Source organism: Xanthomonas sp. F4 (assembly GCF_011761895.1).
Genome location: NZ_JAASQX010000008.1, coordinates 174357 through 221434, shown reverse-complemented (window position 1 = coordinate 221434; position 47078 = coordinate 174357). Strand labels below are relative to the sequence as shown.

The 47078-nt window shown below is 65.7% G+C and carries 36 protein-coding genes; 16 read left to right on the top strand and 20 right to left on the bottom strand.

Features of this window, described 5'->3' with window-relative positions:
* Positions 1 to 279: 279 nt before the first annotated feature.
* The 13 genes from FHR66_RS20135 to aceE all read right to left on the bottom strand — a co-directional run bounded on the left by FHR66_RS20135 (position 280) and on the right by aceE (position 16557).
* Positions 280 to 1179, bottom strand: a complete 900-nt coding sequence (locus tag FHR66_RS20135) for a hypothetical protein (RefSeq protein ID WP_160970432.1) — start codon at positions 1177 to 1179, stop codon at positions 280 to 282.
* Between the two features lie 170 nt (positions 1180 to 1349).
* The gene (locus FHR66_RS20130; protein WP_160970443.1) at positions 1350 to 2129 is read right to left on the bottom strand and encodes an SPFH domain-containing protein; all 780 of its coding nucleotides are present in this window, start codon (positions 2127 to 2129) and stop codon (positions 1350 to 1352) included.
* Positions 2130 to 2357: 228 nt separating this feature from the next.
* Positions 2358 to 3128: a hypothetical protein gene (locus FHR66_RS20125; RefSeq protein WP_160970431.1), complete on the bottom strand. Its 771-nt coding sequence runs from the start codon at positions 3126 to 3128 to the stop codon at positions 2358 to 2360.
* A 545-nt stretch (positions 3129 to 3673) separates the two neighbouring features.
* Positions 3674 to 5482 (bottom strand): XVIPCD domain-containing protein, encoded by a 1809-nt coding sequence (locus FHR66_RS20120; RefSeq protein ID WP_160970430.1) that lies wholly within the window; start codon positions 5480 to 5482, stop codon positions 3674 to 3676.
* A gap of 27 nt (positions 5483 to 5509) precedes the next feature.
* Positions 5510 to 5998, bottom strand: a complete 489-nt coding sequence (locus FHR66_RS21205) for a hypothetical protein (RefSeq protein WP_237475459.1) — start codon at positions 5996 to 5998, stop codon at positions 5510 to 5512.
* Between the two features lie 138 nt (positions 5999 to 6136).
* On the bottom strand, positions 6137 to 6907 hold the full coding sequence (locus FHR66_RS20110) for a hypothetical protein (RefSeq protein ID WP_202394976.1): 771 nt from the start codon (positions 6905 to 6907) through the stop codon (positions 6137 to 6139).
* A gap of 59 nt (positions 6908 to 6966) precedes the next feature.
* On the bottom strand, positions 6967 to 7599 hold the full coding sequence (locus tag FHR66_RS20105) for a hypothetical protein (protein WP_160970429.1): 633 nt from the start codon (positions 7597 to 7599) through the stop codon (positions 6967 to 6969).
* Between the two features lie 187 nt (positions 7600 to 7786).
* On the bottom strand, positions 7787 to 8386 hold the full coding sequence (locus FHR66_RS20100; RefSeq protein ID WP_160970428.1) for an XAC0095 family protein: 600 nt from the start codon (positions 8384 to 8386) through the stop codon (positions 7787 to 7789).
* A gap of 304 nt (positions 8387 to 8690) precedes the next feature.
* Positions 8691 to 9674, bottom strand: coding sequence for an MBL fold metallo-hydrolase (locus FHR66_RS20095; RefSeq protein ID WP_160970427.1), 984 nt, complete (start codon positions 9672 to 9674; stop codon positions 8691 to 8693).
* Complete coding sequence (locus tag FHR66_RS20090) at positions 9662 to 10345, bottom strand: hypothetical protein (protein ID WP_160970426.1); 684 nt, start codon at positions 10343 to 10345, stop codon at positions 9662 to 9664. The genes FHR66_RS20095 and FHR66_RS20090 overlap by 13 nt, the downstream gene beginning before the upstream one ends.
* A 2-nt stretch (positions 10346 to 10347) precedes the next feature.
* Entirely contained in the window at positions 10348 to 12438 is a 2091-nt protein-coding gene (locus FHR66_RS20085; protein ID WP_160970424.1) for an ATP-binding protein, read from the bottom strand.
* Between the two features lie 2 nt (positions 12439 to 12440).
* Complete coding sequence (locus FHR66_RS20080; RefSeq protein WP_160970422.1) at positions 12441 to 13631, bottom strand: TRM11 family methyltransferase; 1191 nt, start codon at positions 13629 to 13631, stop codon at positions 12441 to 12443.
* Between the two features lie 235 nt (positions 13632 to 13866).
* Positions 13867 to 16557, bottom strand: coding sequence for a pyruvate dehydrogenase (acetyl-transferring), homodimeric type (gene aceE / locus FHR66_RS20075; RefSeq protein ID WP_160970420.1), 2691 nt, complete (start codon positions 16555 to 16557; stop codon positions 13867 to 13869).
* 216 nt (positions 16558 to 16773) lie between these two features.
* On the opposite strand from aceE, the gene FHR66_RS20070 reads away from it, so the two are divergent.
* The 9 genes from FHR66_RS20070 (at position 16774) to FHR66_RS20030 (ending at position 23562) form a co-directional block, all read left to right on the top strand.
* Positions 16774 to 18750 (top strand): SpoIIE family protein phosphatase, encoded by a 1977-nt coding sequence (locus tag FHR66_RS20070; RefSeq protein WP_167088061.1) that lies wholly within the window; start codon positions 16774 to 16776, stop codon positions 18748 to 18750.
* Positions 18747 to 19187, top strand: a complete 441-nt coding sequence (locus FHR66_RS20065) for an ATP-binding protein (RefSeq protein ID WP_160970418.1) — start codon at positions 18747 to 18749, stop codon at positions 19185 to 19187. The genes FHR66_RS20070 and FHR66_RS20065 overlap by 4 nt, the downstream gene beginning before the upstream one ends.
* A complete protein-coding gene (locus FHR66_RS20060) occupies positions 19184 to 19570 on the top strand; it encodes an STAS domain-containing protein (RefSeq protein WP_160970416.1) in 387 nt (128 codons plus the stop codon). The genes FHR66_RS20065 and FHR66_RS20060 overlap by 4 nt, the downstream gene beginning before the upstream one ends.
* A gap of 404 nt (positions 19571 to 19974) precedes the next feature.
* Positions 19975 to 20520: a PadR family transcriptional regulator gene (locus FHR66_RS20055; protein ID WP_237475458.1), complete on the top strand. Its 546-nt coding sequence runs from the start codon at positions 19975 to 19977 to the stop codon at positions 20518 to 20520.
* Between the two features lie 84 nt (positions 20521 to 20604).
* Entirely contained in the window at positions 20605 to 21396 is a 792-nt protein-coding gene (locus tag FHR66_RS20050) for a siderophore-interacting protein (RefSeq protein ID WP_160970414.1), read from the top strand.
* Between the two features lie 160 nt (positions 21397 to 21556).
* Positions 21557 to 21826, top strand: coding sequence for a hypothetical protein (locus tag FHR66_RS20045; RefSeq protein ID WP_160970412.1), 270 nt, complete (start codon positions 21557 to 21559; stop codon positions 21824 to 21826).
* 9 nt (positions 21827 to 21835) lie between these two features.
* Complete coding sequence (locus FHR66_RS20040) at positions 21836 to 22819, top strand: radical SAM protein (RefSeq protein ID WP_160970410.1); 984 nt, start codon at positions 21836 to 21838, stop codon at positions 22817 to 22819.
* An 11-nt stretch (positions 22820 to 22830) separates the two neighbouring features.
* Positions 22831 to 23091, top strand: a complete 261-nt coding sequence (locus FHR66_RS20035) for a hypothetical protein (RefSeq protein WP_160970408.1) — start codon at positions 22831 to 22833, stop codon at positions 23089 to 23091.
* 24 nt (positions 23092 to 23115) lie between these two features.
* Positions 23116 to 23562, top strand: coding sequence for a hypothetical protein (locus FHR66_RS20030; protein WP_237475457.1), 447 nt, complete (start codon positions 23116 to 23118; stop codon positions 23560 to 23562).
* Between the two features lie 115 nt (positions 23563 to 23677).
* Here the strand turns inward: FHR66_RS20030 and FHR66_RS20025 are convergent, their stop codons facing one another.
* Entirely contained in the window at positions 23678 to 24316 is a 639-nt protein-coding gene (locus FHR66_RS20025) for a YceI family protein (RefSeq protein ID WP_160970406.1), read from the bottom strand.
* Positions 24317 to 24399: 83 nt separating this feature from the next.
* Positions 24400 to 24990 (bottom strand): malonic semialdehyde reductase, encoded by a 591-nt coding sequence (locus tag FHR66_RS20020; protein ID WP_160970404.1) that lies wholly within the window; start codon positions 24988 to 24990, stop codon positions 24400 to 24402.
* 127 nt (positions 24991 to 25117) lie between these two features.
* On the opposite strand from FHR66_RS20020, the gene FHR66_RS20015 reads away from it, so the two are divergent.
* Positions 25118 to 26089: an ELM1/GtrOC1 family putative glycosyltransferase gene (locus FHR66_RS20015; RefSeq protein ID WP_160970402.1), complete on the top strand. Its 972-nt coding sequence runs from the start codon at positions 25118 to 25120 to the stop codon at positions 26087 to 26089.
* Positions 26090 to 26147: 58 nt separating this feature from the next.
* Here the strand turns inward: FHR66_RS20015 and FHR66_RS20010 are convergent, their stop codons facing one another.
* A complete protein-coding gene (locus FHR66_RS20010; RefSeq protein WP_202394973.1) occupies positions 26148 to 28022 on the bottom strand; it encodes a S53 family peptidase in 1875 nt (624 codons plus the stop codon).
* A gap of 895 nt (positions 28023 to 28917) precedes the next feature.
* Between FHR66_RS20010 and FHR66_RS20005 the strand changes: the two genes are divergently transcribed.
* From FHR66_RS20005 to FHR66_RS19995, 3 genes are all read left to right on the top strand, one after another.
* A complete protein-coding gene (locus FHR66_RS20005; protein WP_160970400.1) occupies positions 28918 to 31218 on the top strand; it encodes a TonB-dependent receptor in 2301 nt (766 codons plus the stop codon).
* A gap of 80 nt (positions 31219 to 31298) precedes the next feature.
* Positions 31299 to 32372: a glycerophosphodiester phosphodiesterase gene (locus FHR66_RS20000; RefSeq protein ID WP_160970433.1), complete on the top strand. Its 1074-nt coding sequence runs from the start codon at positions 31299 to 31301 to the stop codon at positions 32370 to 32372.
* A gap of 411 nt (positions 32373 to 32783) precedes the next feature.
* On the top strand, positions 32784 to 33341 hold the full coding sequence (locus tag FHR66_RS19995; RefSeq protein ID WP_160966541.1) for a queuosine precursor transporter: 558 nt from the start codon (positions 32784 to 32786) through the stop codon (positions 33339 to 33341).
* A gap of 403 nt (positions 33342 to 33744) precedes the next feature.
* Here FHR66_RS19995 and glnE read toward each other — a convergent pair whose 3' ends face one another.
* On the bottom strand, positions 33745 to 36585 hold the full coding sequence (gene glnE / locus FHR66_RS19990) for a bifunctional [glutamate--ammonia ligase]-adenylyl-L-tyrosine phosphorylase/[glutamate--ammonia-ligase] adenylyltransferase (RefSeq protein ID WP_160966539.1): 2841 nt from the start codon (positions 36583 to 36585) through the stop codon (positions 33745 to 33747).
* A gap of 628 nt (positions 36586 to 37213) precedes the next feature.
* Here glnE and proP point away from each other — a divergent pair.
* Complete coding sequence (proP, locus tag FHR66_RS19985; RefSeq protein ID WP_167088057.1) at positions 37214 to 38695, top strand: glycine betaine/L-proline transporter ProP; 1482 nt, start codon at positions 37214 to 37216, stop codon at positions 38693 to 38695.
* Positions 38696 to 39146: 451 nt separating this feature from the next.
* Here proP and FHR66_RS19980 read toward each other — a convergent pair whose 3' ends face one another.
* Positions 39147 to 41339 (bottom strand): hypothetical protein, encoded by a 2193-nt coding sequence (locus tag FHR66_RS19980; RefSeq protein ID WP_202394642.1) that lies wholly within the window; start codon positions 41337 to 41339, stop codon positions 39147 to 39149.
* Positions 41340 to 41751: 412 nt separating this feature from the next.
* Between FHR66_RS19980 and FHR66_RS19975 the strand changes: the two genes are divergently transcribed.
* The gene (locus FHR66_RS19975; RefSeq protein WP_160966533.1) at positions 41752 to 43272 is read left to right on the top strand and encodes an acetyl-CoA hydrolase/transferase family protein; all 1521 of its coding nucleotides are present in this window, start codon (positions 41752 to 41754) and stop codon (positions 43270 to 43272) included.
* A gap of 31 nt (positions 43273 to 43303) precedes the next feature.
* On the top strand, positions 43304 to 44467 hold the full coding sequence (locus FHR66_RS19970) for an AAA family ATPase (protein WP_160966531.1): 1164 nt from the start codon (positions 43304 to 43306) through the stop codon (positions 44465 to 44467).
* A gap of 213 nt (positions 44468 to 44680) precedes the next feature.
* Here the strand turns inward: FHR66_RS19970 and FHR66_RS19965 are convergent, their stop codons facing one another.
* On the bottom strand, positions 44681 to 44980 hold the full coding sequence (locus FHR66_RS19965) for a GIY-YIG nuclease family protein (protein WP_160966529.1): 300 nt from the start codon (positions 44978 to 44980) through the stop codon (positions 44681 to 44683).
* A gap of 429 nt (positions 44981 to 45409) precedes the next feature.
* Positions 45410 to 46483, bottom strand: a complete 1074-nt coding sequence (locus tag FHR66_RS19960) for a 3-deoxy-7-phosphoheptulonate synthase (RefSeq protein WP_160966527.1) — start codon at positions 46481 to 46483, stop codon at positions 45410 to 45412.
* Positions 46484 to 47078: the final 595 nt, after the last annotated feature.

Below are 47078 nucleotides of genomic sequence, written 5' to 3'. Positions count from 1 at the left end.
CACAACCCGGTCATCCGGGCGCTGAAACAGCGGCTAAGCGAACGCGGCAAAGCCGGCAAGCAGATCGTGTGCGCCGCTATGCGCAAGCTCCTGCATCTCGCCTACGGCGTTCTCAAATCGGGCACCGCGTTCGACCCGAAAAGGGGCCTTGCCTGCTAGGGGGTAAGACGGTATCTACAGATACGCTCCGGTCGCTGTTAAAGGTTTCCTAAAATCACACCTTCCATTTAACGATGCGTTTTTCGAAGAGGTTTACTGAAGGCACTCTGCACGGATCACTCAATACTTCAGCGCATCCGCCGTCGGCGCCAATGGCGCGAAGCGCGCGTTACTGAAATCGTGCAGCAACTGGAAGGCCTCCGCGCCCTGCTGCGCCGCCTCGCGGAAGTCGCTCTTGCGCAGGCGATAGAGCCCCCCATCGCGTGCGAACACCAGGTCGCCGCCATCCCAATCGGCCCAGTCGCTGCCTGGCAGATCGACCAGCACGTTGCCCTCACGATCCAGCACCCGGTGATCCAGGCCGTACCACGCATGATTGTCCTGGCCGACCACATGCAGCAGCGACTGCAGGCGGCGGCCATTGGCGCCAATCTTCTCGCGCACGCGCGGGCGGCTGAAACGGAACAGCGCATCGCCGCGCAGGCCGCAACGTTCGCCCTCGCCGTCATCACGCAGGCGCCAGCCATCGCGCTCGCGCAACACGCCGTCGATCGGCTCGTCCTCGCCACCACCCGAATGCTTACCGAATGGGCGCACCTGCAGATCGTGCGGCAACTGGAAGCCGGTCGGCATCGGAAAGGGATCGCGCCCGTCGCGTGGCGGATGGTTCAACAACAAGGTCCGCTCGTCCTCGAACATCCCACCGCCGCCCCAGCTGTCGCCCTTCGGCCACAGCGCCAACGCGGTGAAGAACGGCGGCCGCGACAGCGCGGTCCAGGTGGCGAAGTCGCCATGCTGCTTGGAAGCGAAATACACCAGCAGCCGCCCCGACGGCGACAGATCGCAGCGCCGCTCGTAGATGCGGCCCTTGAACCACTGCCCGTGCACGAAGCTGTCGTCGCGCAGATCCCAGTGGATCAACTGCACCTGCTTGCTCGGCCCGCGGCGAAAGATCACGCCGGTGCGCGCGTCGCGCGCCAGCAGGGCGAACAGGCGGGTCGCCGGCGGGCGCTGCCACATTGGAGAGGGGGCGGGTTCCATCTGCGGATCTCTTCGCAGGACACGGCGATCACAGTGGCAGACCCGCGGCGTGGCGACAACCGCTGCCGGCGTGCCGCTTCGGCGACGCACACAGTGCGAGCGAATCGACATGAGGCGGGCCATCCAAAGCCCGCCTCTATCACGGCGCGTTACTTGGCGATCACCGACGTCCCCGACGGCACCATGTAGCAAGCCTGCGCCTTGGCACAGGCTTCGGCATTGATCTCGGCGATCTGGCTGGCCAGGTACTGCTCCGGGGTCAGGCCCATGCGGTTGCGGTAGGCGTTGTCCGCATCGGCCTTGGCCACCTGTTCCTGCTCGCGCTGGCGCTCGGCGGTGGTGGCTTCCACCAGGGTCTTGACTCGCTGCTGCTGCGCCGCGGTCAGGTTCATCTGCTGCAGCACGTCGGGATTGGGGCGAGCACGGCCGAGAGTGATGTTCTGAATCTGGATCGGCAGGCCCTGTTCCTTGACCAGGGCGCGCACGTTCTCGGTCACCGCCTCGTCGATCTTCCGTGCACTGTCCGGGTCGCTCATCATCCGGGTCATGTCGTAGCGCTTGACCTGGTCGCGCACGATCGCCGCGTACTGGCTGGCGACGTTGTTCTTGAACCAGTCCTGGCCGAAGCCGGACAGCAGCCGCGCCGGCGCGGTGATCCGGTATTGGATCTGCGTGGAGAAGTCCAACAGGATGTTGTCGCTGGACGAGAAGTCGTCGAACGCCACCTGCACTGTCTGCGGCGTGGTGTCCACGTACACCGCCGACGTCGTCATCCACGTGTAGGTGCGGCCGGGATCGCGCACGTCGTCCAGGCGGATGCCGCCCTTGCCGAACAGCAGCGGCTTGTCCACCAGCACCGCCTGCTGCCCCGGATCGGGCGAGACCACGGTGCAGCCGCACAGCAAGGCCGCCGCGACGGCGGCCAGCATGAGATGTTTCATCGATGCCCCCTGAAGGACGGCGCCGCGCGCCGTCGTGTACCGGGATGCTAGCGCATCATCACGGGCAAGGCATCTGCTGGTCCGCCAAAGCCAGGCACGCATCCGGACCTGTCGCTCCTCGCGCCGCAATCGTCTCGCGCCACATCCGGTACTCGAGGCTGACGCTGGCGAATGCCGCGTTCGCGCCGGCAGGCCGAAGATCAGAAGGTAGCAGCCTCAGTGCTTCGGACTGGCAGGCGCAATCGCACGACATTGCGCGAGTAACGCCTGGCCGGCGGCGCTTTCTCTCGTCATGGGAAGGCCGCCGAAAGCCCCGAGCACCTCGTCCCGCACACGCTCGGCGCTCTGGGATGACTCGACAAGATGCGGATCGTCCGAGGCCACACCAAAACCTGGTAGCGCCGAGGGCTCCACATGCCCCAATGCCACCAGTTGCCCGCACAGCCCGTAGTGGTAGGCGACATACTCGTTCCCAGCCAGCGACACGTCGCCCGCGGCGAACATGCCCACGTGGAAACCCTCGTGTGCCACCAGATCGGCGATGTTGGCCAGCGTCGCCGCTTCACTCCGCAACACCGGGGCGATGAGGACCAGCTTTGGCCCTTTGCCTATCCTGTAGAAGGTCGCCTGGTAGTCCACCGGGCTGGGCACCACCAGCAATGTTATGGCGATGTTCTGCACATGAGACTGGGCGCTGACGAACGCGAGCGCTTCGGAGGCGACGCGGCAGATCCGCTCAGGCATGCGCTCCAGCCCCTTGGCAAAGGTCACCTTGATGCGGCGATCGCTACAAATGCTGCGTCGCTGAAAGTGCACGGGATGCACGGCACCCTGCGTTGCCACCTGGGAGCGCGTTAGAAACAGCCCTATCCCGGTGATCACGCTGTGCTTGTTCATCCCCTCGACCGACATGCGGGGCACATCCGCCGCCAGCGCTTGCGTGCAAAACGATCCTATCAAGAGGCATTGGAAGGCCGGCAGACGCATCCAATTGTTCCGACGCACCCTGCGCTGTAACCACGTGACCGAGTCAACGCACGTCACTATCCGGATCCTCACATTGATGGTCGAGGGGCACTTGATACCCAGCGCGATCCCGATGAAGGGCCACGCCTCGCCGGTAGTGGGCACCGTACTTCTGATAGCGAACGAGCCTTGTCTTATCGAGTTGGAATCGATCCTCCGGACCCGAAAAAACTGGGCATGCGCTGTAGCCAACCTCGTTATCGTCGCTGCAGTAGCGGACATTGAGCGTGTCGCCACGCACCTTCCCTTGCAGTTGCCCAGCGCCACCGCGGATGTTGGTTCCTTCGCTCCATCGCCCGTCACACGATCGCCGTTCTGGTGCAGGTCGAGACTCAAGTAATGGCCCCGATCGCAGTGCTTTGCATAGCTCCAGCTACCGGAGAAGCCATCAGCTCTGTGCGCGAATGCCACGCCTGGGTATGCGCTAGCCAACATGATGGCGCCAGCGCTCATCCACGAGGTCACACGAGCACCAAGTGAGCGTTCTCTCACCATTCGCCGCGAACCTAAATCGCCATTCCTCGCTGTGGCACTGCCTGCTCTTGATTTTGTGCCAGCGACTGTTGCCGTTCGAGTTCCTGCAATCGCTGCATGGACTCCTGCACGGGCGTGGCGATGGCCTGCTCGGTTCCCATATGCGCCCGTAGGTGTGCCGGATCGTTCAAAGCGCCTTGTACAACAAAGACATGCTCGCCAGCCGCATACCGCTCGGTTCTGGTGTTCAGCACCACATGATCAATTCGCGTGAGGCCGTTCTCTTGCGCCAATCCCGCCAAGCTTGCGCTCATTCGGTCACTCGTCTCATCCGAGGGACGGCCAAGCGAAGCATCCAGGCGCTGCACTGCGCTGCGTGCCTGATCGAGTAAAGGAGAGGTGGGGCCGGACGTCGCGGGCCGCTCGCCTTCGATCATCCCTTGGCGACCGGGAAGGGCTCGCTGCATGTCACCTTGGAGCCCCTGCTCCTGCCGTCGCGCTTCGCCCAATTCGATTCCCAGCGTGCCCGGTTGGTAGTCCTGCACTTTCACGGTTTGGCCTTGCGCGTTTCGGATCAGCAGGTCGCTACCCTGCATTTGATAGGTATGAAGCCCGTCCGCGCTTCGGAAGACGCCCTCCGGGTCTCCCTCCTGTCTTGCGCCTCCGCTAAGGCGCTGGCCACTCCAGTACACCTGGCCATGACCATCGGTGTCCTGCACGACGTCACCGTCTCCGACAACATAGGTATCTCGACCAGCCCCGCCGCGCAGCACATCACGCCCCTCCCCACCGATCAGGACATCGTCGCCCTGCCCGCCGATCAAGGTATCGTTGCCTCCTCCCCCCAGCAGCAAATCGTTGTTGGCAACCTCATGCCCGCCACGTCGCCGCGTTGCATCCAACGTCGCCACATGATCCGGGTCCACCGCCACCCGTGCCGACGCCCGGCCTGGATCGACGTAGATCGAACCTGCATTGAATGCATCGTTGGTCAGGCGATCTGCGATCTCCGGATGGTCCGCGCGCAGATCGGACAGCAATCGTGTTCTGGCAGGCTCAAGCGACTGTGCAAGCGTTTGGACCTGACCACGGTCAGCAAGCAAGGTGGCATAGTCACGGTTCGCTTCGGCGATCAGATTGCGTTGGCCAGGATTGCCATCCACATCCACACCCCAGCGCGTCTCGTCACGATTGATGCGATCACGATGGAGTTGGTACATCTGATAGGTCGACAACGCCTCATCCCGCGTGACGTTGTTGGGATCGTTGTACAGCCCGAAGAGCTCCGACTCCATGAAGCGGCGTTTGCGCAATCCAGGCTCCGCGGCAGCATTGCTGCCCCATGCGTTGTAACGCATCTCGAACCATGCTTCGGAGCGGTCTCCAGCCGTCACCGCATCACGGAACGGCTGCATGTTGGCGTTGTAAGACCCGGCACCACGGTTATAGACCAGCGAGACCAGTGCGGCGCGCTCCTGCGACATCGGCATATTCAGTCCCGCGATCGGGCGCTCGTACTCTGGCAAGGACGCCGACAGCAATCTGTCGCCTTCTTGGGCATTGAGTGTCCGATCGAACTGCAAACCTAATCGCGTTCGGTCTCCTGGCGCAGCTGCGTCGATGGCCTCGAGTTGCCGCCATTGCGCCTCATTGAGTGCGATGCCGGATTCGCGCCAGAGGGCAACATTGTTGCCCCGATTAAATGTGTAGCCATAGCCGATGGTCGCTCGACCGTCGCCTACATCCTGCGAGTGGGCATGCAGGCTTTCTGTCAGCTTGATTAGATCACCGGTTAGGGTGTTGTACTGTTCTTGCGGCAGCTGGCGATAGATGATGGGCATGCGAGATCTCCTTATCAGGCAATAGGGCTACATCAAGTTCGAGTAATCCCCAATCTGATTGCAAATCTTTGCAGGGGGATTGCCAAGCTTTACGATGCGGCGCTTGCGCGCGGCAGCTTCATCCTTCGGGGAGACGATCCGATACAGCAGGTACAGGTCCCCCTTGACTTCCCATAGTCCAAAGGTGGAAAGATCCGAGAATTGATAGGTCTTGCCATCCGACTGGCGAACCGTGAAGGTGCACTCGGCATAGCTGCCCCACCCACAGCTGGCATCCAGGGCCTGCAAGCCCCCCTTCCCGCCAAGATCGAAATGATAGGAGCGCCCCTCGTCGCCATCGTTAACGGTCGGCGCAATCTGCGCTACAGGCGTCTTGGTTCCATCGCCCCAGGCACTGGCCTGCGTGCAGAGTGCGTCTCCGGAGCTCAGGGCCGGCGCGCCGCCAGCAGGAACATTGGCACATCCGGCCAAGAGAAGGCCTGTCAGGCCCAGGCACCACAGCGGTTTAATCATCATGCGCAATCCTCGCCTCAGTCCCAAGGCATCACACCGGGAGGTACCACGGTCAGTCCGATGTGCGAAACGTAGCCGATTCAGTATGGCACTGTCCACGTGGCAAGGGGCCGCCCAAATACGCCCGAAGCCCATGATTCATCAAAGGATTGCCTGGCAGAAATGCGCCATTCCACGCCCCTCGGTCGAGTCCCTGATCACCAAGCCATCCCGCATGAACGGCATCAGATCTTTGGTCGCAGAGATACCTGCAATGTTGGATGCGTTGACGCTTTCAGAAACGCCTTCTGCATGCTGTGGAAGTGCGATGGATGGAAGATCCTTGCTTCTCACCCATCCCAATGCCTGCAGTTGCGCGCACGCACCCATCGTGTAAGCCAAGCGCTCTTCCTCTTGCACCTCGGATGTCGTGCCGCTGAGGCCGCGTAGCAGATGGAATGTTTCGTGTGCTGTCGTGGAGACGACATTCGCGGTAGCCAGGTCACTTTCCTTGTCTAGCGCGAATGCATAGCGCGCGCTTGCGCTGGCCGTCGTTGCCAGCGATGAAGTGCGAGCAACGAGCTTCTGCCCGGGGCTGATCAGATCCACAATGAGCTCCAACTCCAAACCAGGTAATTTCGAAGCAGTGACGGCATACTGAATTCCCACCAGCACTGCGGCACAGGCGGGCGAAGAATAGTCCTCCGCATTCTCCTGCTGTCGCAGGACGACGTGCAGCTTTCCGCTTCGGCATTCCTCAAGGACAGTGAACTTTTCCGCCGCGCGCGAGCTACCAGGCAACACGCTCACCGTCCTGACCACGAACACCGATCCAAACTTCGATACCGCCGTCGCGTGCGCGCCCTCTTTGGCAATCAAGTTGGCGGGCGGCACCTGGATAGAGGCGCAGGACGTCAGCAAAGAAAGCGCCATCGCGAGTGCGATGGCGCTTCCGCTGGAAGTCCACGCACAGGAGTGCGTGACCCATTTTCTTATTGCTGCGAGCACAGGTAAGGCGATGGATAGGTAGTGCACTTTGTGAACTGCGTAGTCGCCGATGCAGTTTGCACACCCTCGTACTTCGACGCGAAGACAACCGTGTTAGGACCTGCGGAAGCAGTCACCACAAAAGGCGTGAGTCGATAGGTCAGCTTGTTGGCAGTCCCACCTTCGGCAGCAGACCACGCATTGACGGCCCCCGGGTCGGAGAGGCGAAGCGAGTTTCCGCTGCGGTACCAGTTGAACATTGCCGAGGACTGCACTGCGCCTGTTTGTGCATTCGTCAGGATGAGCCTTACTGTTCCGTTCTCGGGATAGCCCACCGTCGATCCACTGACATCGATTTCAAATAAGGACACATCGGGCACATCGGCTGCTGCAGCTGCCAACATACGCTGGTAGAGCGGAATCGATTCCTTGCCACCCCCACCGCCCCATGTGCCGCCGATCTCTCCCTCAGCGCCACAACCGCCTTTCTGTGTACAAGAGGCCTTGACGTTCCAGTGAACACTGCCGCCACACCCGGCTAATGTCATTGCAATAGCGAGCACCCCAACTGTTTTCAGATTCGATCGCATATCAACACTCCGTTGTTTGACGCCTTCCTTCTTGGAAAGCCCGCCCATCCCATCACCAGTCCCCACCACAGAACTAGGATTGCATCACAAATTCACGTCGTCACTTACCCATCGCCAGAACCATGCTCTCCCGCATGCCTGTCTTCCAGACTCCACGCTAGCTCAGCGGCTCGAGAAACGAGCCGTGGGCAAGATCCCTCTCTAATACGCGTTCCTCGCTCTAGTCCTGTCTAGATCAATGAATAAGCCTGCCCGCCGCAGGTGTAGCCTCAAACTCCAACGCATAGACCGCCCGCTCCTCGCGCACGCCGTTGGGCGTTGGTTCGCGCAGCGGCTGGCGTGCAATCTGCAGCAGCAGTTCATGCACGTCGTTCGCCGCAGCACAGAGCGTGCTGCCCACTTCCGGCAGCGTCTGGCCGGCACGCTCAGCCGCATCGCCGGCCGCCACCATGCGGGCATTGGCCGAGACGGTCTCGGCCAGTTGAGTGAGCCTGTCGATCTGCTCCTGCGTCACCCGGAACGCGCCAATGCCGGCGTCCGGCGCTGCCTGGACGGTGGCAGCGGGCCAAGCGCCGCGCATCGTGTCGGTCCGCTGGGCGGGATAGGACAGCGCCCCCAGCACCAGGTCCACTTGGTCGGCCAGCAACTCCAGGCAGAGCGCCATTTCGCTCATGCGTACCTTGGGCTCGGCGGCGCGCTCCTCGGCCTGCGTGCGCGGCTGCGCCAGCCTGGCCAGGAAACGCACGTGATCGCGCAGCTTCGCCAGGCGGAACTGGCTGCCCTCCGGCAGGAAATAGCCGGGCATGTCTTCGTCGTCCAAACGGTCGTGTGCCATCGTTGCCTCCTCGTTCCATGAAGGGGTCCGTCCGCCACGCATGGCGGACGGGAAGTCGGGAGGTTCGAAACCGCACACAGCCGGCGGGCGTATTTCCCCGAAGGGTGTTGTATTAGCCGCCCTCCCGACGCAGGCATCGCATCGGCTTGCGCCCGAGCATCGGACACAAAAAACCCACCGGTTTGTCGGAGGTGGGTACCGCTGTGTGGGGAGTTTCGACGCTCCTTGGCGAAGAGATTGCTACCGCGACGCGTAGCCTGTCAATAGCGATTTGTAGAATCTTTCATCAGGAAATCGACTTGCTTTAGACTAAACCGCAGATTCGGCCTGGCACATACTCCATAATGAATGCACCGTGAGATAGTCGCAGCCGCTCAATCTCAGATTTGATTGGAACCCCCATTTCGAACGTCAATGAACCTGCACACGAAATGTTCTTTTTATAACCTGCGGAATATTTGACTGCTCTTGATTTCTTTTCTGGAACTACTGCGGCGCATCGCTTTGATAGTTGGGTGCACGCCAGATATGGCGTAACGCCTTCAAGCGCAGCTCTAACACCCTTGATTATCTCAGGTCGAGGAGTTGCGTGAACCCCCCTACCAAGGGAAAAAAGCACTAACTCAGGTGAGACCAATGATGTGACAGCCTTGGCAAACACCTCACCATCTGCTCGTCGCGGGAGCCCTCCATGATGCGGAAACATAAGCATGGGCGCGGCAATGTCTTGATTTCTCTCCAGCATTAGGTCAAGTGAAGCCTGGCTCATATCAGCTGCAAGTAAACAGAATGCCCTTCCGTCATAACATATGCGAATGACTCCAGACATCGTATTTGCATCCAAATACTCGCCTCTAGCACCTGTACCCTCTACCCCTGCGAGAGCAAGATCCCCAAACGGGAACAAGACAGACACCGAAGCTCTCCCAAGCCGGAGCTCACCAGGGTCCACAGAAGTAAGCGCAGAATGAACCTTGGTTCCGTTCCTTGCGGCCTCGCCGCTCGCAGCTAAAAATACCCTCCATGCCTTTGTTCTTCGAACCACATCGGGGTTAGCAAAAAGATGGCGGACGGGACGATTAAGATTTGCGAGTAACGAAGCTGCGCCCGAGACATGATCCTCATCGCCGTGGGAGACTATGAGTGCCTCAATTTCTTCAATACCGAGAGCATCAAGCGTAGCAGCCAACGTGTGCTGCGAAGCGGCGTCAACCACTATAGCCGACGTTGCTGACTTAAGAATTGCGCAGTTGCCATGACCAACGTCAAGAAGACTTAGCGTCTCCACAGAGCCTCCGCGTCAGAATCAGCCACCCGCTCAAAGTCCGAAAAGTATAGGTCAACTTTATCTTCCGTTGACAAGTTCGTTGAAACGTAGAAGTTCTCTCCCGCACGAACTTGGTCACGAAGCTCTTCGGCAACCAAACTCAAAGGAAATCGCACTGCATCCTGTGCGTTCCAACCATGAACGACTGCATCAACAACTGTCTCATTACCATGCTGGAATACTGCCTCGATAGTCACAATTGTTTTTTGCGGCTTTCGATCGCCAATTGGGCCGGCGCGCATCTCCCTGACACAACTGGCAAGCGCTTCACGCAACACATCGGGATCAGAAGCATCTTGCCGCCTCATCACTACAGGAAGCTTTGACCTGAACTTGCGGATGGCGACATCCGCCTCCTGATCAAGATATTGAGTAATAAGAATTGTTGGGTGCCGCTTATCAACAAGTGCGTTAGCTAGCATGGCGCCTGTATATCCTGCTTTTGCGGCATAGCCGAGCCTATGATCGCAAATTACCGCATCACTCGTGGAAATAAGCTTATTAACAAATGCATCCATTGGAGCTTCAGGGACTATGCACTTACCTTCAAGCTCCGCATCATCCAGCGTATGAACGACAACAAGCCCTGCATCAGGATTATCATCAACAACAATGACTCTCTTAATGTTCATTCTTAACCTCGCTCTACTGCTGGAAAGACGAATCTGAGGTGAGCGCCACGGTCAGCCCGATTGAAAGCCTCATATTTCCCCCCCATGTCCTGAACTGAGTCTTTGACAATCGTAAGTCCAAAGCCAGTGCCTGAGAGTCGAGTTGTGCGACCGGGTAGCCATATCTCCACCAGAGGAAGAGTAAAGCCAGGACCATTATCTTCAACGTCAACAACAACCGTCCCGCCTTCAACTGAAGTACTGATGGTTATGCATCGATCCGAATTAGCCAACTCATCACTCTCAAAGGCTCGGACCGAATTCGTCATGCAGTTTGTCACAACGGTCTCTATAAGGGACTCTGCGCCGTAAATAATGACATCGCCAGGATGGAGCTGAAGTTCGACTACAACCTGGGGTGCCTCCAAGATAGGGCGCCAAACTTCAACTAGATCTTCAATAACTTTGTTTACATCAATCACTCCCTGTCGGCGCTTCTCACGCTTCAAGAAGTCGATCTGCATGCCGGCAAACTTTTCCAGAGCATCACATGATCGTGCAATTACGTCCGTGCGACCCCCAACTTCCTCAGCTATTTTTGCCGGCTCAATCCGCGGAATCCGCCTTCTAATTCCTTGTACACTTGAGGATATCTGACTAATTGGATGTCCAATTTCATGAGCAAAGACGGCAGCGGTCGTCCCTGCTGTAGCCAACGAGCGATAGAGAAGGAGATCCTCTTTAATAGATTCGATTTTTATAGTAAAACTTTTTTCAAACCGCTCAATCGCCTTAAGAGCATCAGGCCGTTTGTTGCCCGGGACGGAACTCTGAATTGCCTCTACCAGCGCCTCTCTTGCCTTATCTGGCCCCTCTTGAGTTCCCCGTTTTGCCTCTCTACGACGCTCAGCGTCGCGAAGCCGCTGCCTAGCAAACCAGTCTAAGGCGTCCTTTGCGAACCGACGAATTTCGTTAAACTCGGTGGAGTCCATAAATCCGAAGCGGTCAGTCTTTTGGCGCAGCTTTCCCGTTGGATCCTGGACCACCACCCTACCCACGCTTGTATTCGTGGACGGTCGCTCTTCCGGACTCCTGGCTCTTGACAGGTTCATGTCGAGCCAGTCGTACCCGGAGTCCCCATATGGCGGCACGCGAAAGCCTCGGTGATACAGATGAACTCCACCGACCATTTTCAACCATTCTCGTACTTCACCAATGGTTGATCTGCGGCCTGTAAAGCTAGCCCTATTCAAAACATAGACGTAAAGCTCAAAATTAGTAATTGGTGCAGAGTAAGTTGGCGACTGCCCTTTAGCTAAACCCCATTTATCTGAGTCAGCGGAGTACAGCTCCACGCCCTTCCAATCCTTAACTTGCGCATAAGCCGTCCCGTCAGGCCTAATGGAGGCCTCAAGAATAAGCTCTGCCTCCTCCAGGTAGCCTTTTTCAACTCGCCTTTCAAGGTCCGGATACGAGGGCGCATTTAGCTTAATAGCAAAACCATTACTTTGCTTAAATGGGCTGGTCAGGAGAACTAGCGCACGACCAAGCCGGTCCGTTTCCGCATCGGTCAAGCTCCGATTAAGATTAGCGAGAACTATTTCTGTCCCTGACTTTTCTTTGGTTGTACGCCTCACATTAAGTGCAACGTCCTCTACGACACGCTTTTTATTAAAAGCATCCCATACGATTTCTAACGAGTGAGCTGCATTTGGTAGGGTTCCCGGCACTCTCGTCGTCATCCTTACGACTTTGCCGGCTCGCATCGCCGCGAGCCGGCCTAGACCTTTATCTCCGACTACAAGACGCCCACCTGGTGTTTTTTGCGCGGAGCTCTTCGATGAGCCGCCGAGAAGTAACCAGCCGTCCACGATCTGGCCGCGTGTCATCCCTCTGCCATTGTCACTTATCGTAATTGTTCCGCCTGGCGACGTCGTATTCGACAGAGAAATATCACAACGGCTGGCATCAGCGTCATAGGAATTACGCACTAGCTCGATGATCGCCTGATCCAAGTTAGGCACAAGCTCTTCCCCGAGCCTACTTAGAATAGACGGCGCAAACTTAAAGGTAGGCTTATTCGCTTGCTTGATCTTGCGCTTCTTTCCGGCCACAGCTACCTCCCGCTCCTATGGAATGGCATTTCCTTGATTGCACCAACTGTCAGGTGTCTGCATCGCATTCGCTTGTTAAGCCACTCATCAGTGCGAGGATCCTCAAGACTTTTCATAAGCTCTTCGCACTCTTTGACGCCGCCGCTTAACGGATGAACGACTATCAGATGATTTTCGACTAGCACCGGGCACTTTACATCTATCACTGTAGCTACCGCGCGTTTTCTATCAGAGGGGCTTGATGTTCGCCTAATCACCACGAATGGGCCGACCACGCTCTTAGACTTGTACGTTGCCCACTGAAGCACCTCTTTCAGAACGTCCCATTTCTGCAATGATCTCGCGGTGACATATGGCCTTAGCTCCCCATCTTCTGAATCACGATGCGGCACAACGGCGCCGACTGACACTTTAAAGTGGTCCGCAATTCGCACCACACTGTCGTTGCCGCATGCCCCCTCGCGCGTTGCGGCAGCTCGCGCGCAGGTTACCCCCGAGATGATGGCCACGTCCACATCCACTCCGCATGAAAACTGGCCGTGCGATTCAATTTCCAGGTCTGCAATGCGGTCGTGGAGATGATCTCTAAATTTCCGATAGTTTCGTCCACAGCGCAAGACGTCTGGAACAAGAGCAACCATACCAACACCGTCGGGGCAACTCTCCGTAATTTTCTCCAAATGGAGTGCAGCAGCTGATCTCAGACCAGCTCCATTTCTTCCAGCCCCTCCCTTGATCCTCTGGTAGGGGGGGTTGGTAATCACGCAGTCTCCTCGTTTTAGAGGAAGTTCCAGACTCAGAAAATCACCGGCCTTAAAGGTATCCGGAACAGAGAAAATACCCATGTCTGGCCTACGAAAAAAGCCATGTTTTACTAAGGCAAGCGAAGCAAGGCGCAACCAGACAAGCCTTATGAACTCTGGCTCCAGATCGACTGCGACCAACCGCCTAGCCAAGTTCTGTAGGGTCAGCGCCAAGCTTTTCTTCTTCCGGAAACGCGCTGCGACGGCTATCAGTAGATCCCCCGTACCCGCGCTGGGATCTACGAATCGGCTCCATCTTCCACTGGGTATTTTTTTGATGAGGATTCTTGCCCAGTCGTCTCCGGAGAAGAAAACTCCTGTAATTTTTCTCGATGCACGATCTAAGTGTGCGTAGACCCCCCCAGTAAATTCCCCTTTAATGGCGGACATGTAGAGATCCTTACGAATCTCCGTATTCGCAGCCGCTTCCACCTGATTGAGCCAGTTGGAAGCGACGGAGCTTAGAACGGACGTTGGCACAGCGCTTGATGTTGACAAAAGATCGACCGTAGACTAATGCAGCTATTTAGGATAGCCCACTCTAGAAATGGCACTCTGAGGATTACTACATAACGAATAGGGCGACCAGAGGCCGCCCTATTGGAAACGCGATTAATCTGGCAGATTAAACCCCAACCGGATTCGCCTTCTCAGGATCAATCTTGTACTGCTTGATCGCCCGAGCCACATCCTTGCCGGTCATCTTCCCTTCCTTCGCCAACGCCGCAATCGCGGCATGCGCGATGTAGTAGCGATCCACCTCGAAGAACCGGCGCAGGTTCGCACGCGTATCCGAGCGACCAAACCCATCCGTCCCCAGCACGGTGTAGTGCATCGGCACGAAGGCGCGGATCTGGTCGGCGAAGGCGCGCACGTAGTCGGTGGCGGCGATGGCCGGGCCCTGGCGGCCTTCCAGCAGCTGGGTGACGAACGGCTTGCGCTGTTCGCCTTCCGGGTGCAGGCGGTTCCAGCGCTCGGCGTCGAAGCCGTCGCGGCGCAGTTCGTTGAAGCTGGGGCAGGACCAGATGTCGGCGGTGACGCCGAAGTCCTTGTCCAGCAACTCGGCGGCGGCGATGGCTTCGCGCAGGATGGTGCCCGAGCCCAGCAGCTGCACGCGCAGTTCGCCCTTCTTGGGCTTGCCGGCGTCCTTGAGCAGGTACATGCCCTTGATGATGCCGTCTTCCGCGCCCGCCGGCATTTCCGGGTGGGCGTAGTTCTCGTTCATCAGGGTGATGTAGTAGTACTCGTCCACCTGCTCCTGCATCATCCGCTGGATGCCGTACTGCATGACCACGGTGACTTCGTAGCCGAAGGTGGGGTCGTAGCTGCGCACGTTGGGGATGGAGCCGGCGATGACCTGGCTGAAGCCGTCTTCGTGCTGCAGGCCTTCACCATTCAACGTGGTGCGGCCGGCGGTGCCGCCGAGCAGGAAGCCGCGGGTGCGCATGTCCGCCGCCTGCCAGGCGATGTCGCCCACGCGCTGGAAGCCGAACATGGAGTAGTAGATGTAGAACGGCAGCATCGGCACGTTGCTGACCGAGTAGCTGGTGCCGGCGGCCATCCACGAGGAGATCGCGCCCGGCTCGCTGATGCCCTGCTGCAGCACCTGGCCGGACTGGTCTTCGCGGTAGAACATCAGCTGGTCGGCGTCCACCGGCTTGTACTTCTGGCCGAACGGAGCGTAGATGCCGATCTGCCGGAACATGCCTTCCATGCCGAAGGTGCGCGCTTCGTCGGCCACGATCGGCACGATGCGCGGGCCCAGTTCCTTGTCGCGCAGGGCGATGTTGAGGCTCTGCACGAAGGCCATGGTGGTGGAGTAGGTGCGCTCGCCGCTGTCCTTGAGCAGGCGCTCGAACTTGTCCAGGCCCGGGGCCGGGATGGACAGGTCGGCCTTGCGGCGGCGCTGCGGCAGGTAGCCGCCCATCGCGGCACGGCGCTCCTGCAGGTACTGCACTTCCGGCGAGTCCGGGCCGGGGTGGTAGAACGGCACCTGCTCGGCGTCGGCCAGCTGCTTGTCGCTGAGCGGGATGTTGAAGCGGTCGCGGAACGCGCGCACGGCGTCGTCGTCCAGCTTCTTGGTCTGGTGGGTGGGGTTCAGCGCCTCGCCGGCCGAGCCCATGCCGTAGCCCTTGACGGTCTTGGCCAGGATCACGGTGGGCATGCCCTTGGTGTTCACCGCCTGGTGGTAGGCGGCGTAGACCTTGTGCGGGTCGTGGCCGCCGCGGTTCAGGCGCCAGATGTCGTCGTCGGACAGGCCGGCGACCATGGCCGCGGTCTCCGGGTACTTGCCGAAGAAGTTGGCACGGGTATAGGCGCCGCCGAAGGCCTTGCAGTTCTGGTACTCGCCGTCGACGGTTTCCATCATCAGCTTCTTGAGGACGCCGTTGGTGTCCTTGGCCAGCAGGGCGTCCCAGTAGCCGCCCCACAGCAGCTTGATGACGTTCCAGCCGCCGCCGCGGAACACGCCTTCCAGCTCCTGGATGATCTTGCCGTTGCCGCGCACCGGGCCGTCCAGGCGCTGCAGGTTGCAGTTGACCACGAAGATGAGGTTATCCAGGCCTTCGCGGCCAGCCAGGGCGATGGCGCCCAGGGTCTCGGGCTCGTCGCTCTCGCCGTCGCCGATGAAGCACCACACCTTGCGGTCGGACTTCTCGATCAGGCCGCGGTGCTCGAGGTACTTCATGAACTGCGCCTGGTAGATGGCGCTGAGCGGGCCCAGGCCCATCGACACGGTGGGGGTCTGCCAGAAGTCCGGCATCAGCCACGGGTGCGGATAGGAGGAGATGCCCTGCCCGTCCACTTCCATGCGGAAGTTGTTGAGTTGGTCTTCGCTGATGCGGCCTTCCAGGAAGGCGCGGGCGTAGACGCCGGGGGAGCTGTGGCCCTGGATGTACAGCAGGTCGCCCGGGTGCTTGTCCGAGGGCGCGCGCCAGAAGTGGTTGAAGCCCACGTCATACAGGGTGGCGCTGGAGGCGAAGGAGGCGATGTGGCCGCCCAGGTCGCCCGGCTTGCGGTTGGCGCGGACCACGGTGGCCATGGCGTTCCAGCGGATGATCGAGCGGATCTTCCACTCGATGGCCGCATCGCCCGGGCTCTTGGCCTCGTTGGCGGGGGAGATGGTGTTGACGTACTCGGTGGTCGGCGAGAACGGCAGGTAGGCGCCGGAACGACGGGTCAGTTCGACCATGTCCTCCAGCAGCTGATGCGCGCGCTCGGGGCCTGCGACATCGATGACGGCCTTGAGCGATTCGATCCACTCCTGGGTCTCAGTGGGGTTCGGATCGTTCTGCAGCACCTCGTTCAACCAGTTCATAACGCTCCCGTAGGTCGCACGCACGCGCGCGATGGCATGTGTTTTCTCGAAGCCTGCAAGTGTAGCGCAACCGCCTCTCAGGACCTCGTACGCCGGCGTATGGAACGGACTGTCACATTGGCCTGGGACACCCCGCAGGACAGCGTTGGCGGCCACTGCGCCGGGCGGCCGCGGCTGCGCTTATGATCGAACTCCAGGCCCCCGTGGAGCGCCGCCATCGCCCTTGCCTCGTCAGCGCAGGACGCCTCCGCGGTCGCCTGGCGGCATAGCTTGCGCACGCGGCTGCTGCTGTGGGGCAGCCTGCTGCAGGTGGCGCTGCTGCTGGGCCTGGCCCTGCTGTTCTACGTGGGCGCGCGCGAGGTGATGGTGCGCAACGCGCGCGAGGAGGTGGCCGGGCTGACCCAGCAGACCGCGCGCAGCCTGGACGCCACGCTGGGCTCGGTGCAGGTGAGCGGGCGCACCCTGGCCGCCACCGCGGCGGGATTGGGCCGGCAGCCGTTCAACCTGCGCAGCCTGCTGCAGGCCACGCTGCAGGGCGACCCGGACATCGCCGGCGCCTTGCTGGTGATCGAGCCCGGCGCCCTGAAGGACGATGGCCGCGGTTTCGCCTGGCACCTGCGGCGCACTGCCGGCGGCGTGCAGGAGCAGTCGGCAGAGACGCTGGGCTTCGACCTGCACAGCATGCCCTGGTATCGGCGCACGCTGGCTGCGCCGGCGCCGTGGTGGTCCGAGCCGTACAGCGACGCCAGCAGCGGTGGCGCCTACCTCACCACCTACAACCTGCCGCTGCGCCTGCCCGGCGACGGCCCGCAGGCGCCGGCGATCGGCATGGTCAGCGTGGACGTGCCGCTGCAGCGCCTGCAGGCCATCGTCGCCGAGCTGCCGGCCAACAGCGGGCTGCAGCCGATGCTGCTGTCGCCGGACGGGCTGTTCGTGCTGCACCCGGACCCGGCGCTGCGCTTCCGCCGCACCCTGGAGGCGCACGTGGCGCGGGCGCGGCCGGACCTGTCGCCGCTGGCGCAGGCGGCCGACACGCATACGCCGGTGCGGTTCGAGCACACCGCGCCGGATGGCACCCGCTACCTGACCCAGAGCACGCCCGTCGGCGACACCGGCTGGACCTTCGCGCTGAGCGTGTCGGAGGACTACATCCTGGCCGGTTTGGGCCGCATCGTGCTGTGGGGCGCGCTGGCGGGCGCCGCGGCGCTGGCGCTGTGGCTGTGGCTGCTGCACCGCTACACGGTGCGGCTGGTGCGGCCGATCGAGGATCTGACCAACTCGGCACTGCACTTCAGCCAGGGCACGTTCGACTACCCGCTGCGCCACGTCGAGCGCGCGGACGAAGTGGGGGTGATGGCGCGTGCCTTCGACAGCGCGCGCGGCTCCATCAAGCGCCAGTTGGAAGAGATCGCCACGCTGGCGCAGGCGCGGCAGCGCATGCAGAGCGAACTGTCGATCGCGCGCGACATCCAGCAAGCGATGCTGCCGGTGGGGCGCACCTTCGACAGCGCCCACAAGCATCTGGAAACCCATGCGCTGCTGGAACCGGCGGAGATGGTGGGCGGCGACTTCTACCAGTTCTTCGAGACCGAACCGGGGCTGCTGTGGTTCGTGGTCGGCGACGTCTCCGACAAAGGCGTGCCGGCGGCGCTGTTCATGGCGCGGGCGATGACCGTGCTGGAGATCGCCGCGCGCCGGCACACGCGCCCGGACGCGATCCTGATCGCGGCCTCGCAGCGGCTGGTGGAAGGCAACGAACCGTGCATGTTCGCCACCGTGCTGTGCGGGCTGATCGACGTGCACAGCGGCGACTACTGGCTGTCCAGCGCCGGCCACGAGCCGCCGCTGCTGCTCGGCGCCGACGGGCATGCGCAATTGCTGCCGCTGGAATCGGGCCCGCCGCTGGGGCTTGAGCCGCAATCGCGCTATCCGGTGCTGCACGGGCGCCTGGCCGCCGGCGCCACCCTGCTCAGCTACACCGACGGCATCACCGAGGCGATGGATGCGCAGGAGCAGGCCTATGGCGAGGCGCGGCTGCTGGCGGCGCTGCAGCCCGGCGCCGACGCGCAGGCGCAATGCGCTGCGGTGCTGGCCGACGTGCACGCGTTCACCGCGCCCGCACCGCAGTCCGACGACATTACCCTGCTGGCGATCCGGCTACGCCAGGATCCGGCACGGGAGACGACACGATGATGCTGCGGTGGCAGATGGAACCGGCATTGGACGCACTGGCGCAGTTGAGCGACAGCGTGGAGGCGGCGCTGCGGCGCCACGGCGTGAGCGGCGAGCAGGTCAGCCGCACCCGGCTGATCGTCGAGGAGTTGGCCTGCAACACCCTGGAACACGGCCACCTGCGCCGCGCGCCGCTGCCGGTGGATGTGATCGTGCACCTGCAGCCCGATGCGCTGGTGCTGGAGTTCCACGACAGCGGCCCGGCCTTCGACCCGCGCGATGCACCGATGCCGGACCTGGACGCGGACATCGCCGAGCGCCCGATCGGCGGCCTCGGCCTGCACCTGGTGCAGCAGCTCGCCGATCGCCTGGAATACCGCCACGACGGCGACCGCAACGTCGTGCGCATCGTCCTGCTGCAACCCGCCGATCCATCCCTTCAGGAGTCGCCCGCATGACCACGTTGAGCCTGCAGATCGATCCGGCGCAGGACAAGCGCCAACGCATCACCCTGAGCGGGCGCCTGGACACCCACACCTACCAGGCCCTGGACGAGGCGCTGGCGCCGCTGCTGGCCACGCCGATCACCACCCTGGTGCTGGACGTCTCGCACCTGGACTACATCAGCAGCGCCGGCATCCGCTCGATCTTCAAGGCGCGCAAGGTGCTGGCCGCGCGCGACGGTCGGGTGCTGGTGGTCAACCCGCAACCGCAGATCCGCAAGGTGTTCGACGTGGTCAAGGCGGTGCCGTTGAACGAGATCTTCACCTCGGTGCAGGAACTGGACGAGTACCTGGACGAGATGCAGCGGCGGGTGCTGGAGCAGGAGCGCGGTGGCTGAGGGGCGGCGGCGTTTGTGCGTTGCACCCGGGGCGCCCTGCCTTTGTGCTTGTCGTAGGAGCGGCTTCAGCCGCGACAGGCGTCATCGGTAACGCCCGTCGCGGCTGAAGCCGCTCCTACAGGGAGGGGCTGGGCATCCTTGTGGGAGGGACTTCAGTCCCGACGACGGAGGGTGTCAGTCGGCTTTCGGTTTCGCTTGTCGCGGCTGCATGACAGTTGATTCCCAAAGCGCCATCGCTGGCCGATGCGCCCTGGGCAGCTCCTCCGCAGAGATCCAACGCACACCGGCGCGCTCTGCCGTCTTGACTGAACCAATCCCGCAGCGCTCCACCGCCCGCCCTACCAGGCGCTTGCCCACCGCCCAACTTCGATATATCGTTTCTACATAAGATTCGACATATCGAAATGCCACGACCCCACGCCCCCGGCCCGCACCCTGCACACCGCCTGTTCGAAGAGGACCGGCCTGGCCGTGGCCGTGGCGCCCGCGGACCACGCCCGCTCGGCCACGGCGACCTGCGGCTGTTGCTGCTGGCGATGATCGAGACCCAGCCGCGCCACGGCTACGAATTGATCCGCGCGGTCGCCGAGCTGTTCCATGGCCTGTACACGCCCAGCGCCGGCACGGTCTACCCGACCCTGGCGCAACTGGAAGCGCAGGGCCTGGTGCAGGCCGATGCCGATGCCACCCGCAAGCGCTACGCGATCACCGAGGCCGGCCAGGCCTTCGTGCGGGCCGAGCGCGCGCAAGTGGACGCGGCGCTGCAGCGCACCCAGCACAGCGCGCGCGCCCTGGTGCGCGCCAACGTGCCGGCGCCGGTGCGCGAGGCGCTGCGCCGCATCAAGCACGGCCTGCTGGCGCGGCACGGGCGCTGGGACCCGGACGAGATCGATCGCATCGCCGCGCTGTTGCATGCCGCCGCCGACGGCATGGATGGCAGCAGCCCCTGATTCCCATTTCCAGCCAGCATGCGGGTGCTTTTGTTGTTCGCCCCGCGTCGCACGCCACCCCCTCCCCCCTTCCGAGGATTCCCCATGGCGACCCACGAACACCGCCTGCTGCGCCACCCGCTGCGCCTGCGTCATCTGCAGGTGCTGCGCACGCAACCGCTGACCCCGCACATGCGCCGCCTCGTCGTCGGCGGCCCCGAGCTGGACGGCTTCGTCAGCGCCGGGCCGGACGATCACGTCAAGCTGTTCTTCCCCAATCCCGAAGGCGCGTTCGTGCTGCCGACGATGACCGAGCACGGCCCGGTGTATCCGGCCGACGCGCTGCCCTCGCCCGCCCGCGACTACACCCCGCGCCACTACGACGCCGACGCGCAGGAGCTGACCCTGGACTTCGTGCTGCACGGCGACGGCCCGGCCTGCCGTTGGGCAGCGCAGGCCAATCCCGGCGATGCACTGGTGGTCGGCGGGCCGCGCGGCTCGTTCGTGGCCGCCGACGATTTCGATGCCTACGTGCTGATCGGCGACGAGACCGCGCTGCCGGCGATCGGCCGCTGGCTGGAAACCCTGCCGGCCGACGCGGAAGTCGACGCGCTGATCGAGATCCCCGGCTACGCCGACCGGCAGACGCTGGACTGCGACGCCGAACTGCGCATCACCTGGCTGGAGCGCAACGGCGTGGACGCGCGCGGCAGCCAGTTGCTGGAAGGCGCCCTGCGCGACTTCGACGTCCCCGACGGCGACGCCTTCTACTGGATCGCCTGCGAATCGGCACGCGCGCGGATGATGCGCAAGTTCGTCGAAGGCCACCTGGGGGTGCCCAAGGAGTGGATCCGCGCGACGGGGTATTGGAAGGCGGGCGGCGATCAGGACGAGTAGCACGCCAGGGCGCCGACATGCCGCCAGGCGGCGCCGGAACCAGAACCGGAGGGTAGGCCGTAGACACGGCAGTAAATTGTTGGTTTTGTCACAGCATTCACCTGGCCCGGGTTTTACAAAGCCACCTACCCATCGACGGATCTCGAGAGGCGGGTTGCACATGGACAAGGCATTTCACGATATCGATCCCCGCGGCATCACGCTGAACCCGGACGGATCACTCAACTTCGCCAACCATCGATTGCGTGCCGCGGCGACCGCCTCAGCGAAGGCGGACGCCATGCGGCCCATGAGCGAAAACGCCGGAAGATGCACCAACTCCGGTACCTGCTCGTCCACCAACTACACCTGCAACAATACGGGCGACTGTTCCAAAGCCTCGAATGTCGGCTCTTGCGTAGGTGGCAACAGCTCTCTGCCGCCAGGTTGAGGCAGAACGATGCTGAGCGAAGCCACCATCGCCGAAGCGCTTTCTCCGCGCATTCTGTCCCTCATTCTCCTGCCGACCGAAAAATGCAACTTCCGCTGCACCTATTGCTATGAAGACTTTGCAATAGGACGCATGCAGCCGAGCGTGATCAGCGGCATCAAGGCGCTGATCGCCCATCGCGCGCCGCACCTGGATCGGCTCAACATCTCCTGGTTCGGCGGTGAACCGCTCCTGGCGCGCGATGTCGTCCTGGAGATCGGCCAACACGCAAATGAAGTTTGCGCGCAACACGGCGTGGCGTTCAGCGCGGGCTTCACCACCAATGGCTACCTGCTGGAGCCGGCTCTACTGCAAAGGTTGACCGAACTCCGGCACCGCGAGTTCCAGATCACGCTGGACGGCGACGCAGAATGGCACGACAGGACACGGATCACCGCCAACAAAGGCGCCACCTTCGAGAAGATCTGGTCGAACCTCCTCGCCTACCGGTCATTGGCAGCGGACTTCGCCATCTCGCTGCGGCTGCATCTACACCAGGACAACATCGAGTCGATGCGGCGCCTCTACGCCAGCCTGCATCGGGAGTTGCTGAGCGACGCACGTTTTTCTGTTTACTTCCACAAGGTCTCCAATTTGAGTGCGGGGGGCACGATCGGGGAAAAGATATTGCCGCGCGACCGCTACCTTGAAGCGATCTCCTACATCACGTCCTGCGTCGACCGCTCCCGAAACGACGAACGCCCACTGTCGGAAGAGCACCTGGATGGGTACATCTGCTATGCGGCAAAGCCGAACTCGCTGATGATTCGCGCCAACGGCAAGATCGGCAAATGCACTGTCGCGCTCAATGACGATCGCAATGACTTGGGGCGTCTGCACGCGGACGGCACCATCGATATCGAGAACGACAAGCTGCGGCGTTGGATGAGCGGATTCTCCGATCTCTCCGAACAGACGCTTGGCTGCCCTCTTTCCACCCTGGCCAGCACTTGAGATGGATCCCAATGCCAACCCGCATCGACCCAGGCAACATCTCCTTAGGCAAGCATGCAGAAGTGCTGTTCGATGAATCGGAAGCGTCTACCGCTGCTGCGGTCGAAGCGCTTGCAGCGCGGCGCTTCGGCCCGCTAGCCACCAATGAAGTTTGCAATGGGACAAACCCCGCATGCACGAATACAAAAGACTGCTCACTGGGGAGCAATACCAACTGCAACAACAAAGGCTCCTGCTTCATTTCTACCGACCCAGGCATAGGCCAGGACTGACGCGCAACCATCAGGTAGATCGCCATGACCACGCATACGAACGATAGCCGCCGCAATTTCCTCTTCGGCACTGCCGCTACTGCAATTGCTGCGATCATTCCTGCCGCTGCTGCATCTGCGGCGGCAACCGGTGCCGGCGCTCCACAAGCGTCGTCTCCCGTCGGCCGCGCCCTGCCCGAGACGCAGATCTTCGCGGTGCAGGTCCTCGGCGACCTGCGCCAGCCGTCGACCGACCTGCAGCTGATTCCCGGCCAGCTCTCCGAGCCGCTGGCGCTCAAGGGCAACGGCACCTATCGGGTGAAGATCAGCCCGACCGAGATCACCACCCGCTTCGGGCCGATCTACCGGCTCACCCTGGCCGATGCGCAGGGCACGCCGCTGGAGGAGATGAACATCGGTAGCGACACCACCGCCACCTTCAGCCGCTACGGCGTGCAGGTCTACGCGCTGTCGATCGAACAGGCGATGTAAGCCGCCCGCAGGAAGTGCGTGGAGGCTAGAAACGCAAACGCCCGCCGGATGGCGGGCGTTTGCATTGCGGCGGACGGCAGCGCGCGAAGCGCTGCCGCCATGCGCGCAGGCCGGCTTACTTGGCCGCTTCCTGCAGCGCTTCGGTGGTGATGCGGATCTTCACCTCGTCGCTGACGTTCGGCACGTAGGCGCCCAGGCCGAAGTCGCTGCGCTTGACCGTGGTGGTGGCGTCGAAGCCCAGCGCCGGCACCTTCTTCATCGGGTGCGGACCGGCACCGTTGAGGGTCACTGCCAGCACCACCGGCTTGGTCGTGCCCTTGATGGTCAGGTCGCCGGCGACGGTCAGCTTGTTGGCGCCGGCCGAGGTCACCTTGGTGCTCTTGAAGGTGGCGGTCGGGAACTTGGCGGCATCGAAGAAGTCGGCGCTCTTGAGGTGCTCGTCGAACTTGGCGGTGAAGCTGTTGAGGCCGGACAGCGGCAGGGTCACGTTGACGCTGGACTTGCTCACGTCCTGGGCGTTGTAGACCAGGGTGCCGTCGACGTCGCCGAAGTGCGCGGACGGGTTGGAGAAGCCGAAGTGGCTCCACTGCACCAGCACGTCGGTGTGCGCCGGATCGAGCGTGTAGGTGCCGGAGACGCCCTTGGCGGCGGCAGCGGCGGCGGCCGGCGCGGCGAAGGCGCTGGTGGCCGGCTGGACGACGACGACGGCCAGAGCCAGGGCGAGCGGGAGCAGCAGTTTACGGGTCTTGGTCATGGTGGAACTCCTTGAAAGGGTGATGGGACGAAACTGCGGCAGGCGCGGGCCTGCGGTGGGACAGGGAAGCGGGACGCGCGCGCTCACTCGATGCGCGCGGCCTCGTCGAAACTCAGCCGCGGCAGGCGCGGGAACAGACCGCTGGGGTCGCCGTAGCCGAGGTTGACCAGGAAGTTGGATTTGATCGCAGTGCCTGCGAAGAACGCGGCATCGACCTTGGCGTTGTCGAAGCCGGACATCGGGCCGGCATCCAGGCCCAGCGCACGCGCGGCCAGGATCAGGTAGGCGCCCTGCAGCGAGCCGTTGCGGAACGCGCCTTCGCTGCGGCCTTCGCGCGGGCCGTCGAACCAGCTCTTGGCGTCGGTGTGCGGGAACAGGTACGGCAGCTTCTCGTGGAAGTCCTCGTCGTGGGCGACGATCACCGTGACCGGCGCGGCCAGGGTCTTGGCCAGGTTGCCCTCGGACAGCGCCGGCTTGAGCTTTTCCTTGGCCTGCGGCGAGGTGACGAAGACGAAGCGCGCCGGGCTGCCGTTGGCCGCGGTCGGGCCCCACTTCACCAGGTCGTACAGGGCGCGCAGGGTGTATTCGGCGACCGGCTTGTCCAGGAACGCGTTCTGGGTACGGGCGGTGCGGAACAACTGGTCGAGGGCGGCGTCGTGCAAGGCGTCGGACATGCGGGGAAGTTCCTTGGTCGAGGGAAGCGCCAGGATGCCGGTGGGGCCGTCCCGATGCGAGGCGGCCAGTGTAGAGTGGCACGATTGTCGCAACACCCGGCCGCAATGCAACGGATTACTACCAAACGTGAAACGATCGGACGCGACCTGGGCGATTAGCGATGGCCGCGCCGGCAACGCCCGCCAGGCCGAGGCGCTGGCCGCCGCGTTGGCGCCTGCGGCCGCGACACCGATCCAGCCGCGGTTGCTGCAGCCGCACATGCCCTGGCGCTGGCTGGCGCCGCGCTGGCTTCCCGGCGCCCAGCATGCCTACGGCGCGACCTTCGCCGAAGCGCTGCGGCAACCGCCGCGGCTTGCCGTGGGGTGCGGCCGCCAGGCGGCGCTGGCGACGCGGCTGCTGCGGGCACGCGGCAGCCAGGTGGTGCAGATCCTGGATCCGCGGCTGGATCCGCGACACTGGGACGTGGTGGTGGTGCCGGCCCACGATCGCCTGCGCGGCACCAACGTGCTGACCCTGCTCGGCAGCCTGCATCCCATCGACGATGCCTGGTTGGCCGCCGGGCGCGCGGCATTTCCTATGCTGGGCGCGCTGCCCTCGCCGCGCGTCGGCCTGTTGGTCGGTGGCCCATCCGGGCTGGCACCGTGGAGCGAAGCGCAGGCGCACGCCGCCTTCGCCGCGATCGCCGCACAGTTGCGCACGCACGGTGGCAGCATCCTCGCCAGCGCATCGCGGCGCACGCCGCCGGCGGTGGCCGCGGCCTTGCGTCGCGCGTTCGCCGATGTGCCAGGGGTTGTGTGGTGCGGCGCTGACGATGGCGCCAATCCCTACGCCGGCCTGCTCGGCTGGGCCGAGCGCCTGGCCTGCACGCCGGATTCGGTGAATTTGCTGTCGGAAGCCTGCGCCACGCGCGTGCCGGTGCAGGTGCTGATGCCGGAAACGGCGCGTGGCCGTGCCCTGGATTTCCATCGCGCCCTGCAGGCACGTGGACGACTGCTGCCTGTAGACAATGCCGGCGACGCGCCCGCCACCGGCATCGAACCGCTGCGCGAAACCGCGCGGGTAGCCGCGCTGATCCGCGAGCACTTGGCGCTGGCCTGATCGGCCGCCGCGCCGGCGTCGCTGCCACGACGCCGACACGGCAACCGGGCCCAACGCCTCAGGGGTTGCTCGGCGAACGCGGCACGCCGGCCGGCGCCGCATCCAGCGCGCCGATCAGCAACCGCACCACCGGCGTGCCCAGGCCGACCGTGTAGTTGTACTTGCCCTTGATCGGCTGGTTGTTGTCGACCACGCCGTTGTAGCCGGGGATGCCGCGATGCAGCGCCTCCGGGCCATTGGCGGCCAGGCGGTACAGGTAGTCGTTGAGATTGCCCTGGCGGCCCTGCTTCTCCACCAGCAGCGCGACCGCGCTGGCGAACTCCGGCGCGGCGACGCTGGTGCCGATCACCGCCTCGATGCCGCCCTTGAAGTAGGTGGCGACCGAGCTGTCGCCGTCGCGGCAGGGTTGCGTGGCGATCGTCGGGCAGCCGCCGACCAGCATGCCGATGTCCGGCAGCGTCCGCATGGACGTGCGCGTGCCGCCGAGCGCACGCAACTGGTAGGCCGGGCGCTGGAACAACGTGCTGACGCCGCCGCCGGCGCCCCAGTAGCCGCCGGCCAGGTTCGCGCCGAAGCCGTAGTAGTCGGCGGTCTCCAGCGGATCGCCGTAGGCGCTTTCGCTCTTGTAGCCCGACTCCAGGCTGCCCTTCTTGTACGCGGTGAGCAGGTTGCCGCCACCGACCGCAGTCACGTGCGGGCTGGCCGCCGGATGCTCGACGCCGGCGACGAAGTGGCCGTCCTTGTGGTCGACCGCGTACTGCGTGTCGGCGCAGTCCAGGCCGGCGTTGTCGCCGCTGGAGGCGACGAAGGTGATGCCCTGCGCGTTGCCCTGCTTGAACACCGCATCGTAGGGGCGCAGCAGCGAAGTGAAATCCTTGCCGCCGTTGTAGGCCGCGGTGTAGTACAGCTCGCAGCCGCCGAACGAGGAGCTGACCACGTCGGCCTGGTTGTCCTGCACGATCTGCCGATAGCCGGCCAGCACCGATGCGTCGGTCAGATCGGGGATCACGTACAGCAGCACGCGCGCGCCCGGCGCGCCACCGAGCGCCATCTCCACATCGAGCGCGGCTTCGCCCGCCGCGGCGTCGTTGCCGTCCTGCAGGCCCGGCTTGGCGCCGGCCACGTAGTGGCGCGCGTACAGCGTCGGGTTGGCGTGGTTGGCCGCGTAGCGGCTGAAGTTTTCGTGGTCGAACATCGCCTTGATGTCCGAATCCAGCACGTCGCTGCTGATCAGGATGGCGATGGTGCTGCCGCTGCCGTCAAGCCGGCGCTGCTGCCCGGCCGCGCCGGTCGTGGCCTGGTAGGACGGATAGCCGTAGGCCTGCTTGAGGTCGTTGTACCAGTAGGTCGTGCCGCCGGCGCCGTAGCGGTTGGCGGGATTCTTGGTGGACGCGCGCTGCCAGTTGACGTGCATCGGCGGCGCACCGCGGGTCAGGCCGGTCACGGTCGCATCGCTGTCGCGCAGCGCGGCCGGCAGTTGCAAGGGAGCGGCGGCGGCGAGGCGGGCCTGGTTGCCCTGCTGCACCTCGGCGGTCAGCGGCACCGCGAACAGCCGCTCGACGTTGTCCGCACTCGCGCTGACATGCAGGGTGGTGCCCTGCTCGGTGACGTTCATGTGCGCGGCCTGCAGCGCGGCACGCACTTGCGCGACCTGCGCCGGCGCCGGGGCGAAGCGGCGCTGGAACTCGGCCGGCGTCAGCCAGTGGTGGTATTGCGGCGAAACCGGATCCTGGATGTCGGCCAGCAGCGCGTCCAGCCCGGCCTGATCGCGCAACGGCAGGTGCACGTCGAAGCTGACCGGCGCGGAGCGCAGGGTTGCGGTCATTGCCGCGATGGAGGCATCGGGCGCAGCACTGGCGGTGCCGAGCGCGCACAGCAGGGAAGCGGACAACACGGCAGCCATCAAGGGCCGACGGCGGATGCGATCAAGCATGGGCGTCTCTCCGGGGGTAGAGCGAATGGACGAGGCCGTAGCGGCCTCGCGGTGGGAAATTCATCGCCCCTCTCCCATCGGGAGAGGAGTTGGGGTGAAGATGCGGAGCGCGAAGCGACCCATCGCTGCGAGGCTGCGCCCGTACCCTCATCCGCCCCTGCGGGGCACCTTCTCCCGATGGGAGAAGGGAGAGGCCGAGCCCCTCTCCCACCGGGAGAGGGGTTGGGGTGAGGGTACGGCGCGCGCAGCGCCCACGTGACCGCTTGCTGCGAGGCTGCGCCCGTACCCTCATCCGCCCCTGCGGGGCACCTTCTCCCGAGGGGAGAAGGGAGAAGCCAGAGCCCCTCTCCCATCGGGAGAGGGGTTGGGGTGAGGGTACGGCGCGCGCAGCGCGCACGCAGGCCGGTCGATGCGAGGACTCAGCGCAGCACACGAACGGCGATTCAGCGCAGATGGACACGGACGATGATCCAAGCGACACAAATGCGCTGCGCTTCCTGCTCATGTCTGCACGCATCGGCACGTCGTCGGGCTTGGGCGAGGCCTGATCATTGAGGAGGAATACACCACAAAACTTTGACGGCCGGCGCCGTTTTCGACTTTGTAAACAGCGCTTTTCACGGCGTTTCTGACACATGCGCGTACATGTGCTCGCCACCCGCCATGCGTGGCAATCGACGACACTCTGTATCGCATTGATGTCGAGGCATGCGGTGCCACGCCGTGTCTTCCGGCATGGCGCGCGATGGCCTGCTTGCCGCCATGACCCGCCTTGCGGATGCGCCGCGAACGCCATGCCACAGGACCGCTGCATGACAAACGCAACGCAGGTGACGCCAACCTGCAACGTCGCTGTCGCATCGTGTGCGCACTTCCTTTACGAATCCCCTTGCGCATGCCTCTCCATTCCCTGCTGAGCACGGCGATCCTCGCCGCCCTGTTGTCGCCCTTCGCCGCCACCGCCGCGGAGCCCGCCGCTGCCGATGGCGCTGCGTCCGACGTGCAGCAACTCGACGCGGTATCGGTGATCGGCCAGGGCGAGACCCGCCAGGTGCAGCGCATCACCGCGCAGGACGTGGCGGTGCTGCCGCCGGGCACCAGCATCCAGAAGCTGCTCAACCGCATTCCCGGCGTCAACGTGCAGTCCAACGACGCCTTCGGCGCCAACGAGGAATCGCAGACCATCAGCCTGCGCGGTTTCAACGGCACCCGCCTGGGCTACACGCTCGACGGCCTGCCGCTGGGCGACAACGCCTACGGCAACTACAACGGCCTGAACATCAGCCGCGCGCTGATCGCCGAGAACTTCGGCGGCGTGGAACTGGCCTCGGGCATCGGCAGCCTGGGCACCGCCTCCACCAGCAACCTCGGCGGCACGGTGCAGTACTACTCGGACGATCCGTCCACCGAGGTCGGCGTGCGCCTGGCGCAGACCGTCGGTTCGGACAACAACCGCCGCACCTACCTGCGCCTGGATACCGGCGAGCACAACGGCTTCTCCGCCTACCTGTCCGGCATCTACGCCGACGCCGACATGTGGGCCAAGCCGGAATCGCCGACCCACACCGCGCAGTTCAACGGCAAGGGCGTGTACCAGTTCGAGGGCGGCAAGATCACCGCCTTCGTCGACACCTCGCGCACCTCGCAGGCCGACTACGCCTACCTGTCCAAGAGCGGCCTGCACCGCGGCCTGGGCTGGGACTGGAATCTGTACGCGCCGGACTGGCAGCGTGCGCTGGCCGCGGCCTACTGCGCGCCGGCCACGCGCGACCCCAGCCGTTGCGGCTACAGCGGCGGCGTGGACAACACCGACGACGCCTACTACCAGAGCCGCGCGCTGCGCAACGACGACCTGTACTACCTGGCCGGCGACTTCCAGCCGTCGGATACGGTGAGCGTGCACACCCAGGTCTACCACCACGAGAACGAAGGCCAGGGTCACTGGTGGTCGCCGGGCCAGCCGTCCTACCCGGGCACGCCGCAGGCACTGCCGATCTCGATCCGCAGCACCAACTACACCATCAACCGCACCGGCGGCATCGCCTCGCTGGGTTGGGACATCGGCCCGCACCACCTGGAAGCGGGCGTGTGGTACGAGCGCAACAAGCACCACGTCGAGCGCAATTTCTACTGGATCGACGGCCCGATCGACGACGACATCTTCCTGAGCAACCCGAACCGGCGGCTGTTCTCGCAGGACTACGTCATCACCACCAAGCAGGCCTACGTGCAGGGCACCTTCAAGCTGCTCGACGATCGCCTGACCCTGGACATCGGCGCCAAGAGCCCGCACACCACGATGACCGCGCGCGAGACCCCGGGGATCGCGGTGGAAGCGCCGGTGGCCAACGGCGAACTGAAGGCCAGCAAGGCGCTGCTGCCGCAGGCCGGCGTGCGCTACCGCCTGGCCGAGGGCCAGGAAGTGTTCGCCTCCTACGCCGAGAACATCGCCGCGTTCCAGGGCGGCGGCGCCGGCGGCCCGCTGCTGGTCACCCAGGCCTCGTTCGACGCCAGCGTCGGCGCGCTGCAGCCGGAGAAGTCCAAGACCTTCGAAGCCGGCTACCGCCTGGTGCGCGACCAGTTCGAGGCCTCGCTGGTCGGCTACGACGTCACCTTCGACAACCGCCTGCTCTCGCTCAACCCGTGCCCGAGCATCCAGCAGGGCACCACCCCGGCGTGCACCACGCGCTTCTTCAACGTCGGCTCGGTGAGCAGCCGCGGCGGCGAGTTGACCTTCATCTGGAAGCCGAACGCGCACCTGCAGTGGTACAACTCGGCCTCGATCAACCGCTCCACCTACGACGACAACTACGTGCAGAACGGCGTGGTCATCCCCACCGCCGGCAAGGTCACCGTGGACACGCCCAAGCGCATGTTCGCCAGCGAACTCAGCTGGACCTGGAACGGCTGGAACGCCAACCTGCGCGGCAAGTACACCGGCCAGCGCTACTACACCTACACCAACGACCAGGGCTTCGGCGGCTACACCTCCTTCGATGCCGGCGCCGGCTACGATTTCGGGGCGGTGTCGTTCCTGCAGGACCTGAAGCTGTCGTTGAACGTCACCAACCTCACCGACAAGCGCTATGCCTCCAACCTCACCGCCTTCAGCAACAGCGACCCGAACGGCCGTTCGCTGGCCTTCCATGCCAGCGCACCGCGGCAGGCGTTCCTGACCCTGGACGCGCGCTTCTGAGCGCGTCCATCCTGTCCGCCCGCCCCCGCACCGGAACGCATGCGATGATCCGATCCACCTCCTGGTTGTTGGGATGCGCGATGGCCGTGTTGACGACCACCGCGGCGGCCGCACCGGCCGCCGCACCGGGCGAGAGCAAGCCGCTGGTGATCGGCCACCGCGGCGCCAGCGCGCTGCGCCCCGAGCACACCCTGGCCTCCTACGCCAAGGCCATCGCCGACGGCGCCGACTTCATCGAGCCGGACCTGGTATCGACCAAGGACGGCGTGCTGGTGGCGCGCCACGAGAACGAGATCGGCGGCACCACCGATGTGGCCGCGCATCCGGAGTTCGCCGCGCGCAAGACCGTCAAGCAGATCGACGGACAGCGCGTGGAAGGCTGGTTCACCGAAGACTTCACCCTGGCCGAGCTGAAGACCCTGCGCGCGCGCGAGCGCCTGCCGCAACTGCGCGGCACCGCCTTCGACGGGCAGTTCCAGGTGCCGACCCTGGACGAGATCATCGACTTCACCGCGGCCGAGTCGGCCACGCGCGGGCGGCCGATCGGGCTGATCCCGGAGATCAAGCACGGCACCTACTTCCGCGGGCTCGGCCTGGCGATGGAAGACAAGGTGGTCGCCACGCTCGATGCGCATGTCTACACGCGCAAGGCGCCGGTGGTGATCCAGTCGTTCGAGATCGGCAACCTGGAATATCTGCACGGCAAACTCGGCGACACCCATCCGAACGTGCGCCTGGTGCAGTTGCTGGGCGATCCCAAGGAGCGCCCAGGCGACCAGTTGCGCGACGGCCCGACCTACGCGCAAATGGGCAGCGCGCAGGGCCTGCGCGCGATCGCCAGGTACGCACAGCTGGTCAGCCCGAATCTGCGCGCGATCGTGCCGGTGACCGCCGACGGCGCCCTGGCCGCGCCCACGCCCTTCGTTGCCGACGCGCATGCGGCCGGCCTGCAGGTGATTCCGTACACCTTCCGGCCCGAGAACTATTTCCTGCCCAAACAGCTGCAGGACGCACGCGGCCCGGCCGCGGTGAACGCCGCCGGCAGCATGAAGGAAATGCGCGCGCTGATCGATGCAGGCATCGATGGCTTCTTCACCGACGACCCGGCCATGGGTCGCGCCGCGGTGGACGGGACACCGCCGCCGGCGCGCTGAGGCCGGGAGTGGGGATTGGGGATTGGGGATTGGGGAATCGCAACAGCGGTTCCCATTGCGGCGTTCCTCCTGTAGGAGCGGCTTCAGCCGCGATGCGTGGAGGCCGGGGGCGCACTGTGCGAAGCGGATGCGCCATCGGGTGGGGACTGAAGTCCCTCCCACAATGCAGCTTCCCGGCAGTGCCGGTGCGGTGAAGCGGGGATTGGGGAATCGCAATCGCGGTTCCCATCGTGGGGTTTCCCACGGTAGGAGCGGCTTCAGCCGCGACCACGCGAGATCGGGAAATGCCCTGTCGCGGCTGAAGCCGCTCCTACGACGCAGGGGTGCGTTGAGATCGTCCACACGCCCGGCATTGGTCATGGTGCGTCCAGGCCGCGATAATGCGCGCCCACCGCTCCTGCCTCGATCGCCGTGTCCTCCGTCGCCGCTCCCTCGCCCACCTTCGCCGCGCTAACCCCGCGCGCGCTGCTGCTGTCCGTGCTGGCGATGGGCGCGGTGGTGCTGCTGTCGAACGTGCTGGTGCAGTTCCCGATCAACGACTGGCTGACCTGGGGCGCCTTCAGCTATCCGCTGGCGTTCCTGGTCAGCAATTTGATCAACCGCCGCTTCGGCCCGCGCGCGGCGCGGCGGGTAGCCTGGTGCGGGTTCGCGCTGGCGGTGCTGCTGTCGATCTGGATCGCCACCCCGCGCATCGCCGCGGCCTCGTGCCTGGCCTTCATCGCCGCGCAGCTGCTGGACATCACCGTGTTCGACCGGCTGCGCCGCGGGCGCTGGTGGCGTGCGCCGATCGTCGCGACCACCTGCAGCGCGACCCTGGACACCACGATCTTCTGGTCGATCGCCTTCGCCGGCTCGGCGCTGCCCTGGTTGAGCTGGGCCGCCGGCGACCTGGCAGTGAAACTGGGCATCGGCGTGTGCCTGCTGGCGCCGTTCCGCGCGCTGCTGTGGCGCATGGCGCCGACGCGGTAGCTGTGTAAGACATCGATAGTGCGGCAATCCGCCGCCTCCACCCGTCGCGGCTGAAGCCGCTCCCACAGTGGCGGCGTCGGCGCTGCCGGGAACTGCATTGTGGGAGGGACTTCAGTCCCGACGGCCGACTAGGGCTGCACTCTTCCACCTCCGCGCGTCGCGGCTGAAGCCGCTCCTACAGTGGCGGCGTCGACGCTGCCGGGAACTGCATTGTGGGAGGGACTTCAGTCCCGACGCGCGGTGTCGAACGCGCTGCACTGCGCCATCGCAACGCATGCACACTCCTGGGTAGAGCGGCTCCCACACAGCCTGCCGCTCTCGCGACCGTGGCACCCCGCAGCCCATGCCCATGCGCTGGACAGCACCCGCAGCATCCTCTCGACACAGCGCGTCCGCCGCGCCTTCAGTGCGCCGCCTCATCGCCTGCACGCCCTTCGACGAACACCAGATCCAGGGCGGCCGCGGCCTGGCGAATCGCCGCACGCGCCGCGGCGATCTCGGCGGTAGGCGCGGTCAGGCGCGGACGCCGGTCCAGTGTGCAGGCCAGGCCGGCCTCCACCAGCGTGGCGTGCGCGGCATGCAGGCCCGCCGCGATGGACGGTGGCAGCCAGCCACTGTGCGCCAGCGCATCGATCAACGCCGGAGTGTCGCGCGGCACCAGCAGTGCCGGCTGCTGCGCGGCACCGAGCAGCACGCCGGCCTGCACCAGGAACTCCAGGTCGACCAGGCCACCGGCGCCCTGCTTGAGGTCGAAGCGCGCGGCATCGCTGCGGTCCAGCTCGGTGCGCATGCGCGCACGCATCTTGCGCACTTCCTCGCGCAGCGCTGCGGCCTGGCGCGGGCGTGCCAGGGTCTGCGCGCGCACCTGCTCGAACTGCTGCAGCAGCGCCGCATCGCCGGCCACGCCGCGCGCGCGCACCAGCGCCTGGTGCTCCCAGGTCCAGGCGCGATCGCGCTGGTACTCGCGGTAGCTGGCCAGCGACGACACCAGCGCGCCCTTGCCGCCGTCCGGGCGCAGGCGCACGTCGATGTCGTACAGGCGCCCGCCGCCGGTGACCGCGCCGAGCAGGGCGATCACCTTCTGCGCCAGCCGCGCGAACCAACGCCCGCTCTCCAGCGGCCGCGGCCCGGCCGAGGCTTCCACACCCGGCGGATGGTCGTACAGGAACACCAGGTCCAGATCCGAACCGATGCCCAGCTCCACGCCACCGAGGCTGCCGTAACCGACGATGGCGAAACTGCCGCCCGGCACCTCGCCGTGCGCGGCGACCAGCTCGGCGCGGGCCAGGCGCAACACGGTCAGCACCACCGCTTCGGCCAGCTGCGCCAGTTGGCGAGCGCTGTCGAGTGCAGGCTGGCGCCGATCCAGCGTGGCCAGGGCGATGCGGAAACTCAGCGCCTGGCGCGCTTCGTTGAGGCCGCGCAAGGCCGCTTCCGGATCATCGCCGGCCGCGGCGACCGCGGCATCGCACAACCGCTGCATCGCCGCCAGATCCGGCATCGGGCCGTCCACGCGGCTGTCGAGCAGTTCGTCCAGCAGCAGCGGGTGCGCCGCCAGCCGTTCGGACAGGAACGCGCTGCGCGCCAGCACATCGACCAGCCGAGCCAGCGCGCTGGGCTGTTCGTCGAGCAGGGCCAGATAGCTGGCGCGGCGCAGGATCGCCTGCAGCAGGCCGAGCACGCGATGCAAGGCGGCATCGGCCTGCGCCGAGCGCGCCGCGGCGTGCAGCAGCGCCGGCAACACCCGGTCCAGGCGCGCGCGCGCGGCATCGGACAGGCTGCGCACACCCAACGACTGCACGAAGCCGCGCAAGGCCTGGTCGGCGCCGTCAGGGTCTGCGAAACCAGCGGCGCGCAGCACCTGCACCTGGCCACCATCGGGCAGGCCGCGCCAGTAGTCGGCCAGCGCATCGGGCGCCAGCGTGCGTTCACGCGGCGCCAGCAGTTCGGCGAACTCGGCAGCGACGCGGTCGCGCTGTACCTGCAGCGCCGCGTGCAGCGCGGCCCAGTCGGCATAGCCGAGGCCGAAGGCGATGCGTGCGCGGTCCAGCGGATCCTCCGGCAGCGCATGGGTCTGCGCATCGCGCAACATCTGCAGGCGATTCTCCACCCGGCGCAGGAAGCGGTAGGCCTGCGCCAGCGCAGCGCCGTCCTCGGCCGCGACCTGGCCGGCGGCAACCAGCGCGCATAGCGCCGGCAACAGGCGGCGCTCACGCAAGGCGGCTTCGCGGCCGCCGCGGATCAACTGCAGCGACTGCACCAGGAACTCGATTTCGCGGATGCCGCCGGCGCCGCGCTTGATGTCGTCCAGGCGGTCGTGGCGCGCGACCTCGGCGGTGATCGCTGCCTTCATCTCGCGCAGGCCGTCCAGCGCGGTGTAGTCGAGATAGCGCCGGTACACGAACGGGCGCAGCGCCTGCAGCCACTCCTCGCCGGCGGCGATGTCGCCGGCCACCGCGCGTGCCTTCAGCCAGGCATAGCGTTCCCAGTCGCGGCCTTCGCGCTGGAAATACTGATCCATGCCGGCGAACGACAGCGCCACCCGGCCGGCCGTGCCGAACGGGCGCAGGCGCAGGTCCACGCGGTGCGCGAAGCCGTCGGCGGTGGTCTCGTCGAGCAGCCGCGCCAGGCGCTGGCCGAGCCGCGCGAAGTATTCCTCGGCGGCCAGCGCCCGCGTGCCATCGGACTCGCCGCCCTGCGGATAGGCGTAGACCAGGTCCACGTCGGAGGAGAAATTCAGTTCGCCGCCGCCGAGCTTGCCCAGGCCGAACACCACCAGCCGCTGCACGCTGCCGTCGGCGGCACGCACCACGCCGTGGCGCGCGGCGAATTCGCCCTCCAGCGCCTGCAGCGCCTGCGCCAGGCAGTCCTCGGCCAAGCGCGTGCTGCCGGCCAGGGTGGCATCGACATCGTCCAGCCCCAGCACGTCGCGCCACACCAGCCGCGCCGAAGCCGCGGCACGGTAGCGACGCAACTGCGCCGGCCACGCGGCGGGCTGCGCCGGATCCAGCTGCGGCAGCGGCAACGGCGGCGGGTCCGGCTGCGCCAGGTGCGCGAGCAAGGACGGCTGCCGGCACAGCGTGTCGAGCAGGAAATCGCTGGCCAGCAGTGCACGCGCCAGCGCAGGCTCGAAATCGGGGAAAGATGGCCATGGCTGCGCGGCCATGGCCTGGCGCAGGCGCGCCAGGCCGCGATCGAGTGTGGGCTGCAGGGCGGCGGGAACGGCGACGGAAGTGTTGGACATTGGGCGATTCTGGCATCCCGGGCGTTCAGGCACATCCAACAGCGCATGCGTTTCGCGGCTCGTCGCGAACAACATCACGTCGTAGGAGCGGCTTTAGCCGCGATAGGCATTCCCGGGAACGCCCCATCGCGGCTAAAGCCGCTCCTACAGGTACCTCTGCCATCGCCATGCAACTCTCAGCATCGCGCCCCCAATACAACTGCGATCGGCTCATAGCGACACGCCACCATTCGCGTGCACGCAGCACCACGCGCCAGGCGTGTCTCGAGGCAATGCCCGCTGCGCGTCGGCGGCGCGGTTGAGGCGTCGCAAACACGGCGCCGCACGCGCCACGCGTTGCCGCACATCGCCGCAATACGCAGCGTTTCACGCCATATTCGCCGCGTTTCGCAGACCCTGCCGCCCGGCCGAATCGGGCGATGGTGTATCATGCGCCCCTCGACGGAGCCCCGCGTGATCACGCGCATCCGCTCCGTCTCTTCGATCCCGCGGCGTCGTGGTGTTGACGCGGCCATCCGGGATCGTGCCCCCGCAGACCAGTGCGGCGCCTCTTGCGCCCTTCCGTCTTGCTTTGCCTGCCCTGTGCGGGCCGGGGGTCATGACCTCACCGTTCCAGACAGGAGAAGACATGTCGGAGTTCCACGCCCATTTCGGATGGTTCAAGCGCCGCCGCCAACTGCGGGTGGAAGAAGTCACCGTCGTCGACAAACCCATGCTCAAACGGGCGGTCGGCGCGGCGGCGCTGGGCAACGCGATGGAATGGTTCGACTTCGGCGTGTACGGCTATCTCGCCGTGACCCTGGGCCACGTGTTCTTCCCCAGCACCAACCCGACCGCGCAGCTGATCGCCACGTTCGCGACCTTCACCGTGGCGTTCCTGGTGCGTCCGCTGGGCGGGCTGGTGTTCGGCCCGCTGGGCGATCGCTACGGCCGGCAGAAAGTGTTGGCCGCGACCATGATCCTGATGGCGCTGGGCACGTTCTCGATCGGCCTGATCCCCTCCTACGAACGCATCGGCATCTGGGCGCCGATCCTGTTGCTGGTGGCGCGGCTGGTGCAGGGCTTTTCCACCGGCGGCGAATACGGCGGCGCGGCGACCTTCATCGCCGAGTATTCGACCGACCGCAACCGCGGCTTCATGAGCAGCTGGCTGGAGTTCGGCACGCTGGCCGGCTACATCGCCGGCGCCGCCACGGTGACCGCGCTGCACGTCGCGCTGAGCGATGCGCAGATGCTCGACTGGGGCTGGCGCGTGCCGTTCCTGATCGCCGGCCCGCTGGGCCTGCTCGGCCTGTACATGCGCATGAAGCTGGAGGAAACCCCGGCGTTCCAGGCCTATGCCGAAGAGGCGGAGAAGCGCGAACACGACGCGCCGGGCCTGGGCGCGCTGTTCCGCATCCACTGGCCGCAGCTGCTCAAGTGCGTGGGCCTGGTGCTGGTCTTCAACGTCACCGACTACATGCTGCTGACCTACATGCCCAGCTATCTCAGCGTCACGATGGGCTATGCCGAGAGCAAGGGATTGCTGCTGATCATCATCGTGATGCTGGTGATGATGCCGCTCAACGTGGTCGGCGGACTCTTCAGCGATCGCCTGGGACGCAGGCCGATGGTGATCGGCGCATGCATCGCGCTGCTGGTGCTGGCGATACCGTGCCTGCTGCTGATCGGCACCGGCAACGACTGGCTGATCTTCCTCGGCCTGATGCTGCTGGGCGTGGCCCTGGTGTGCTTCACCAGCTCGATGCCGTCCACCTTGCCGGCGCTGTTCTACACGCCGGTGCGCTACAGCGCGCTGTCGATCGCCTTCAACGTGTCGGTGTCGCTGTTCGGCGGCACCACCCCGCTGGTCACCGCGTGGCTGGTCGAGCGCACCGGCGATCCGCTGGTGCCGGCGTACTACCTGATGGGTGCGGCGGTGGTGGGCATCGCGACGATGGTCTTCGTGCGCGAAACCGCCGGCCTGCCGCTGCGCGGCTCGCCGCCAGCGGTCGCCAGCGAAGCCGAGGCGCACGCGCTGCTGCGCAGCGACGAGCCGCTGACCGTGGATCCGACCCGGCCGGAACTGCCGCCGTCGCCGGAACCGCCGTCGCAGGCCATGCCGACCTGACGCCATCGCGGAAGCTGCACGCTGGCCGTACCCGATACGGCCAGCGAAGACGTCCCCGAAACGTGGCGCATCGACGCCACTGCGCCGGATGACGGGATCGACATCCCAGACCACGCCGTCGCACCGTGTCCGCGCTCGCCCCAGCCCGGGAAACAGGCAATAAAAAAGCCCGCTTGCAGCGAACTGCCAGCGGGCTTTGCTCCCTCCCCCACGTCGGGATGCAGGGCGATCTTGGGCGCTTTTTTTGGACATTGCACGCTGCACTGCAAAACGATACCGGGCAGTACATTCTGCGGTGTTGGCGGGAATGGGGAAACGGGAATAGGGAATGGGAACAGCGGGCGGATGCGCGCCTTGTGCATGTCCGCGTATTCCCGGCGCCGCGATGCATTGCCCCACCCTTGGCCGGTGCACTGATCGCGGCGCACGGCACGACGCGTTCGCCGTCGCGCTAGGGCGATGCGGCCGGTGCCGGCGCCTCTGGCAGCCACGCCGGTTGCTTGTCGTACCATTCGCGCGCGCCGAGCAGATGCCATTGCCGTTGTTCGCCGCGCAAGGCCACGCCCACGCCGAGCACGCCCCAGCGCGCATACAGATCGCCCTGCGTTCCGGCGTCGCCGACGCGCAGGCGCGCGCGCAAGGCCACCCGTTCGTTCTCTGCCGAGACCCGATCCAGCCATAGCGCGTCCTTGCGCCAGCGCAACTGCCCGCTGGCCTGCAGTTGGCCGGCGTCGGCCAGCTTCAACAACCACGCCGGCGCATCGCTGTGCTGCGCGAACACCGCCAGCACCGGGCCGGCGTCGCGCATCTGCATCTGCACCTGCGCATCGGCCTGCACCGGCGCCGCCGCGGCGATGCGGCCCTGCGGAATGCGCAGCGTGGCCCACCAGTCGCCTTGCTTGGGCTGGGTGCCGTAGCGCACGCCCTGCAGGCGCAGCGTGCTGCCGCTCAGATCGAAGCGCTTGTCCTGCAGTTCGGCGCGGCGCAGCCGCGCGTCCAGGTCGAGATCGCCGGCCAGTTCCAGGCCCGCGGTCTGCAGCCGCGCCTGGCGGCCGAGCACGCGCACGCTGCCCTGGCCGACCTGGCCGGACGCGTCCAACTGCAGGTCGCCGCTGAGCCGGCCGTCGCCACCGAGCACGCGCACCTGCGCCGCCGGCAGGTAGCGGTTGTAGGCACGCAGGTCGGGCACACGCGCGTCGGCGAAGCGCAACCGCGCCTGCAACGAATCGCGCAAGGTGGCCAGTGCGCCATCGCCCTGCAAGTCCAGTTGCAGGTTCTCGCCTTCGACGAAACTCGCCTTCGGCTCGGCCAGCGGCGCCAGCACGAAACGGCGCATGCGCACATCCAACTGTGTGCGCGGCTGTTCGGCGCTGCCGACGATGCGGCCGACCGCCTGCGCCTTGCCGCTCAGCCGCACGCGCATGATCTCCGCCACCGCCTGCACGTCGGGCACGTCGAGACGGCTGCCGGGCTGCAGCGCGCCCTGCCGCAGCAGCAGATCGGCGGCGACGTCGCCGCCGCCGTCGAGCTGGAACCAGGGCTTGCGCACCAGCAGGTCGCTGATCCAGTTCAACGATTCGAAATGCCAGCGCCCCTGCACGCGGCCGGAGGTGCGCGGCAGCAGCGCCGCCGGGTCGGCGAACGGCACCTGGCGCCCGGCGATGCGCAGGTCGGCATCGAGCATGCTGCGCGGATCGACCTGGCCGGGCAGGCGCGCGCGTGCGCGGATGCTGTCGCCCTCCACGTCCAGCAGCAGCGCCAGCACGCCGCGATCGGTGGCGCCGACGCCGGCATGCAACGGCACCCGCCAGTTGAGCGTGCTGCCGGGCTGCAGCGCGCCGCGCAGCAGGTGCAGGTCGGCCTGAATGTGACCGAGCCCAGGTTCGGTGCTCAGCTTGGTGGTGTCGCCGGCGGTGTCGATGCGCAGCGCCACGCTGCGTCCGTGCACGCGCAGCGCCAGGTCGGTGATATCCAGCTTGCGCAGCCCCGGCGCCTGCGCGCGGTAGTGGCGCGGGAACGAGAAGCGCGCGTCCAGCGTGGCCTGGTCGGCGATCTGGCGCTTGCCGTAGCGCACGCTGGCGTCCTCGAACACGATCTGCGAGCGGAACAGCTCCGACGGGCCGCCGCGCAACTGCTTGAGGAAGCCGACGGTGCCGTGGCCCTTGCCCTCGATCGCCAGATCGCCGAAGCGCGCACGGCGCAGCGTGCCGCTGTGGATCGCATCGAAGCGCAGGGTCCAGCCCTGGTCGCTGGGCGGCGGTGGCGGGATCATCTCCTCGACGCGGTCCATCTCGCCGATCACGTTCACCGCTTCCATCCACGGCAGGCGCACTTCGCGATGCAGCAGCGGCAGCAGCGCGATGCGCGCGCTGACGCGGTCGGCGCGCACCTGCCAGACGTTGCGTTGCACATGGCCGCGCATGCGCACGTTCCAGGCGGTGATGAAGCCGGGCAGCACGGTGATTGCCGGCCCGGTGTGCATGCGGAACTTCTCCGGCTTGCGGTTGGTGGCCAGGTCGAACAGCGGCGTGTTGAGGAACACGTTGCCGGCCAACAGGTACAGCAGGTAGGCGATCAGCAGGCCACGCAGGAGCAGGCGCCAGCCGCGCGGCAAACGCCGGTAGCGCGCGTGGACGGCAGTCAGTGGGCGAGTGAGGAGCGGCACCGCCGCACTATCGCCGCGGCACGGCGTGGAGCGCGTGAAAGCGGCAGTGGCGCGCACCCGGCGTTGCGTGGCGGTGCACGCATGGCCGCCAGATCGCGTCCGTTGCACCGGCGGCGCGCGCGCTGCGTCCCACCGTCGCAATGCCGGGCTCCACCAGGAGAAGGGAGAAGCCAGAGCCCCTCTCCCACCGGGAGAGGGGTTGGGGTGAGGGTCCGGTGCGCGCAGCGCCGCACACATCGCGCAGACCGTGGCGTGCGTCCGCATCTCTGCATTTTGGTGGCGCCCGCATGCGCTGCCGCGCGACAGGCGCGGAAAGTGGGGACGCACCCCAGGGCGGGCCGGGTCCCGAGCCGCGATAATTGCCGTCCCCTTCCCACGTCATGGTCGCCGCATGTCCGCCGAACGCATCCTCCATCCCCGCCTGCGCGAGCGCATCGTCAGCGCCGAGGCCGCGGCGGCGTTGATCCAGCCGGGCGAGACGGTGGCGATGAGCGGCTTCACCGGCTCCGGCTATCCCAAGGCGGTGCCGATGGCGCTGGCGCAGCGCATCGAGGCGGCGCACCTGCAGGGCCAGCCGTTCAAGATCCAGCTGATGACCGGCGCCTCCACCGCGCCGGAACTGGACGGCGCGCTGGCCAAGGCCGACGGCATCGCCCTGCGCATGCCGTTCCAGTCCGACCCGGACGCGCGCCAGCGCATCAACGCCGGCAGCCTGGACTACATCGACATCCATCTCAGCCATGTCGCCCAGCACGTGTGGTTCGGCTTCTACGGGCAGATCGACACGGCGGTGGTGGAAGTGTCCGGCATCCGCGAAGACGGCAGCCTGATCCCGTCGACCTCGATCGGCAACAACAAGACCTGGCTGGACCTTGCGAAGAAGGTGATCGTCGAGGTCAACGACTGGCAGCCGGCCGGCATCGACGGCATGCACGACGTGTACTACGGCACCGCCTTGCCACCACACCGCAAACCGATCCCGTTGCTGCATGCCGACGACCGCATCGGCGAGCCGTCGCTGCGCTGCGACCCGGACAAGATCGTGGCGGTGGTGCGCACCCACGGCCCTGACCGCAACAGCCCCTTCACTCCGGCCGACGCCACCAGCCAGCGCATCGCCGAGCACCTGATCGCGTTCTTCCAGCACGAGGTCGGCAAGGGCCGGCTGCCGCCCAACCTGCTGCCGCTGCAGTCCGGCGTGGGCAACATCCCCAACGCCGTGCTGGCCGGGCTTGCCAGCAGCGGCTTCCGCGATCTCAGCGCGTTCACCGAAGTGATACAGGACGGCATGCTCGACCTGCTGCGCAGCGGCGTGCTCAAGGTCGCCTCGTGCACCGGCTTCGCGCTGAGCCCGGAGGCCAACGAGGAGTTCAAGCGCAACATCGATTTCTATCGCGAGCGCATCATCCTGCGCACGCAGGAGATCTCCAACCATCCGGAACTGGTGCGGCGGCTGGGCTGCATCGGCATGAACGGCATGATCGAGGCCGACCTGTACGGCAACGTCAATTCCACCCACGTGATGGGCAGCCGCATCATGAACGGCATCGGCGGCTCAGGCGACTTCGCCCGCAATGGTTTCCTGTCGATCTTCCTCAGCCCCAGCACCGCGAAGAACGGCAGCATCTCGTCGATCGTGCCGATGGTCAGCCACGTCGACCACACCGAGCACGACGTCTCCATCATCGTCACCGAGCATGGCCTGGCCGACCTGCGTGGCCTGCCGCCGCGGCAGCGCGCGCAGCAGTTGCTCACGCACTGCGTGGACCCGAGCTACCGCGCGCAGCTGCAGGACTATTTCGATCGCGCCCTGCACGCCAGCTACGGCAAGCACACCCCGCATCTTCTGCCTGAGGCGCTGTCCTGGCACCAGCGCTGGCTGGACACCGGGACGATGCACGCGGGCGGCTGAGCGGGGCGCCGACAGTGGGTATGCTGCGCCGATGCTGACCACCCTGGCGGTTTCCTCCTATCGTTCCCTGCGCGAGCTGGTGCTGCCGCTGGCCGGGCTGACCCTGATCACCGGGGCCAACGGCAGCGGCAAGTCCAACGTCTATCGCGCGCTGCGCCTGCTCGCCGACACCGCCCAGGGCGGGGTGATCGCCGCGCTGGCCCGCGAAGGCGGTTTGCCGTCGGCGCTGTGGGCCGGCCCGGAGACGCTGAGCCGCGCGGTCCGGCGCGGCGAGCATCCGGTGGAGGGCACGGTGCGGCAGCAGGCCGTCGGGCTGAAACTGGGCTACGCCAGCGACGCGTTCGGCTATGCCATCGACCTGGGCCTGCCGACGCCCTCGGCCTCGGCCTTCGGGCTGGATCCGCAGATCAAGCGCGAATGCATCTGGGCCGGCCCCTGGCTACGCCAGTCCAACCTGCTGGTGGACCGCAACGGGCCGGCGGTACGTCTGCGCACCCAGGACGATGGCTGGACCGATGCCGGCGCCGGCATCGCCAGTTTCGACAGCGTGCTGGCGCAGTTCTCCGATCCGCGCGCGGCACCGGAGATGCACCAGGTGCGCGAGAACATCCGGCGCTGGCGCTTCTACGATCACTTCCGCACCGACGCGGCGGCACCGGCGCGCATGGCGCAGATCGGCACGCATACGCCGGTGCTGAGCAACGACGGCGCCGACCTCGCCGCGGCCATTCAGACCATCCTGGAGATCGGCGATGCCGACGGCCTGCATGCGGCGGTGGACGATGCCTTTCCCGGCGCGCGGCTGACGATCGAGGTGCATGCCGGGCGCTTCGACCTGGCGATGCATCAGCATGGCCTGCTACGGCCGCTGTCGGCGGCGGAGCTGTCCGACGGCACCTTGCGCTATCTGCTGTGGATCGCCGCGCTGCTGAGTCCGCGTCCGCCGGAACTGCTGGTGCTCAACGAACCGGAAGCGAGCCTGCATCCGGACCTGTTGCCTGCGCTGGCGCGGCTGATCGGCAGCGCCGCGCGGCAGGCGCAGATCATCGTGGTCTCGCATGCCAGCCGGCTGATCGCGGCGCTGGAGCAGCAGCCCGATTGCCTGCACCACCTGCTGATCAAGGAGCACGGCCAGACCGACGTCGCCGGCCTGCGCGCGCTCGACCGCCCGGCGTGGCATTGGCCCAGTCGCTGAGGCGGGTCGTGCCTCGCGGGCGTGCCTGCTGCGGATAGCGGCATGCCTGGTGCGATTGTCGAGGCGTTCGAACGTATCGCGTCGGGACTGAAGTCCCTCCCACAGTGCAGCCATCCTCCATCCGGACATCTGCGCGAACGCCCCGCGCCCTTGTAGGAGCGGCTTCAGCCGCGAGAGGCGTAACCGGTAGAGCCGTCGCGGCTGAAGCCGCTCCTACACTGCTGCGGATTCGGCGGTCGGTTGCGGGCTGTCGGACGCCGGCGCGGACAGGAACGCCAGCTTGCGGCCACGCGGCAGCTGCTTGAGGGCGTATTCGGCACGCGAGGCAGCGGCGCGGTCGGGATAGGCGCGGCTGGCCAGCAGCCGCACCGGCGGGTTGGCGCGGGTGTACTTGGCGCCGGTGCCGCGCAGGTGCGCCTGGAAGCGTGCGTGCAGGTCGGGAGTGATGCCGGCGTAGTAGCTGCCGTTGCGGCATTCGAGCAGGTACAGGAACCAGGGCGTGTCGGCGGCCATGCGCCCATTATCGACGTGGCGGCCGGATTCGCCAGCAACGGTGTCGCCGGTGCGCTCACGCAACCGCGGTCGCCTTGTTGGCCAGACCATGTTGTCGCGCGCACCTGGCGAGCCTGGCAAACGATCCCTGCTGTGTTCCCAAGCTTCATCACTACCCGACGAACGCATGTGCTGTCGTGCCGCTCCTCGCGCCCGCGCTGAACCAGCGACAACGGCCTTTAACGCGCTGCGAACACCTTGCCAGCCGCTGCCACACGGCGGCATACCGCAGCCACCGGACGGGCGGATAACGTCATCACCGGTACGCAGCCGTCGACACCGAAGCTCTCTCCCTTCGCATTCGGCGGCGCGGCCGGCCCCTCTTCGGGCGGTTCCCGCCCTCCACGCACGCAGCCGGTCTGGCTGCGTGCGCTTCCCGCACCATCGTCCTCAGGCTGCCTGCGCCACCCGCGCCTGGCGCCGCGCGCGCACCGCCTGCGCCAGTCGCTCCAGCACCTGCACGGAATGGTCCCAGTCGATGCAGCCATCGGTGATGCTCTGCCCGTAGACCAGCGGCTGGCCCGCCACCAGATCCTGGCGGCCGCCGTGCAGGTGGCTCTCGATCATCGCGCCGACGATGCGGGTCTGCCCGGCCTCGAGCTGGCGTGCGATGTCCTCGATCACCTTGGGCTGGTTGTCCGGATTCTTGCCGCTGTTGGCGTGGCTGGCGTCGACCATCAGCCGCGCCGGCAGGCCCGCCTTCTCCAGCACCTGCGCCGCCGCAGCGACGCTGTCGGCGTCGTAGTTGGGCTGGGTGCCGCCACGCAGGATCACGTGGCAGTCGGGGTTGCCGGCGGTCGCCGCCACCGCGGTCTGCCCGTCCTTGGTCACCGCCAGGAAATGGTGCGGATGCGAGGCCGCGCCGACGGCATCGACGGCGATCTTGACGTCGCCGCTGGTGCCGTTCTTGAAGCCCACCGGGCACGACAGGCCCGAGGCCATCTCGCGGTGCACCTGGCTCTCGGTGGTGCGCGCGCCGATCGCCCCCCAGGCCACCAGGTCGGCGATGTACTGCGGCGAGATGATGTCGAGGAATTCAACACCGGCCGGCAGGCCGAGGCGGTTGATGTCGCGCAGCAGGCCGCGCGCCAGGCGCAGGCCCTTGTTGATGTCGAAGCTGCCGTCGAGATTGGGATCGTTGATCAGGCCCTTCCAGCCGACCGTGGTGCGCGGCTTCTCGAAGTACACCCGCATCACGATCTCCAGCGCATCGCCGTAGGTGTCGCGCAGCGGGCGCAGGCGCTGCGCGTACTCCATCGCCGCGACCGGGTCGTGGATCGAGCACGGGCCGATCACCACTGCCAGGCGGTCGTCGCGGCCGTGCAGGATCTCGTGCAGCGCCGCGCGCGAGGCGGCGACGGTCTGCGAGGCCTCCTCGTCGCAGGGCAGCAGCGCCAGCAACTGGGAGGGCGGGGTCAGCGGTTCGATCTTGCGGATGCGCAGATCGTCGGTGTGGGGGGCCATGTGCATGTCTCGTCGGGGGGCTGGGTGAGGCCAGATCCGGCGGCATGAAAAAAGCCGCCAGGTTCGCTGGCGGCTTTCGGGATTGCGGCTGAAGTTGCCTTCAGGGTGAACGCGATCCTTCCTCCGCCAGCGGCATCGGAAAACCGTAGTACCAAAAATAAAAGCTGCGGCAGGAAGCGTTCATGGGACGTAGTGATAGCACAGGGTTTGCGGCAGCGCCACAGTTGCTGATGCAACGAACGTGGGATTGGGGAGTGGGGATTCGGGATTGGAAAAGCGCGTCAAAGCGGCGGGAAGGCTATGAGGTCGCCGTCATCGAATAGGAGCGGTTGATACATGCGTTCTTGCGTGGCGCTGCGCGCGCCGGACCCTCACCCCAACCCCTCTCCCGGTGGGAGAGGGGCTAACGCGCTTCCCTTCTCCCGCCGGGAGAAGGTGCCCCGCAGGGGCGGATGAGGGTGCGGCAGCTAGCGATCCATCTCCACAAGCGCACGCCTCTGGGTTCTTGCGCGGCGCTGCGCGCTCCGGACCCTCACCCCAACCCCTCTCCCGATGGGAGAGGGGCTAACGCGCTTCCCTTCTCCCGCCGGGAGAC

What these genes read in the sequence shown, in the direction of transcription:
- FHR66_RS20045 (WP_160970412.1), top strand. Translation starts at nt 21,557, where the DNA reads ATGGACAAGGCATTTCACGATATCGATCCCCGCGGCATCACGCTGAAC.
- FHR66_RS20030 (WP_237475457.1), top strand. Translation starts at nt 23,116, where the DNA reads ATGACCACGCATACGAACGATAGCCGCCGCAATTTCCTCTTCGGCACT.
- FHR66_RS20035 (WP_160970408.1), top strand. Translation starts at nt 22,831, where the DNA reads ATGCCAACCCGCATCGACCCAGGCAACATCTCCTTAGGCAAGCATGCA.
- FHR66_RS20125 (WP_160970431.1), bottom strand. Translation starts at nt 3,128, where the DNA reads ATGCGTCTGCCGGCCTTCCAATGCCTCTTGATAGGATCGTTTTGCACG.
- FHR66_RS20065 (WP_160970418.1), top strand. Translation starts at nt 18,747, where the DNA reads ATGATGCTGCGGTGGCAGATGGAACCGGCATTGGACGCACTGGCGCAG.
- FHR66_RS20040 (WP_160970410.1), top strand. Translation starts at nt 21,836, where the DNA reads ATGCTGAGCGAAGCCACCATCGCCGAAGCGCTTTCTCCGCGCATTCTG.
- FHR66_RS19975 (WP_160966533.1), top strand. Translation starts at nt 41,752, where the DNA reads ATGTCCGCCGAACGCATCCTCCATCCCCGCCTGCGCGAGCGCATCGTC.
- FHR66_RS19970 (WP_160966531.1), top strand. Translation starts at nt 43,304, where the DNA reads ATGCTGACCACCCTGGCGGTTTCCTCCTATCGTTCCCTGCGCGAGCTG.
- FHR66_RS20055 (WP_237475458.1), top strand. Translation starts at nt 19,975, where the DNA reads ATGCCACGACCCCACGCCCCCGGCCCGCACCCTGCACACCGCCTGTTC.
- FHR66_RS20050 (WP_160970414.1), top strand. Translation starts at nt 20,605, where the DNA reads ATGGCGACCCACGAACACCGCCTGCTGCGCCACCCGCTGCGCCTGCGT.
- FHR66_RS20105 (WP_160970429.1), bottom strand. Translation starts at nt 7,599, where the DNA reads ATGGGCGGGCTTTCCAAGAAGGAAGGCGTCAAACAACGGAGTGTTGAT.
- FHR66_RS19965 (WP_160966529.1), bottom strand. Translation starts at nt 44,980, where the DNA reads ATGGCCGCCGACACGCCCTGGTTCCTGTACCTGCTCGAATGCCGCAAC.
- FHR66_RS20090 (WP_160970426.1), bottom strand. Translation starts at nt 10,345, where the DNA reads ATGAACATTAAGAGAGTCATTGTTGTTGATGATAATCCTGATGCAGGG.
- FHR66_RS20000 (WP_160970433.1), top strand. Translation starts at nt 31,299, where the DNA reads ATGGCCGTGTTGACGACCACCGCGGCGGCCGCACCGGCCGCCGCACCG.
- FHR66_RS20110 (WP_202394976.1), bottom strand. Translation starts at nt 6,907, where the DNA reads ATGGCGCTTTCTTTGCTGACGTCCTGCGCCTCTATCCAGGTGCCGCCC.
- FHR66_RS20005 (WP_160970400.1), top strand. Translation starts at nt 28,918, where the DNA reads ATGCCTCTCCATTCCCTGCTGAGCACGGCGATCCTCGCCGCCCTGTTG.
- FHR66_RS20100 (WP_160970428.1), bottom strand. Translation starts at nt 8,386, where the DNA reads ATGGCACACGACCGTTTGGACGACGAAGACATGCCCGGCTATTTCCTG.
- FHR66_RS21205 (WP_237475459.1), bottom strand. Translation starts at nt 5,998, where the DNA reads ATGATGATTAAACCGCTGTGGTGCCTGGGCCTGACAGGCCTTCTCTTG.
- FHR66_RS20080 (WP_160970422.1), bottom strand. Translation starts at nt 13,631, where the DNA reads ATGTCCGCCATTAAAGGGGAATTTACTGGGGGGGTCTACGCACACTTA.
- FHR66_RS20020 (WP_160970404.1), bottom strand. Translation starts at nt 24,990, where the DNA reads ATGTCCGACGCCTTGCACGACGCCGCCCTCGACCAGTTGTTCCGCACC.
- glnE (WP_160966539.1), bottom strand. Translation starts at nt 36,585, where the DNA reads ATGTCCAACACTTCCGTCGCCGTTCCCGCCGCCCTGCAGCCCACACTC.
- FHR66_RS20130 (WP_160970443.1), bottom strand. Translation starts at nt 2,129, where the DNA reads ATGCTGGCCGCCGTCGCGGCGGCCTTGCTGTGCGGCTGCACCGTGGTC.
- FHR66_RS20010 (WP_202394973.1), bottom strand. Translation starts at nt 28,022, where the DNA reads ATGCTTGATCGCATCCGCCGTCGGCCCTTGATGGCTGCCGTGTTGTCC.
- FHR66_RS20120 (WP_160970430.1), bottom strand. Translation starts at nt 5,482, where the DNA reads ATGCCCATCATCTATCGCCAGCTGCCGCAAGAACAGTACAACACCCTA.
- aceE (WP_160970420.1), bottom strand. Translation starts at nt 16,557, where the DNA reads ATGAACTGGTTGAACGAGGTGCTGCAGAACGATCCGAACCCCACTGAG.
- FHR66_RS19960 (WP_160966527.1), bottom strand. Translation starts at nt 46,483, where the DNA reads ATGGCCCCCCACACCGACGATCTGCGCATCCGCAAGATCGAACCGCTG.
- FHR66_RS20135 (WP_160970432.1), bottom strand. Translation starts at nt 1,179, where the DNA reads ATGTGGCAGCGCCCGCCGGCGACCCGCCTGTTCGCCCTGCTGGCGCGC.
- FHR66_RS20025 (WP_160970406.1), bottom strand. Translation starts at nt 24,316, where the DNA reads ATGACCAAGACCCGTAAACTGCTGCTCCCGCTCGCCCTGGCTCTGGCC.
- proP (WP_167088057.1), top strand. Translation starts at nt 37,214, where the DNA reads ATGTCGGAGTTCCACGCCCATTTCGGATGGTTCAAGCGCCGCCGCCAA.
- FHR66_RS20060 (WP_160970416.1), top strand. Translation starts at nt 19,184, where the DNA reads ATGACCACGTTGAGCCTGCAGATCGATCCGGCGCAGGACAAGCGCCAA.